Genomic DNA, 57,671 nt, shown 5'->3' with positions numbered 1-57,671 from the left:
ATTGTAGTCCGAGCTGTTCAATTGGAGCATCTAAATTTGCACCAACATCATTACCTTTTTGGATAAGGTGTACCATGACTACAGCCATAGCTCCTGTTGCTCCTGAGATCATGCCAGGTCTACCACCAAAGAGGGCGGTAATGATTCCCATCATGAAAGCACCATAAAGGCCAACTAATGGAGGAATACCAGCCACAAATGCAAATGCTACAGCTTCGGGAACCAGAGCTAATGCTACTGTGAGACCCGAAAGGATATCATTTTTTGGATTTTGAGTAAAGTTTTTTCTAGTTGTTTGACCTAATATCATACTTGTCGCCTTTAAAAGTCGGCAAATATAGGGTTTTAGTAATGAAGGATGAAATGTAGTACGTGCAGATACCAAAAAAAGCACCAACATATACAATGCCAGTGCTTTTAAAATGAGATATTATATTTATGTTATTGCGCTAATTGTGGAGGGTACTTTTCCATTATTTTAGTCACAAACTCATTAATTTTTTCTTCTTTCTTTTCAACACTCTTTTGTGTTAAAAGTCCGGTTCCCATACCTTGCCATACCAGTTCTTTTTTGTTAGCATCAATGAGATCTACGTAGAGAACACCCTCTGTTCGTGTTGATACTGAAGGTTGATTCCAGCCCCATCCCCATCCAGGTCCGAAGCCTCCCCAGCCTCCCCAGCCCCAGTTACCCCAGCCCCAGGCATTGTTGTAAACGTTGACACGTTGAGTGGATTTTGTAAATATGCTTACCAATAAGTCTGGATTTTCAGATTTTGTATAGCCTTGCGCCATTAATTCTCTTTCAATAGCTCTAAGAATTCTTCTTTTATCTAGATCACTAATTTCAGCTTTGTCGATTCCAGTTTTAAAGAAGGCAAAAGTTTTATAATTGTCAAATTCAGCATTTTTATCATAATCTGCAGCAACTCTTACTGAGCTACAAGATGTAATAGCCATTGCTAGTAAAACAATCGGCAAAAATTTGAGTAGTCTTTTCATATCATTAATTTTTTATGGTTATAACGAGTTTAATAAGTCTTCATTTACTTCATTTGGAATAGTAACTTTTAAATTTGGTTCTATTTCCATAGCGCGTTTAATAGCAAATACAGCACCTTCATTTCTTGCCCAACTTCGCCTTGCAATTCCATTATTAACATCCCAGAAAAGCATTGATTTTAAGCGTCGTTCTGCTTCCTTACTACCATCAAGAACCATACCAAAACCTCCGTTTATCACTTCTCCCCATCCAACACCGCCACCATTGTGGATGCTAACCCATGTAGCGCCTCTAAAACTATCACCAATAACGTTGTGTATAGCCATATCTGCTGTAAATCTTGAGCCATCATAAATGTTACTAGTTTCTCTGTAAGGCGAGTCGGTTCCTGAGACATCGTGATGGTCACGACCTAAAATAATGGGTCCTATTTTTCCTTCGGAAATTGCAGTATTAAATGCTTCGGCTATTTTCATACGACCTTCAGCATCGGCATACAGAATTCGAGCTTGGGATCCAACAACCAGTTTATTTTCCTGAGCACCTTTGATCCATTGAATATTATCAGCCATTTGCTGTTGAATTTCTTCAGGAGATTTCTTTTTAATTTGCTCTAAAACCTCACAAGCAATAGTATCGGTTTTGGCTAGATCCTCTGGAGAACCTGAAGCACAAACCCATCTGAATGGGCCAAATCCATAATCAAAACACATAGGTCCCATAATATCTTGTACATAAGAAGGGTATCTGAAGTCGATGCCATTTTTGGCCATAATATCAGCACCAGCCCTAGAAGCTTCTAATAAAAAAGCATTTCCGTAGTCAAAAAAGTAAGTGCCTTTAGCAGTGTGTTTATTTATAGCGTTTGCATGTCTACGTAAACTCTCCTGAACTTTTTCTTTAAATAATTCAGGGTTTTTTGCCATCATCTCATTGGACTCATCAAAGGATAAACCAATCGGATAATAACCTCCAGCCCAAGGATTGTGTAATGATGTTTGATCACTTCCCAGATCTACGTGTAGGTTTTCCTGATCGAATTTTTCCCATACCTCGACAATGTTCCCTAAATAAGCAATTGATACCGTTTCATTATTAGTTTTTGCTCTGTTAACACGAGCTACCAATTTATCTAAATCAGTGATTTTCTCATCAATCCAGCCCTGATCTAATCGAACCTGAGTAATTTTTGGATTTACTTCAGCGCAAACAGTAATACATCCGGCTATGTTTCCTGCTTTTGGTTGTGCTCCCGACATTCCACCTAGACCAGAGGTCAGGAATAGATGACCTTGAGGTGATTTGTTTATTTTTCTAAATCCATTTAATACAGTAATAGTGGTGCCATGGACTATGCCCTGAGGACCTATATACATGTAGCTTCCCGCTGTCATTTGTCCGTATTGTGTGACACCTAAGGCATTGAATTTTTCCCAATCATCGGGTTTTGAATAATTAGGAATCATCATACCGTTAGTAACTACTACGCGAGGTGCTTCTTTATGACTAGGGAATAAGCCCATTGGATGACCTGAATACATCACTAAAGTTTGTTCATCGGTCATTTCCGATAGGTATTTCATGGTCAACCTATATTGTGCCCAATTTGAGAATACACCACCATTACCTCCATAAGTAATTAACTCATGTGGATGCTGTGCTACTGCATGATCTAAATTATTTTGAATCATCAGCATGATGGCAGCTGCTTGTTTAGATTTGGCAGGATAATCCTCAATTGGTCTTGCGTATATTTTATAGTCTGGTCGCAAACGGTACATGTAAATACGACCATAGGTTTTTAATTCTTTTTTAAATTCAGGTAAGAGTAATTCATGTTGAGATGCATCAAAATATCTCAATGCATTTTTTAATGCTAACGTCTCTTCTTCAGGAGACAAAATAGCTTTTCGTTTAGGTGCATGATTTATTGAAGGGTCGTAAGGTTTAGGTTCTGGAAGTACCTTTGGAATCCCTTCTTTTATTTGGTCTTGGAATGATAGTGTTGTTGCTTGCATTACTTTTTTTTTAAAGTATTTTTATCAAATCCATATGGGCAATGTCTGCAGCCACTTTCGCAACAGTATCCTCTTTTTAAAAGATATTGTTCAGTAAAACAGCGATAGCCTTCTGGTGTTAGGTAATAATCTCCTTCCTCTAGTGGAATTATCTTCTTCATGTTACAAAGATAATGTAAATTGGAAAGATTTTTGATTGTTGATTATCATGGTTTTAATTTCAAAATATATTGTACCCAGAGGATACGTTGGTATCACTATTTTTCCTTTTATATTTCTGAAATATTATTACTTGAAAACTAATGCTTTTTTAGTCAATCATGAGCGAATTCACTTAAGACAACAAATAGAATTGTTAGTCATTCCGTTTTATTTATTTTACAGCATTGAGTTTTTGATCCGACTTATTAAATTCAAAAACTGGAGGTGTGCTTATGAAAACATTTCATTTGAAAAGGAGGCTTATTTGAATGAAAAAGACCTCGATTATATAAAATCAAGGCCTTTTTTCAGTTTTATAAAGTATCTCTAGTTTATTGTTTAATTACGACTTTTTGAGTTTTTTGATTTCCGTTAATCAACGTTGCTGTAACAATGTATGAGCCTGCTGATAATCTTATCTTGTTCAGAATAAAGTTAGATTCATTAATGTCATCCGACTTAAATATGAGTCGACCAACGATGTCATATACATCCACAGTCTTAATGACTCCTATTTCAGAAGTCACCTTAATATATTCGCTTTGCGGTGCCGCAATAGATATACCATTATTATCCTCTACTGGATTAACACTAAGCGTTTCGTTCGTATAACGTAAAATAAATCTATTATTATGAATACCTTGAGTGATGCTGAAGGTGTAAGGTGCATTTCGAATATCATGGATGATATCCAGCTCAGTATCTTCAATGTAGATATTTTGTTCTTCATTAAGGAATAAACCATCTATAGTATTGATCGCTATCGTATGACTTCCAGTTTCGTTAGCAATTACTCCCAGCGGAACAGTATCTTCTTGAAGGAATGGTAAAGCACGTCCTTGAATAGATAAGTTATCATCATCCAATACTGAATAAAAACCACTAGAGTCTCCACTGCTAAAGTCGTAACCATCGTACAAACGATCAAATGTATTAGTTGCATTATCTATATAACCAACCAATATGGTATTGGTTACGTTGTTTGGCGATAACAGGTCTAGCCATATTCTATGACGCTCAATGGTGTTGTTACTATCTTCATTGCCATTAGTCCTGAAAAACGTATTGTTATTATATGCTGGTAAAACTTGCCTCATACTATTGTTAAAAGTAACGTTAGAACCAGATGTGGCAGTATGATTCATGAGAACAAAGAACGCTTGTCCAGATCCGATAAATAGATCACTCGTTCCTGGAGGGTTTGAGCCTGTATTATTGTGTTCTATGTAATCATTACCGTCATAATTATAAACGTAATCTTCATAGAATGGATCAAGGTTTACTGCTGAATACGTCGAATTATGTGGCCATACATATACTGTTCCATTGATGTTGGTATTTAAATTTGTAAAAGCATTAGCCGAAATAGCTGAAGGATACGGGTTACCGATAAGGTTCCAGTTATCGTCCTCATTAGTTGCTGTGTTTCCTATTCCTGCATAAGTACCACCATTCCATCCACCATGAGTTAAAGACTTCGTAACCACTCCATTATTTGGAACACCGCTAAATAAAGCTGTATTTGGCGATACAGGATAAGCAGTTGCAGGTATATTGGTTGGAGTTCCACCTAAACCTCTTACAATATAACCTGTGCCATCATTCATGGTACCTGTTGCAGCGAACCATTCACCATGATTCCCAGTTCCATTTCCTATGACGCTAGGTGTCCAGTAAAACATTAGACCAGATGTAGGAGAAATATCTGTGACCTGAAAATTAGCCACTGGTGATGACCAGTACACATATTCAGATGCGGCTACAGCACTTTCGTCAAAATTTGGAGATCGTTGCATATGGATTTCACCAGAATTCACAGCACTATCATCAATTTGTATTAAACTTGAACTGCTTTTCAAATTAAAGATACCTGTGTTTTGTACATCTACCCATTCTTGTACGATTAACTCTGTATCGGTTTCAATTTCAAGATAGGCATTAGTCTCGAGAGTTAAGTTTCTTGCGGTTGCTGGCTGTGGAGGTAGGGGGATAGGTACTTGAGATTTGTCTGCTGTTGGATTATTAGGTACAGTAGCATTATCGGGAATAACTACACAACTATTAATACTAGGGACTCCTGCTGGCGTCCAATTATTGGCTACATACCAGTTGGTACCATCAGCAATATCGGATCCATTCCAAATCTTTTTATTGTGTGTTACAGTTGCAGTATCAGTACAGCTATTTTCAGTAGCTGTATAGGTTTGAATACCATTAGGAGCCGCATAAACTGTGGTTGCAAATCCTCCAGTATATGCTGTAGTCATAGCGCTGTCTGTATATAACCCAGTTGTTGGTGACCATGTTACTTGCGGAGTCATAGGTATGCCATCTGCGGTTATTGTTACATTATCTATTGACCAATCAAATAAAGGAGATGTATTTCCTGAAAGTCTAAACCTTATATATAGTGTTGTATTTCCGTCTAATGCTGAAATATCTATAGTTTCGGTGCTGTCAAAACTATTAGGTGGATTAATAGCAGAGTATTGCGGTGTCCAAGTTGTACCATCTGTTGAGGTCTCTGCATATACAGATAATCCAGCGCCACTACCAAATAGATCAAGACTTTGTCTAAAGCCGAGTTCAAGATTGGTAAAACCAGTTATATCTACTGATGGAGATGTGATTCTCCAGGTTGAGTTATGACTACCAGAGATCCAATCTAACTGCGCCTCATTAGCTGCTCCTCCAGCTTCAGAGGTTGTGGCTATGATCCAATCTGCACTCGCAGCACCATTGACGATTACCCATCCTGCTGGAAAAGCAGCACCATCGAATGTTTCATTATAAACGGTAGTTCTTGTTGATGATACTGTGGTGTTGGCAACTAACTCTGTATAATCTAAGTTACATGAATCTGCGCCAATTGGATATACAGTGTCAGTAACTGTCAAACTACAATTACTTGCGCAAGTCACATCAGCTGCCCAACCACTGTATTGTATCGAGCTATCACTGTCAAAAACAAAGGTGAGTGCTCCAGATGGATCAGTTGATGTAAATGGTCCAGGTAAGGTTGTTCCTGCAAAAGTTCCTAGTAAAGGGTATGTAGCGTCTGGTCCGTCATATACTAATAGCTCATCACAACAAGGTTCTAAATCAAAAGCAGTGAATGTAACAGTGACAGATGTTCCTGGTACATCTGGAATTAAAGTAGTTGTTGAAAATTCACTAGCTGAGTAATTTCCACCAGCACCTCCGCTATCATAAAACGTAGTGCCGCATACCGCAGGCGGCACATAAGGTGCGCAACTTAAATTTGCTGCCCAACCTCCATACTGAAAAGAGCTATCACTGTCAAATACAAACGTAAGTGCTCCGGTCGCATCTGATGACGTAAATGGTCCAGGTAGAGCAGTTCCAGAAAAAATACCTAATAATGGATACGTGGCATCAGGGCCATCATAAACAAACAATTCATCCCATCCGCTTTCTGTATCAAAATTAGTGAATGTAGCTGTAATGGCATCACCTGGTGTGTCTGGATAGAATGTTGTGGTTTGTAATTCATTAGGAGAATAATTTCCTCCAGCGCCACCGCTATCATAAAAGATAGATCCACAAGTAAATGTTGAAGAACTACAGGTAAGATCAACTGCCCAGCCACTATTTTGATTAGACCCATCACTAGTAAATACGAAAGTAAGCGCTCCACTTGGGTCAGATGCTGTAAAAGGTCCAGGAATGGTTGTTCCTGAAAATGTACCAAGTAATGGGAAAGTAGCATTAGGACCATCATATACATTTAATTCATCGTTTCCACTTTCAGTATTGAAAGCCGTAAATGTTGCTGTTACAAGATCACCTGCTGAATCTGGGAAAAATGTTGTGGTTTGAGATTCATTGGCTCCATAATTTCCACCAGAACCTCCTGAATCATAAAATGTAGATCCGCAAATAGGCGTGCTACAGCTTAGATCTGCTGCCCATCCACTGTTTTGTATAGAGCTATCACTGTCAAATACAAAGGTTAATGCACCAGAGGGATCGGTAGAAGTAAACGGACCAGGAATCCCAGTTCCTGCGTATGTGCCTAAGGATGGGTAAGTTGTATTAGGGCCGTTATAAACTGTTAAATCATCACAACAGCTTTCTAAATCAAAAGCAGTAAATGTTGCGGTAACCACATCTCCAGCGGTATCTGGATAAAAGGTATAGGTTTGTAATTCGTTTGGGCCGTAGTTTCCGCCAGCTCCACCACTATCATAAAATGTAAAACCGCAAGTTGGAGGTGTTGGAGGCGGTGTACATGTGATATCAGCTACCCAGCCTGTTCCAACATTTGCGTCTCCATCAGTTATTAATTCGAAAGTTATGGCTCCTGTTGGATTTCCTGTGGTATTTGAAGTAAAAGAACCCGTTGCTGTAACTGTTCCTAAAACGGGAAACGTATTATTCGGACCGTTATATACGGTGAGAATATCACCAGCATCTGGTATGTTTACGGTTGTGAAATCAACGGTTACTGTTCCGCCAGCAAAATAAGGATTTATTGTTGTTGTTTCATTTCCAGAATATGGGCCAGTTGATCCTCCGCTGTCAAAGAACTGACTTCCGCAAACAGGTACACTAGCACATGTTGTTGTTCCGGTACCGCCTGTTTGTTGAAAGTCGATAGTTCCTTGTGCGCCATTATAGTTAGTAATAAGAACTACATAGATCTCACCTTGCATCGCGTTGAGGATGTTCATGGTTTCTGTTGGTGAAGCATCAAAGCTACAATCTGTTATAAAGTCAGGTGCATAAGGATAGAATGTAGGATCGGTTGTATTGTTAGGACAGGTTGGGCAATTTGTATATGTGATGTTAGCATTGGCATCAGCAAGATCTGTAAATGGTCCCCAAGCAATAAAATCGACATCAATTGGAATGCCAGCAGTATTCTCTTGAGCAATGGTAAAAATGAGATCTCCAGGTTGATCTATTTCCATGAAGAAATAACTCGGATTTGGGTAACTACCTAAACAGCCAAGAGGACTAGAGCTGGTACCTCCAAATACGTTGTTGAAGGTTAGTTGGGATGTGCCGGAACAGAATTGCTCTGCAGTAGATATACTAGTGCCTTGAGAAAAGGAAAGGTGTATTGTGAAATATAATATAAATAGAAATGTAATTTTTTTCATACCGCATGTTCTTTTGTGATTATCATTTACAAAAAGCTGATAAATTGCCAATCTGTTTTGGTTTCGCAATTAGTAGTAGGATCAACTATGATTGCTTTCCATTTGATGCATTTGCAATTCAAATCAGTGTAAGTCAGTTTTTTGCTTCCTATAAGTTGTTCTGAAAAGTCAGATATTTTGAATGTTCTAACTTCTGATCGTTTAGTTCCGTTTAGACCTTCCCAGCACGCATTAAGTGGTTGAACCTCAAAACTCAACTTAAGTTTGTTTGAGTTGGTAGCTTCTGAAAAGTTCCATGAGAGTTTGATATCGTCAACACGTTGGTTGTCTCCAGCTACTGTTTCGGCCTCAATAGAGAAGCTTTGAATGCAGTCGCTGGTATCAGGAATCACCATTTGAGCCAATGCTGAAGAATAAATGCAGGTAGTTATTACTAAAAAGAGTAGTTTTTTAATCATAATCTATATTTTTGAGTCATCTTTAACCATAACCAATAGTGGCAACGTTATTTAGTTGGTCAGAACGAAATATAGATTTGTGGCTTTGAGTCAGTCAATGTAAAAAAAATATCAATGATTTTAACATTTTTTTAAACATTTCTTATAAATTTAGTTAACATGTTAAAAATTAACGATTACAGTAATTTAAAAATTGATAATCAAGTTTTTATAAAGCCAGATTATTTAATTCATTCCTGCATTTCTGGTAATAAGTATCGTAAGTTGAAATACAACCTTTTTGAGGCTAAAAGGCAAAAAAAGCACACATTATTAACATTTGGAGGCGCTTTCTCTAATCATATTGCTGCAGTAGCTTCTTCAGGACAAGAATTTGGATTTCGTACTATTGGAATTATTAGAGGAGAGGAGCTGGTTTCAAAAATTGATGAAAATCCTACGTTGAGCTTTGCTAAAGATTGTGGAATGACCTTTAAATTTGTGACCAGAGCACATTTCAGAAATAAAACTGAGCCTGATTTTATAGAACAACTCAAAGTAGAATTTGGAGATTTTTATCTTATTCCTGAAGGTGGTACGAACAAATTGGCAATACAAGGTTGTGAAGAAATACTTACTGAACAAGATCAGCAATTCGATTTTATATGTTGTGCTGTAGGGACTGGAGGCACTATTTCGGGTTTAATTAATGTAGCGCTACCTCATCAAAAAATTCTTGGTTTTCCTGCGTTAAAAGGTGATTTTTTAAGAGAAGAAATCACTAAATTTGCAGTAAATAAAAATTGGAAGTTAATTACCGATTATCATTTTGGTGGTTATGCTAAAATCAATGAGGATTTAATTGCGTTTATCAATGATTTTAAACGAATGCATAATGTGCCGTTAGATCCTATTTATACAGGAAAAATGATGTTTGGTATTTACGATTTAATTGAGAAAGGCTATTTTCCGAAGCATTCAAAAATATTAGCAATTCATACTGGTGGATTTCAAGGTGTAGAAGGGATGAATCTAAAGTTGACGCAACAAAAAAGGCCTTTAATCGTTTAATATTTATGAAAAAAACAGGTTTCGTTTTATTAATAACATTAGTCGTTTTTAGTTGTGGGTCTAAAAAGAAGATCGTTACTAAAAAAGGAAAGACAAAACAAAGTACCGAGCGTGTGGTTAAAACTTCAAAAACAACCACCAGTCCTAACAATCCTACAAAGAATACTAACTTAAATTCTACTGAAATTTATATCAATAGCTACAGTGATATTGCGATGGAAGAAATGCGAAAATCTAAGATTCCTGCGAGTATTACTTTGGCTCAAGGTATTTTAGAATCAGGCTCAGGAAAAGGTCGTCTATCAGTAGAGGCTAATAATCACTTCGGAATAAAATGTCATGGATGGAAAGGGAAAAAGATTTATCATGATGATGATAGATCTCAGGAGTGTTTTAGAAAATACGATCATGCAACAACCTCATTTGAAGATCATTCTGCTTTCTTAACCTCTCGTGGTCGTTATTCAAAATTATTTAAACTGAAACCCGATGATTATAAAGGATGGGCAAGAGGTTTAAGAGCTGCAGGATATGCCACTGATAGAAAGTATCCTGAAAAATTAATTAGTCTTATTGAGCGTTACGAACTTTATAAATACGATGACATGGTTTTAGGTGATGAATACGTTACCAGACATCCACCAATTCAAAATACATCTATTAATCATAAGGTTATAAAAGGAGACACTTTGTATTCTCTTTCAAAACGATATCATACAACTGTTGAGGAACTTAAACGTTTGAACGGACTTAAAAACAACGACTTATCATTAGGTCAAATTCTTATTATAAAATCAAATTAATATGCTGTATCAACGTAGTAGTGCGTTATTTAAAGAAGCAGAACAGGTAATTCCTGGAGGTGTAAATTCTCCAGTAAGGGCTTTTAAAGCTGTAGGCGGAACACCAATATTTGCAAAGTCTGCTAAAGGGGCTTATGTGTATGATGAAGATGGTAATCGCTATATCGATTATATCAATTCCTGGGGACCTATGATCCTAGGGCATGCCTATGAGCCTGTGGTGAAAGCAGTAATCGAGAAAGCTAAGCAGGGGACGTCTTTTGGAATGCCTACTGAAATAGAAACTGAAATTGCAAAGTTGGCTGTTTCTATGGTTCCTAATATTGATAAAATTAGATTTGTGAATTCTGGTACTGAGGCTTGTATGAGTGCAGTACGATTAGCAAGAGGTTTTACAGGAAAAGAAAAGATTATCAAATTTGCAGGATGTTACCATGGACATAGCGATGCTTTTTTAATTCAAGCTGGTAGTGGTGCTGTTACTTTTGGGAGTCCTAATAGTCCTGGTGTTACTCAGGGAACAGCTAAAGACACTTTGTTAGCTAATTATAATGATATTGACAATGTAAAAACTTTAGTGGAAGCCAATAAAGGAGAGATAGCCTGTGTTATTATTGAACCAGTTGCAGGAAATATGGGATGTATTCCTCCAAAAGGTGATTTTTTAAAGCAATTAAGAATCCTTTGTGATGAAGAGGGCATTCTACTTATTTTTGATGAGGTGATGACTGGGTTCAGATTAGCTAAAGGAGGTGTTCAGGAGCTCTACGGAATCGATGCAGATATCATATGTTTTGGAAAAGTTATAGGTGGCGGTTTGCCTGTTGGAGCCTTTGCAGCTCGTAACGAGATTATGAATCATTTGGCACCATTAGGCAGTGTATATCAGGCAGGAACGTTAAGTGGAAATCCATTGGCAATGGCTGCAGGTTTAGCTATGCTTACAGCTATTCAAAGTGATAGTGCATTATTTGACCGACTTGCTGAAAAGACAGCTTATCTTCACAAAGGATGTGCAGAAGCTTTAAACAAGCATGGTGTTAAACATACAATCAATAGAGAAGGGTCTATGATCTCTATCCATTTTGCTGAAGCTGTTGTTTTTGATTTTGAAACTGCAGCAAAAGGAAATAATGATACCTTTAAATCTTTTTTCCATGGTATGCTTAACGAAGGGATTTATATAGCGCCAAGTGCTTTTGAAACCTGGTTTATAACAGATGCTCTAAGTTATGATGATTTAGACGAAACCATAAGAGCTGTTGAAAAAGTAGCACAGACATTATAGCATAAAAAAAGCGACTTTAATAAGTCGCTTTTTATTTTATATATCTAAATGTATCAGAGTCCTCTTACTAACTCCAAATAGTTGTGATATTCATATTCACTTAGAACAGCTTTTAATTTTTCATCAAGTGTTTTCTCTATTTTCTCTAAACGCTCAGCGTTTTCTTCTAAATTGCCACTTATTTTCTTGTAGGCTATTCCGTATTGTTGGTAAGCTTTATAGACATCGTCCATTTTTTCTTTATCAAACTTGATGATCTTTCTTAGCTCTTTGGTTTTTGTGTTTGCTTCAGCATTGATCTCTAAAGTATTTTGAGCAGTTATATCTTGTGTGCTAAATAGTAATGCAATTGCAAACAAGCCAAATGTGAGTATTTTTTTCATTGTTCTTTGTATAGTAAATTGTTCAACAGGCTTAAAATTAATGATTTTTATGATAAAAAAAAGCATCGACTCTTAAAATCGATGCTTAAAACTAATAACTCAAAAAAATTAATGTTGTTTGCGGAGTCTCGTTTTTCTTTCTCCTCTACCTTCTTTCATACGTCTACCTTGCATTTTCTCCCATCTTTTGTACTGGTCTTCGTTTAAAATGGATTTCATCTGTTTCTTCATTGCTATTTGTGCATCCAATCGCTCATTTCTCATTTGAAGACGCTCTTCTTTAGACGGTTTTTTTGCATCGTCTTGTTCTTTCATTTTCTCACGCTCTTTCATTTTTTCCTTCATTGCAGTAGCTTCTTTTAAAAGAATTTCTTTGACTTGAGATTGTTGCTTATCTGTTAGATCTAATGCTAAAGTCAATTGTTTTGATTTTAAAGTGGCTATTTCATCAGGCGTTGCATCTTTAAGCATTTCCATGCGCTCCTTGTTGCCTTCTTTTGGATGTCCTTTTCTTCTCTCTTGTGCAACTGCTTGTAATGAAATAAAAGCAACTGCGATTAAAATTAATGTTCTCATAATGGGTTTTAAATTAAATATTTTACTGTTTTTAATTGATAATGTTATGACTCGACTTTTATAATAAGGTTTAAACGTTTTATTAATTTTAACCTCTAATTAACAGTTTGAGCTCTTTTTACAAGTTTCAATGTGGTTTGATATAATGGTTTTGATTCCATTTTACTTTTAAGCCACGCATAAAAACTCATTACAAAAATATCTTCTTGCTTTTCGTCAATCCAATCAAAAGCATGCTCTACCTTATTTTTAAATTTTTCCGAAGTCACTTCCTCAGGGTTTTTAAAATAAAACTCAATCAATTTTATGAATGTAATTACTCGGTCTTGGTTGATCTGTTTTAAATATTCAAAATAGGAGCGCTTAAAACTTGATAATCTTGACTCGACTAAATCCAGATCCTCTAACTCAATAAAGAGAATGATTTCGGCAAGGTTTTTTTTGATTACCCATTCTTTTCCTGCTTTTTCAATGTAATACTTGTCGGTGTGATAAAATTTTGAGAATATGCTCTTGGCATTTTTGAAATCAGATTTCTGAATGTAAAACATAACCAGACTTAAATGAATGTCTAAAAGCGATTCTAAATCTGTGTGTCTGGTTTGCTTCACAGATTCTAATAACATAATCGCATCCGCTTGTTGGTTAATATAATTAAGGTTTAAGGCGGTTAATAGACAATATTTAAGCTTAAATGTTGAGTTGTATTTTTTTCGTTGTTGAAACATGAGCGTTTTCATTTGCTCAAGATATTCTAACGATTTCTGAAATTTTTTGTTTCTGAATAAGGTGTTGGCAATCATATACACCACCTGAATATGATACACCAGCTGCTTGTCTTTGGTTTTATGGTTTTTAATGTTTTGGTAGGTATCGATCAGAAAAGGTTCGATCTTTAAATACTCATTGGTTACAAATGCCGACAAGCTTACAATAGTCATTAATTGGTATAAGGATTTAAACGATAAGGTTTCTGACATATCAATACTGTGTTCTTTCAATGTATTATTGAGTATGGTTTCAAAATCCAGAACCTTTCCTTTATAGGTCATATCGCTAAGCGTTTGTCGAATCTTGGCGTATATTAAATTCAGTTCCTCTTCTATAAAATGTAGTTTTTGGTTACTTCGGAATTTTAAGATCAGCGCTTCAAGATCTGCCGAAGGATGTAGATAGGCATATTGAATCTTTGTGTGGTAGATCTCATTTAATATGGGAAATAACTGATGCTCCTGTGCCAGATTTTCAGCTTTGTCTAATATCTGATAGGCGATTTTAGGTTTTTTGTGAATGAGAAATGTTCGGGAAGCCAGAATGTATTTTATGATCTGCATGTCTACTGAGTTCTCTTCCTCTAAATTAATATTGGCAATAAAATCGATAAGTGACTGGTATAATCGTTTCCTTAGTGCGTGATATGCATCCTTATTATCACTATCATAAATATGCAGACACATCTCTTTTGAACTTAATGTGTTTTCAGCTAACAGTTTAAAGAGTTGAATGTTTTTTGTGTCGTTTCGTTTGTTCTTTTTCTCCAGATAATGAATGAAGCGTTGCTCATCTTCCGAAGTTAATGTTGACACTATAGCATTTAAGTCGGTCATTTAATCGTCAGTTAATTAGTTTTTATTTCAGTAAAAATAATATTTATTAGTTAGAATATAAATATTTAATCGTCAGTTTTTTGTAAAACTTGTGTTTCGTATCTATGAGAACTGTCGCACATTTGTAGTGTAATCAACAAAACAAAAACGATGAAACGATTTTTTCAAACGACTGCTTTTATAATTGCTATGAGTGCCATAGTTATATTTTCTAGACAGATTCAGAATGAGATCATAGAAGGCTATAACCATTGTGTAAATCAATTAGCAAGTCGTACAGTAACTAGTAATACTATTGTAGGGTTTTAACAATGAAAATCAAACAGTTAAATACCGCATTTATTGTCACTACAGGAGTATCGGTAGTTGTCTTTATCTATTTAGTGTTTTTGGGATACGACGATATTAAAACTGTAAAAGATGTGATTAAGATTGTTGCATCCATTTTATTCCCAATTCCTATGCTGTTTTTTGTGCGTTTTGTTCTTATAGAGCATTTTTTACCACAGAATACAGATGAATACAAGCTAAAGCATCAGAAGCCAGCCACTATTCTGCTTGTTGTAAGTATGATTATTGGTGTGTGTAGTATGCAACTTATAGAATGGATGACTGGTCAGAAATTAGAAGACCATCTCATTTTTGCACATCTCATTAACTCCACAGCTATAAGTAGTTATGTGCTTAATTACATATTGTACAATAATTTGAGAGTCAACGGAATTTTAAGTGGTGTCCTGCTCTCACTAGCAATACATGTATTCTTTTAACCGCTTAAGCATTTAAAACAAAGTAAAATCATCAAAATTTAAACATTATGAATCCGATTATTCAACCTCCAAAACCAAGAACAAACGCTAACAAAAGAGAATTGTTATTTACATTTCAATCGATTATTGTAACTGGCTTGTTGGCATTTACTGCTATTGCTTTTTTTATGTATAATACTCTGCCTATTGTAAAAGGGATCAAGGTTATTTTTGCTCCATTTCTATCTGTAGTGCCTTTATTATTTGTATTGTCTATTCTTAGGGATTTAAGACAAGGTTTTAAAGATGGAAACTATTCTAAAAACGAGATTATAAAGTTTTGTCTCATAACCATTGGCATAACCATAGCCTTTACAGGAATCACATATTTATTATCAAAGATCAATGCTCTGGAAATATTGCTGGCAGCCATCATGGCCATATTAAGTGTTGTATTCTTTTCAAGAAGTAAGATCAAAGATATTTTGGGCATGAGTATCATTACAGGTATCGCCGAAGGTATTATTGTCTACATGATTTTTTTGTTTTGATGATGGGTTGGTTACCCCAAACCTTTCAGGTGTAAAAGCCTGAAGGGTTTAAACTAAAAATTAATAACATCTAAATATCATGAAAGACACATATAAATTTTGGATTTTGATCCTATCTGGTTTTTTGACGTGGATGATGACTGCATTGCTGCCTGACACAGGCGAAGGTCTTAGCTTATTATTTATGATAACAATCCCGCTTTTTATAGTTCTGGGAATAGTGTTTGCCTTTGTATATCGATTTATCTCAAAAAAAATATACGATAATGATATCAACGACATCATATTTGGTATTCTACTGTTCTTTATGATTGCATTCAATTTTTTAGCATACCCATCCTAAAGATCTGTATTTATGAAAACTCGACTCACAAAATATTTAATCGACTTTTCTGATTTCAGGTTGTCAAGGCCAATTTCAGACAAAGTAAGACTGTTAGAAATACTTGCAGTTGCACTTACAGGTATTGGGAAATTCATCTTTATGGATTACTTAGATCTGCGACTACCATATGTGGTATTTGCCATTTTAGCATGGGGAGTTTATGTTATGTATCGCTATAAGAAAGATCATCAGGTATTGAAAGATTGGGGGTTTCGATTGGATAATTTTAAATTGGTTTTAAGGTTGATGCTGCCTTTTGTGATTGTATCTGTGCTATCGTTTTTAATTATAGGTTATGTGCAAGACACTTTAAATCCAACCTGGCATATTTTACCATTGCTCATTACATATCCTATTTGGGGAACTATTCAACAATTTCTAACCATTGGACTAGTTGCTGGAAATTTAAGCACGCTCAAATCAATAAAGCTCAAAAAAGTTACAGTGATACTTATTACTGCATTACTGTTCTCTTTAGTGCATTATCCCTCAGTTTGGCTATTGATAGGTACATTTATTCTGGCTCTAGTTTACGGATACATTTATCTGAAATCTAAAAACTTGTATGTATTGGGCTTATTTCATGGATGGTTAGGTGCTTTATTTTACTATACAGTGGTTGACCAAGATCCATTTGCTGATGTATTTTTAAAATTTATAAATTAAAATGATTATGAATTCAAAACTTATAAAAGAATTACCAGAGCTGATCACAAATAATGTGATCTCTCAGGAAGTTGCGTCAAATATTGAAGAGTATTATCAATCTAAGCATAGCAATGCGCCAAACCGATTATTTACAGTGTTTGGTGTTTTAGGCTCATTATTAGTAGGTTTAGGTATTATTCTTATTCTTGCTCATAATTGGGATGGTTTTACCAGAGAAACAAAAACGATATTTGCGTTTTTGCCTTTGCTAATTGGTCAGTGCTTTACTGCGTTTTCTATTCTGAAACATAAGAGCAAAGCTTGGAAAGAAGCGTCAGGTACATTTTTGTTTTTCGCCATAGGATCGAGCATTTCTCTCGTCAGTCAAATTTATAATATACCTGGTGATCTAGGAACTTATGTGCTGACATGGATTGTATTGAGTTTGCCTTTAATTTATCTACTCAAATCAAATGCAGTGGCTATTTTAAACATTATTTTTATTTCCTTTTATGCCTTCGATATGGGCTATGGTTACTTTTCTGTTAATCAAACACCTTGGTTGTATTTGGTATTAATGACTGTAATTTTACCGCATTACATCAAGCTGCTGAAACATCAAAGAACTGAAAATATTACCTCTATTTTTAATTGGCTGTTTCCATTGAGTTTAATAATCGTATTAGGAACATTTGTGAATACCATTTCCGAATTAGGATTCTTAATGTATCTCTTACTATTTAGTCTGTTTTACAATATTGGAAAGCTGCCGTTTTTCGATCATCAGAAACTACGAAAAAACGGTTATTTGGTATTTGGGTCTTTAGGTATTGTGATTATGGCTCTTACTATGAGTTTTGATGGTTTTTGGTATATGGAGCGCTTCTTTTTGAATGCCCAAGAAACCTATATTTCGTTGCTTTTATTTGTTGTCAACTTAGCGATTTTGATATATGCTTATTCTCATAAATGGCTTAAAGAATTTAACCTCTTTCAATATGTTTTTATCTTATTTACTGTTCTGTATGTTTTAGGATTAAATATTCCGGTTTTTGGGACTCTAATTGTAAATCTTATTGTTCTGGCACTTGGTATTACAACCGTAAAAATTGGAGCAGATAAATTTCATTTTGGAGTATTAAACTACGGACTCATAATCATAACAGCACTTGTGGCTTGCAGATTCCTTGATACTAGTATGAGTTTTGTTATTCGAGGTTTATTATTTGTATCTGTTGGTCTTGGGTTCTTTTTGACCAATTACATCATGCTCAAAAAACAGAAAGCTAATGTTAAATCCTTAAAACACTAACACATGAAATCTTTGTATGTATTTATACTATTTATTATTCTGGCTATTCTACAAATTGCTGTGCCAACTCAAATGATATTTGATCGGGAAGGTGTTCTCAATTCAGGTACAGCATATAAGTTTAGAACCGAACCTGTCGATCCTTCCGATCCTTTCAAAGGAAAGTATATAGTGCTTAGTTACGATGTAGATCAAATCAAAACTGAGGATAAGAACTGGCAAAGACATCAGGAGGTTTTTATTACAATAGAAAATGATAGTCTTGGTTTCGCAGAGCCTATTTCAGTAAGTATAGATCAACCTCAATCTGGAGACTATGTAACAGCTAAAGTAGATTGGTATAGTAACTACGATAGTTCCTTACACTTTTCATTACCTTTTAATGAATTCTATATGGAAGAGAGTAAAGCTTATGACGCTGAAGTAGCTCATAGAGATGCACAAAGAGATTCGCTACCAAATAATACTTATGCCTTAGTCTATGTTATGAAGGGAAATGCGGTATTGGATAATGTGTTCATTAACGATATTCCTATTGCAGAATTTGTTGAGCAGTAAGTGAAATTTAATTAACTTTGGAGGAAATCATAAACACCTAATTCTAATGAAAAAACTAATAATAGTATTGATAGTTACTGCTTTCGTCTCTTCTTGTAAAGAGGAAAAAAAGCAAGACGATTCAAAAGATGATATGGCAAAAGTAGTACAAAGCGATATGGAAAAAAACTTGAACAAATATGTGAGTTTTAAATTAACTGCAGATGTAAATAAGCTAACTGAAAAGGAACGTCAAATGATTCCTATTCTTATTGAAGCAGCTAATAAAATGAATGAATTGTTCTGGTATGAGTCCTACGGAAATAAAGCAGAGTTAATGAGTTCAATTTCTGATGAAGACACAAAAAAGTTTGTTGAAATCAATTATGGTCCATGGGATCGTCTTAATGGAAATGCACCTTTTGTTGAAGGTGTTGGTGAAAAACCTAAAGGCGCAAACTTTTATCCAAAAGACATGACCAAAGAAGAATTTGAAGCTGCCGATATCGAAAATAAATCAAGCATATATAATTTTGTGCGTCGCGATGAAAAAGGAAAATTATACTCTATTCCGTATCACAAACAATTCGAAAGCCAAGTAATAGAGGTGTCAGAGTTATTGATGAAAGCCTCAGCTCTTGCCGAAGATAAAGGACTAAAAACCTATTTAGATCTAAGAGCTAAAGCCCTTTTAGATGACAACTATCAGCCTAGTGATTTAGCTTGGATGGATATGAAGACCAATACTTTGGATATTGTCATTGGTCCAATTGAAACTTATGAAGATCAACTGTTTGGTAATAAAGCGGCACATGAGGGTTACGTATTGATTAAAGATCAGGAGTGGAGTCAACGTCTGGCAAAATTTAGTGCCTATTTACCTGAGCTTCAGGTTGGATTACCAGTTGATGATGCCTATAAGAAAGAAACACCAGGTACAGATAGTGATCTCAATGCTTACGATGTTGTGTATTACGCTGGAGATTGTAACTCTGGAAGTAAAACTATAGCTATCAACTTACCTAACGATGAAGAGGTACAGTTGCAAAAAGGAACAAGACGTTTACAGTTGAAAAATGCGATGCGTGCAAAATTTGATAAAATATTAGTTCCAATTTCTGATGTATTGATTGACGAAAGTCAGCGCAAACATATAACGTTTGATGCGTTTTTCTCAAATACAATGTTTCATGAAGTCGCTCACGGACTAGGAATTAAAAATACAATAAACGGAAAAGGAACAGTTAGAACTGCATTAAAAGAACACGCTAGTGCTTTAGAAGAAGGTAAAGCTGATATTCTTGGTTTGTATATGATTCAACAATTAAATGCTAAAGGAGAGTTAACCGATGACCTCAAGGATAATATGGTGACTTTTATGGCTGGAATTTTTAGATCTGTACGTTTTGGAGCATCTTCAGCTCATGGTAAAGCCAATATGATTCGTTTTAATTTCTTTAAAGAAAAAGGTGCATTTAGCAGAAATGAAGATGGAACTTACAAAGTTGATTTTGATAAAATGGAAGCTGCTATGAAGGACATGTCTAACCTTATCTTAACCTTACAAGGTAATGGTGATTATGATGGTGTTGCGCAGTTAGTAGCTGAAAAAGGAATTATTTCACCAGAATTGCAGTCTGATCTCGACCGACTTAGTGAAGCGAGTATCCCTGTTGATGTAGTCTTTGAACAAGGTGTTGAGGTATTGGGATTATAAGTTTTAATAATAACAAGAATTACAAGGCTTTAGTTATTTACTAAAGCCTTTTTTAGTTTTAAATTTATATCTTGTTAGGAGAAATCTTTTGATATGCCTTATTGGTTGTCCATTCTTATTACAGTTCTTGTTATTTACATTGCCATTAGCATTGCGTTGTATTATTTGCAAGACTATATGTTGTTCAAACCTGAAAAGTTGCCAGCCGATTTTCAGTTTGATTATGAAAATCAGGTGACTAAGGAGTATAATCTTGAAACCCGAGATGGTGCAATTATTAACGGGTTGCGGTTTTTTCCGAAGGGAGACAGTAAGGGCGTGGTGTTATACCTCAAAGGAAATTCGAAGAGCATTAAGGGTTGGGGGAAATTTGCTGTAGATTTTACAAGACATGGTTATAATGTCATTATGGTCGATTATCGTGGCTTCGGAAAAAGTACAGGCAGACGTTCTCAAAAAGCTATTAAACGAGATCTGCAATTGGTTTATAATAAGTTGAAAGAACAAACCACTGAAGACCGAATTATTCTTTACGGAAGATCTTTAGGTTCAGGATTTGCAGCGAAGTTGGCCTCAATGAATGATCCAAAAATGTTGATACTAGATGCGCCCTATTACAGTTTGACTAAAGTTACAGCAAGATACGCGCCTTTTATGCCTTTGTCTTTATTAATGAAATATCCGTTGCCAACTTATAAATGGTTACGCTATGTAAGATGTCCAATACATATCATACATGGTACAAATGATAAACTCATTCCATATAAAACAAGTGTAAAATTGTCTAAAGTGAATCCAAAGCTCACCAAACTCCATACAGTGATTGGTGGTGGACATAAAAATCTCAATAACTTTGAATCTTATCACAATATGTTAGATGATATTTTAAATAAAGCGCCTAAAACATTAGATCTGGAAACCACAAGTATAAATGTCATCCATACCTCAAAACCCAATAAAAAGAAAGCTTAAGAAAGTACTTAAGGTACTTTTGATACTTTACGTTATGATAGCTGCGTCTCTATATTTTTTACAAGAAAAATTACTGTTTCTTCCTACAGTGTTAGAGCAGAATTATCAATATGAATTCAATCATTCTTATGAAGAATTGTTCCTAAAACCTGAAGATGACGTCTCTATTAATGCTATTCACTTTAAAAAAGAAAATCCCAAAGGTGTTATTTTATATTTTCATGGAAACGCTGGTGATTTGAGTCGTTGGGGATACATAGCCGAATTTTTTGTAGATAAGAATTACGATGTTCTTATTATGGATTATCGTACCTACGGAAAAAGTCAAGGAAAGCTCAGTGAACAAGCATTTTATAATGATGCTCAGTACTGTTACGAATACCTTTTAAAACAATATTCTGAAAATGATATTGTGCTATACGGACGTTCTCTAGGAACAGGAATTGCTAATTACCTCGCCTCTAAATACCAACCTAGACAATTGATCTTAGAAACGCCTTATTACAGTATTTTGGATGTGGCTAGACAACGATTTCCAATTTTTCCTGTAAAGTCTTTATTGAAGTATGAATTCCCTTCTAATGAATTTATTACTAAAGTTGAATGCCCTATTACTATTTTTCACGGAACCAATGATACGGTTGTGCCTTATTCTTCAGCTGAAAAGTTGAATACTGTTGCTCCAGAGGATAAGACCACGTTTATTACCATAAAAGGTGGAGGACATAATAATCTGGTTGATTTTGAAACCTATAGGGATAAGATCGATGAGGTGCTCCAATAAAAAAAGCTCCAGATTACTCTGAAGCTTTTATATAGAATATCAAAGATTTTTAATTCTTAGGATCTAGAATATCGTTAACACGTTCTATGGCATCAGCGATATGGATACGACTCATTGAGTCAGCTCCTCTGGCACTTCTTAATGCGCTACGTAAAGATTTTAATTCGGCTCTTACAATAGCTCTAATATCAGATTGGCTTACATCAATGCTCGTTCCTCTAAAGAAACGTCTAAATGCAGCAGGAATATTTTGTTCCTCTGTCATTAAGAATTCCATACGTTCTATGTATGCGCGTTGTAAGTTACGTCTGTAAATGTCTATTTTCTTTCCAGAGCGTAATTCGCTAAATAATCCACGACGTAGATCTTTCATCATATCGTACAAACCATAGGCATCGTTTCCGTTAATCGTTTCATTTTCTAACATACGAGCCATTCTTCCAAAATCTAACATGTTATTCAAGGTTCTTGTTTGAGTTCCTCTTACACGTTCAACACTACCGGCGCTTTCGATTTTGTTAAAGATATTGGCATCTAGCATCCATTCAGGTGTTGTGAATAATTGATCCTGAATGAATGTCATAGCTTTTTTCTGGTGATCTTTTGGAACATGTGTATAAACGGCACCTTCCTGATCGTAAGTTTTATAGTACTCATACACACCTCCAATATTAGAAGCTACATGTCCCATGTATCTGTTAAATTGACCAAGAACCTGACCATACATAGTTTGTAGATCACTGTAGTTTTTCCCGTCTTCGGCTGTCCATTCGATTAGATTAGGTACAATTCGCTTTAAGTTTTTAATTCCATATTCAGAAGCTAAAACAGCATCGTCACCTAAGTCTTCAGTTTGAGAACTTGGATCGATCACACCAAATTGTTGTCTTCCAAATCTATACATTGGATCTCCTGCATGTTCTAGGATCCAGCTATCTAATGTTTTCTTTTCATCTTCAGCAGTTTTAGCGTCTAGTATAGGTCTGTAACCCCATTTGATGGCATACTTGTCATAGACACCAATATTTGGCATTAAAGCTACACCTTCGTCTCCTGGTTGTGCTACGTAGTTGAAACGCGCGTAGTCCATTATTGAAGGGGCAGTACCATATTTTCTGGTAAATTCAGCATCACGTAATTTTTCAACTGGATAGGCTACACTACTTCCCATATTGTGAGGTAGACCAAGTGTGTGTCCAACTTCGTGAGCAGATACAAACCTGATTAATCGTCCCATAACTTCATCCTTAAACGCTACACCACGAGCATCAGGGTTGATAGCAGCAGTTTGAACAAAGAACCAGTTACGTAATAAGGTCATAACATTGTGATACCAATTGATATCACTTTCTAAAATTTCTCCTGAGCGTGGATCACTAACATGTGGTCCATTAGCATTAGGAATAGGAGAGGCTAAATAACGTACAACAGAATAGCGAACGTCTTCAGGACTCCACTCTGGGTCTTCTTCTACAGAAGGAGGGTCTTTTGCAATAATTGCATTTTTGAAACCTGCAGCTTCAAAAGCTACCTGCCAATCTTCAATACCTTGTTTGATGTATTTACGCCATTGTTCTGGAGTAGCTCTGTCAATGTAGTATACGATTGGTTTTTTAGGTTCAACTAGTTCACCTCGTTTGAATTTCTCAATATCTTCATCTTTTACTTCTAGTCTCCAACGATCTAAGTAACGTACCGTTTTACTTTCTTGAGCATCTAAACCATAATCTACCTGACCTCTGGCAAACCAACCAACACGTTGGTCGAACATTCGACGTTTCATTGGTACTTTTGGTAATAAGATCATTGAGTTGTTAATTTCAAGCGATATAGATCCTGTGCTTGCATTAGATGGTGGTCTTCCTGCCGCATAGGTTTTCACATGTCGGGCTTCAATATTTTCTGGGTAGCTCTTTACAGATTCAATAAAAGATTTATCAGCTTCTAATCTGGTAATTCTGTATTGTTGTCTTCTTCCCTGAGGAAAACCTAAAGCTTTTACATCCTTGCTAAATAAAGGTGTAACATCAATAACTGTACGAGTTGAATCTTTACTGAATGCCTTTATAGGGAACGTGTAAAGAACAGGCTCAAAGTTTGAATTTGTTACAGCTTCACTAACAGGAAGTGAATCTGCAGCAACAACTTGGTGTGATACAACTCTTAATAGTACTTTTTTGCCTTTTTTCTGCCAGCGCAGTACTTGAGTGTTTTGCTTTCCACCTCCAAAGCCAAGGCCATTTGCAGTTTTAGCAATACGAGTTACCATGAGCATCTCTCTACCAAAAAGAGAATCTGGTATTTCGTAAAAGAATTTGTCGTCTAAAGTATGAACCGTAAAAAGTCCTTTGTCACTTTTTGCGTCTTTAGTAATGACTTTATTATAAGGTTTTGGGTCGTTTTTACCAGGCTTTTTAGCTGGTGGTTTTGCAGTTGCTGCTGTAGCTGTTTTAGATTTGTTTGCTTTTTTTGCTGTATTACACGAAACAGCAACAAAGAATACCGAAACTACTAATAGTAGCTTAATAGAAAAGTGTTTCAATGTGGTTGAGTTTTAAATTAGTTTCCTAAAATAATAAATCTTCAAGAGGCATAAAAAAGATAAGAGTGTTTTAATACTATTTTAACTTAACAAACTCTCATAAAAAAAGAACCATGATAGATGATTCTTTTTAATTTTGATGTGTCTGTAATTATTATTCTAAAGTATTGAGATATTCTAATAGCAATTCAACACCTTCTTCGTGAATGATCGTAGTACCTGTTAGTGGCATACTAAATCCTTGGTTGTATGTTGAAATTCTGTTAATGATACTATTTCTTCTGTTTGCAATATTAGAATCTTCCATGGATCTTTCGTAATCTAGTCGTAATGTTGATTGGAATTCGCAAAAAGCACCTTCAATATGACAATGTGCACAATTGATATCAAAATAAGCTCTGGCACGTTCTTCTAAGGTGTAATTTGTAGCATCGTCCCATTTAGGTAAAACACTAACTGTATTCGGGTCTGTTAAGCCATCAATAAGATTGTTGTCTATAAGCTGTTGAAGTTGATTAGTGCCATTCACACTAAAATTCATAGTTCTCATTTTTGGTCCGATTGGTGTTCTTTCAGTTCCAGTTCTATGACATGTAAAACAATCATTGTCAGAAGGAATCTGATAATCAATAGTGTTTGATTCTCCTTCAGCATCAATCCAGGTTACAGGTACTATGCTTCCATCTGGATCTAAAACAGCTTCAGTTTGTGCATCGTTCCATTTGTAATCTCCAGTAACCCAAGAGCCATCAATCTTTATAAGCACTCTGGTTTCGATAATTTTTCGACCTAATGACAGGTCTCGTTCGTCATTATTATAGTAAAAAGTTTTAGCAATCAATGAATTGTCAGGAAAAAGCGGTAGGCCTTCACCATTATAAGTGAGTTTTTCACCTTCAGGTAAAACAATAAAACGTTGTTTGTGTGCATAGTCTGAATATAACCTGGTGTTTAAGTCGTACTCAAAAGCATAAGGTGTAACATTCAAATCGGCCAAATCTCCAGTAAACAAATTTAATTGAGAAAGATTTTGAAAATATTGAGGAATCACATCTGGTGCTAAAGTTGTAAAACTATGCACGTCAGTATACATGCTTATATTATCAGTTGAGCATATGTTTTGAACGTATACGTCATAGGTTGTAAAAGGGCTTAATCCAGTTAATTCAATAGAGGTTTGTGTACTTGAGACAGATGTTCCTGTGCCCATGATAAACCCTGAAATTCCATATTCTATTAAATAAGATCCACTGTTGTTGGTGTCAGTCCAAGTTATCGTTGCAGAATTATTTGTAATTGCACTTGACGATACGTTGGTGACAAGTTCACATGCTGCAACTAGATCATCATCATTATTACAAGAAAACAAGAGACCAGCACATAAGAATAATATATAGGCTTTTTTCAACATTTGGGTTAATTTTATATGATTAATAGCTGGTTACGAATGTAATAAAAAACTTTTTCAACTATACATTAATTCGATGTGAAGTTGCTTTTAATCCTTGAAATAAAGCAATTTAGACTGATTAAAAATTATTTTTAATGAATCTCAAATTCTGAAATGAGCAAGGCATGATCTGATGCGTCATTGTAATATTTATTTAAACGAATTGGTTCGTGTTGCTTTGAGATCCAGATATGGTCAATTTCAAATAATGGAATCCCTAAAGGCCAGGTAGCGGTAAATCCGTTATTATAATTATGAAAACTATTATAGTTGGTTTTATACTCCTTGAAAAAAACACTTTCATAGGGTGTGTTAAAATCTCCTGCAATGAAATCAACCGCATTAGCTTTTGCAATACCTAGTACAATGTTTACGGGTTGTTTTTTATTTATAAAAACACTTGCCGTTAGATCTGTAATGATGATTTTGAGATGCTTAGAATTGTTTGAAATTTGAACCATATTTATTTTATGGCTGTCATCTTTATATTCATGCTTTAAAAGTTCAATATCCCCTTTTGCAGCAACAAGCATAGCGCCTTTTAAGGTTTTGAAATTATAGTTTGGAAGTGCTAGTTTCAGGTCATCCAAATTTTTTAGAGTCGTATGCGGTGCCTCTACAAAACTGAGAATTTCAGGTTGATGGGTCTTTACTTTATCTGAAATTTGGTCTACTGGTAATTGGGCTCTTTTTGCCAGATTCCAAAATAAAACTTTTGAGCTATTTTGACGGTAGACCTTTTCAGTAGAAAAATAATAATTAGTCTTCCAGATAATAACTAACAGTACTGTAAGTGCCAATGTAGGTAAAGCGTAAGATAATCTTCGGAAAAAAAGCCCAGTCAGACATAGACCTATAACGATAAGAATAGGTAATGGAAAGGCATAGAACACTATGCTTAATGGAAACACATGGTCTTTTGCAATGAAATGAATTAACAATAAAAAAGCATATCCTACAAGAAGATATGCTTTATAATGTTGTTTTAGTTTTAGATGCAATGTGATATGATTTTGATTCTAAAACTAATAAATGCCATACATATTGTATTAGTTCATTTCCACAAACAAGCCGTCATCATTTTTAACCACTTTAGCTACTTTTTTACCAGTTAACCCCTTAATGGTTTTATCCCATTTCTTGTTGCTTAAACCTGATTGTGCTTTCAGTTCATTGAGGTCCATTGGTGAGTTAGCTTTAAGCGTGTTAAATACAGCTTTTTCCTCTTCGGTCATTTCAACCTGTTTTTTCTCAGGACGCATTTGTGGGAAGAATAAGACTTCCTGAATGGATTGGTTGTTAGTTAAGAACATAATGAGTCTGTCCATTCCAATTCCCATACCAGAAGTAGGAGGCATCCCATATTCTAATGCTCTTAAAAAGTCGTGATCTATAAATTCAGTCGCTTCATCATCACCTTTAGCTGCTAATTTCAGTTGGTGTTCAAATCGCTCACGTTGGTCGATTGGGTCGTTGAGCTCCGAATAGGCATTGGCAATCTCTTTTCCGCAGACCATCAATTCGAAACGTTCTGTCAATTCAGGATTATCGCGATGCTCTTTACATAACGGACTCATCTCTTTTGGGTAGTCTGTAATAAATGTAGGCTGAATGTAATTGCCCTCGCATTTTTCGCCAAAGATCTCATCAATGAGTTTTCCTTTACCCATAGTGTCATCGATTTCAATTCCCATATCCTTTGCAGCCTGACGAATCTCATCCTCAGTTTTTCCGGTGATATCAAAACCAGTAAAGTGTTTGATAGAATCTGCCATAGTCACTCGAGCATAAGGTGCTTTGAAATCAATGTCATGCTCACCAAAAGTGGCTTTAGTAGTTCCGTTTACAGCTATGGCACAATGTTCTAGAAGTTGCTCACAGAAATCCATCATCCAGTTGTAATCTTTGTAGGATACGTAGATTTCCATGGCTGTAAATTCTGGATTGTGTGTTCTATCCATCCCTTCATTTCTGAAGTTTTTTGAGAATTCATAAACACCATCAAAACCACCAACGATGAGTCGTTTTAAGTATAACTCATTAGCAATTCTCATGTATAATGGAATGTCTAAGCTGTTGTGGTGAGTTACAAAAGGTCTTGCTGCTGCTCCACCAGGAATTGGTTGTAAAATAGGGGTTTCAACTTCAAAATAACCAGCGTCATTAAAGAATTCACGCATCGCATTAAAGAGTTTTGTACGCTTTACGAAAACCTCTTTGACATGCGGATTTACAACCAGATCAGCATAACGTTGCCTGTAGCGTTGTTCGGCATCTGTAAACGCATCATGTACTTTACCTTCACTATCTATACGCGGCTGAGGTAATGGTTTCAAAGCTTTACTTAATAATGTGAAATCTTTAACCATAACAGTTTTTTCACCCACTTTAGTTGTAAATAGTTCGCCTTCAATACCAATAAAATCACCAATGTCCAGCAATTTTTTATAGACATCATTGTACTTGCTCTTATCTTCACCTGTACAGATTTCATCTCTGTTAAAATAGACTTGGATTCTTCCTGCGCTATCTTGTAGTTCAGCAAAACTAGCACTTCCTTGAATTCGTCGAGACATTAATCGACCAGCAATGATCACCTTTTTACCTTCAGCAAATGTATCTTTGATCTGTTTGGATGTGTGATCTACAGGATAAAGATCTGCAGGATAAGGGTTAATACCAAGGTCTCTTAATTTTGCGAGTTTATCGCGTCTTACCAATTCTTGTTCTGAAAGCTGCATGCTCATTCTATTTTTTTAGATGTGCAAAATTACATTATTTACAATAATTAGCGCAAAAAAACTGCTAGGTTTTATAATGCTAGCAGTTTGATCAATAGAAGTGTGTTCTAAATAGATTGCAAAGCCTTTAAATTGTCTTTAAGATCTTGGTTTTCAGGAAATAGTTTGATGGCCTTTTCAAGAACCTCTATACCTTGTTTTGAATCACCAAAAAATCCTAATGTATTGGCTAAGCTCATGTAGGTTCTTGGTTGATCTGGAAATAATTTTGTATTTAATTTAAATACTACAATGGCTTCATCACTTTTATTTGAGCCATATAAGATGCGACCATAAGTGTTAAGTTCAAACATACTTGATACCTTTCCATCGAAACGTTTTACAAGAGTTTTACTTTTCTTCTTCAAGCCATTCAAGCCATCATTTTTTAGAATGTGATCAATCTGACTTACAATTTGATAATTAGATTCATAATCGTTTGTTGTTACAATGTTCAGTATATCTTTTTCAAATGTTTCTACAGGATGCTCTACAATGCGATTAACTTCTTTTCTGTTTTTATAGAAAATAACTGTTGGAACACGATGGATGTTTAATCCGGCTTCTTCGTGATTAGGACTCTGTTTATACATATATGGTTTACTGCTCAAAGCAACTACAGTAAGCTGATCTGTTGGAAAATTACATGCTTCTAAAACCTTGTAGAGTCGAGGAACTTCTAGTTTGCTGTCACCACACCAGGTGCCCATAAATAAAGTGATATGATACGCTTTTAATTTTGGTTCCAGTAATTGGATAATAGATTCATCAACGTTATAATCGTTATAATTTTTAGTAAACCAAGAGTTGTAGTTTTCAGAAGTTAAACCATTCTTGTCAATTTTTCCAAGTAAAAATGGAGATGCTCCATCTTTTGTAATTTCTTGATTTAAAGTTTGTGATTGTAATTGAAAAGAGATAATCAAGGTGATAATAATGGAAGTAATAGTTGTTTTCATTGTGATGTAATAGGATTAGTGAGAAGGAGACGATCTGTCTATTTGAGCATTACTGAAATAATACTTGGTTTCAGTAATACTCAATAGGACAGGTATGGTAAATACTACGTGTTAATTTGCTGCGACAATATTCCCTTTAATTTTAAGTATTTTGTTTCCGCCTTCAGCATTAGAAGTTACAGTTATAGTTTTGGTAAAGGCTCCAAGCTTTTTGGTATTGTACCTAATACTAAGCTCTCCTGATTCGCCAGGTAGAATAGGTGCTTTAGAATAACTTGGTACTGTGCAGCCACAACTGGTTTTGACTTTAGTGATCAATAAAGGTGCATCGCCTGTATTTGTAAATGTAAAGAGTCTAGTGCCATCTGAGTTTTGAGGAATGGTTCCATAATCAACAACTTCAGTTTTGAATTTGATCACAGCAATTTTTGTGTCGTATATATCATAATCGACAGGTGCTGCATTAAAAAAACTAAGTGCTAAAACTAGTAAGATTGCAATGTTTAATGTTCGTTTCATTTGTTTGTGTTTTAAATGATTAATATGAAAGCAAACATCAAGATTGTTGATGTGAATTTGGTAAAAATAAGGGTGGAAATCGGTACTAGTCCCTAGGTTGAATTTTGTAACTAGTTGGTAAACAATGACTTTAATTCGTCTCTGGAATTGACATTTAATTTCTTGTAAACATTATTAACATGCGTTTTTACTGTACTAACACTAACAAAAAGTGCTTCTGCGATGTCTTTATTACTATTATCGCTTAGTAAAAGATCGAGAACATTTTGCTCTTGTTTGGTTAATAGGTCTTTGGCTTGTATATGTTGTTTCGCTTTTCTTTTTCGAGAAGAGACTACAAACCACAGATTCATAATGAGTGATGCTATCAAGAGTCCGATCAAAACATATGTCCAATCAAAACTACTATGTTGTTCATCAGGAGGTGAAGCAATGAATTTATCTGAAGTTAGCTCGGCTTCGTACTGTTTTGTATACGAAGAATTTGGATATTCCTCTTGTAGTCGTTCTAAGAGTTCATCGTAATACGAATTTTGTTTTAGGTCCTCCAGATAGTAATTATGAAATTGAGTTCCACGATCTGACAAAAAGGCGTAGATGTATAATTCAGCTAAAGGTTCTTCTAAATCTTCACCAAAATCCTGAAGTGTTTTAAACCATTTTTTATTGTTTAAGTCTCTGTTGGCCTTACTTCTAAATTCAGAATAGGCAAATTTCATCTCTTCTTTCAATGAATCTACTTTAATAAAAGCAGCAGTTCTTGGATTGTTAGAAATAATGTCACAAAACATTTGTGCATCAAACGATAATGGGAAAGTGATAGAATCTGTGCTTTTGGCTATAAATAAAATATCATTACTATCTGTACAATGTCCTTCAAAATGGTTGCTTCCTTGATTGAAAGAGCTACAATTATCAACGTGAAGTTTATAGATCTTCTGGGTCACATCCAGCTGATTTCCTTTAAACTCAAAAAAACCATTAGCATTTGCAGAAACTTTGGTAATAATTTGTTCGTCATTGATGCCTTCCAAAGTTCGATAGTCCTCTATGACTGATAAATAGACTTCGCTTTGCCAACGGTCATTGTCAATGTAGCCTTTAAAACTATGCTGTGCAAAAGCAAAAGTTCCGAGGAGTAAAAACGTTATGTTAAACATTAAAAATCTCACAGCACTAAACTAGTATTTTTTTAGTTAATACGAAATGAGCTCATCTGTAAGTCTTTAGCTGTAACAAATTATATAACGGAGCGTCCTATAAATACATCATCAATCATCAAACAAAATAAATTATGAGTTTTTGGAGAGTTATTCTCGCTATTATATTTCCGCCTCTATCGGTCATTGGTAAAGGTTGCGGATCAATTTTTATTGTTTTTCTACTATGGATTTGCGGTTGGGTGCCTGGCGTAATTGCTGCATTAGTTATTCTTAACAATCCTGACAGATAAATTGTATCTTTGCGTTTCTAAATCAATTATATTTTAAAAATGAAACGATATTTATTTGTACTTGCCAGCCTTTTTTTATTAACCAGTTGCAACTTTACTGAGGAAATCACTTTTAACGAAGATGGCTCTGGAGAGTTTATCATGAGTTATGATATGAGTGAGGTTATGAAAACACTTGAAAAAGAAATGGGAGGTGGTCAAAACAAAGAAGGAAAAGAAAAAGTCAAAATGGATAGTGTGATCTATTTTAAGGATTTGTTAGTTGATAAAGCCGATAGTATTGCAACCTTACCTGTTGAGGAGCAAGAGAAAATTAAGAGTATGAAAGATATCGTCATGAAGATGAGTATGGATGAAGAGAACGGTGTTTTTAATTTAGGTGTAGGTTCAACATTTACCAGTCTAGAAGAATTACCTGAAGCCCTAAAGAAAATAGATGAGGCAAAATCACTTAATTCTAATACTGATCAAACATTTTCTAAAATGGGAGATAGTCAGGTGGCGAAAGCTTCTGAAGATATGTTTGAATATGTGGATTTCTCCTATGACGGAAAAACATTTTCAAGATCACTCAAAAAGGATTACAAGAAGTCTGAAGACAATATGGAAGCCTTGAACAAAGAGATTTCCGAAATGGGAGAAGCTAAAGAGATGTTTGAATCTATGAGCTATACTTTGGTGTATAATTTCCCAAAACCAATAAAATCTGTGACTAATAAAAATGCTGAAATAAGCAATGACGGTAAAACGGTCACCTTAAAGATGAATTTTATTGAAATGATCAAGTCACCAGAGATGATGACATTAGATGTGGTTTTAGAAGACTAATAAGACTTGAATAAGAACATAACATTTGAAGATCTGGGTTCGAGAGACTTTAAAGATACTTGGGATTACCAGGAGCAACTTTTTAAAGGTATTTTGGATACCAAGATTAAAAATAGACGCGAGGATGCTGGATTAGAGACAGATAATTACTTTCTGTTTGTGGAGCATCCTCATGTTTATACCTTAGGTAAAAGTGGGGATATGTCTAACTTATTGCTATCTGAAGAACAGCTCACTCAAAAAGGAGCCACGTTTTACAAGATTAATAGAGGAGGAGATATTACGTATCATGGTCCAGGTCAAATTGTGGGATATCCTATTTTAGATCTGGATAATTTTTTTACCGATATTCACAAATACCTTCGGTTTCTTGAGGAGGTTATTATTTTAACTTTAGCCGAATACGGATTAAAAACCGAGCGTAGTCCTGGTGAAACAGGTGTGTGGCTGGATGTGGGTACGCCTTTTGCTCGTAAGATCTGCGCAATGGGAGTTCGTGCCAGTCGTTGGGTAACCATGCATGGTTTTGCACTTAATGTCAATGCAGACTTAGGTTATTTTGACAATATCATTCCCTGTGGAATTAAAGGAAAAGCCGTTACGTCATTAAACAATGAATTAGGCATGACAACGGTTGACGAAGATGAGGTAAAAGCTAAATTACTGAAACACTTCAAGGTGCTTTTTGAAGCTGAATTTGTATAAGCTTACCAATGAAAATCTCTGTCCTTTATAGATACATCTTCAGGAACCAGAACATCAACAATGGTTGTGGCCTTTGAAGAAAATTGTTTGTGTCTAAATTGCAGTACTAACTGCTCTTCAGTTAAATCCAATATTTTAAAGTATTTATAATCAACATCAAGATTCATGAGTAATTTGAGTTGCTCACTTTCCAATCTAATAAACGACTCATCTTCTTCGTTTTTATGAAGTTTCCATTGCGCTGTTAACGTCTCTCCACAATCTCTATACGCTCCGTTATTGTCATGCATCATGCTATCTGTTTTATAAGTCACACGATAGGATAGGAAACAGTCTCCCATATTCATTCTTACATTATTATTAGTGCGTTTGGCGAGTTTCCAGACTTTCACTGAATCTCCTGCAATAAGTTTTACTGCATTCTCTGGCATCTTAAATGGAGGTCGCTTTTCCTCAGTGCAAGAAAAAAATAAAATAGTTAGAATTAAAAATAAACTTTGAGTTCTCAATAGATATGTTTTTTATAAAATTAAAAATTTATATATAGAAAATATTCTATATTATGAATAATTTGTATATATTTGACAATGAAAGAAGAATTTCTTCATTACATATGGCAGTATAAAAAATTTAAAATCCTCCAGCTAAAAACTACGCAACACGAACCATTAGAAATTATATCAGGAGGAATGTCAAATTTCCATAGCGGTCCCGATTTTTTCAATGGTCAGTTGCGTATTGGAGGTCAACTTTGGGCTGGAAATATTGAAATCCATATCAAGTCCAGTGATTGGTATTTACACAATCATGAACAAGATCCTGCTTACGATAATGTTATTCTTCATGTGGTTTATGTACACGATATAGAAATCTTTAGAAAGGACAATTCTGTAATCCCAACTTTAGAATTAAGACATTATATTGATAAAGATATACTTAAAAATTATAAGGCCTTATGTTCCAGTAAACATAAATGGATCAATTGTGAAGAGCATTTTGCTGAGGTACCTAAATTTAGCATGAGTAATTGGTTAGAGCGTTTGTACTTTGAGCGTCTTGAAGAAAAAGCTATAATAATAGAGAATTTACTTAAACAATCAAATAACGATTGGGAAGCTGTTTTATGTAAATTACTAGCTAAGAGTTTTGGTTCTAAAGTTAATGGAGAGGCGCTTTTCCAATTAGTACATTCTATAGATTTTTCCTTAATTAGAAAAATGCAGTCCAGTATATTTAGCTTAGAAGCTTTGTTTTTCGGTCAGGCTAAATTATTAGATAAAGTATCAAACGAAACATACTACTGTAAACTTCAAAAGGAGTATCAGTTTTTGAAACAAAAATTCAAGTTAGATCATGAAGGACTGATTGCTCTTCGATTTTTTAGATTGCGACCTCCAAATTTTCCAACCATTCGATTGTCGCAGTTAGCAAATCTGTATAACAAACAACCAAATTTGTTTTCAAAACTAATGGAGATCAATAGTCTTAAAGGGTTCTATGAGCTTTTGGAAGTAACAACTTCTGAATTTTGGAACGATCACTACACATTTGATAAAACATCTAAGCATTCAGTAAAGAAGGTTTCCAAACCATTTATAGACTTATTACTTATTAATACTATTTTACCTTTGAAATTTTGCTATGTTAGGCAACATAAAATAGATGCTAAACACAGTATTCTAGAGGTCATCACTACTATAGCTTCTGAAAAAAATACAATCATTACTGGATTCAATCGGTTACGGCCAATTTCTGTATCTGCAATGCAGTCTCAAGCCCTCATTCAGCTCAAAACAGAATATTGTGACAAAAATAAGTGCCTAAATTGTGTGGTAGGTAATACCTTGTTAAGCAAATAAATTTTAAATTGCAACATGAAACTATTCTATCAAATACTTTACTACTTTCAAAAGCGAGGCTATTATGTGTGTCAGCGCATTGCTGATCGTTTAGGAATTAGAGCAAAAGTGGTTCGTACATCGTTTATGTATCTCACTTTTGTAACATTAGGGTTTGGATTTGCTTTATATTTATTTTTTGCCTTCTGGATAAGAATTAAAGATATCATTTACACTAAACGTTCTTCAGTATTTGATTTATAACCTATGAATCCGTTAATTAAATTATTTAGAGAGAAGATTTATACAGCAGTAATTTTACTGGTGGTCTTGCTCATAATAGGTGTTGTTGGGTTTAGGCTTATATCTGATTACTCCTGGATTGATGCGTTGTACATGACTGTAATTACAGTAACTACTGTTGGTTTTGGCGAAGTTCACCCTTTAGACGATACCTCTAAAATATTTACTGTATTTTTAATTTTAACCAGTGTAGTGATATTAGGTTATGCTATTAAAGTGATTACAGAATATATCTTGAGTAAGAATGATTTTGAAGAATTAAAATTAAAAAAGATGCAAAAGAAAATTGACAGCTTCAACGATCACATCATTATCTGTGGTTATGGAAGAAACGGAAAACAAGCAGCCAAAAAGCTTAATGCTTACAATAAACCTTTTGTAGTTATAGAAAAAAGTAAAGAACTTATAGATAAATACGAAGACGAAGACATTTCATTTGTACATGGAAATGCTAATGAAGATGAAATACTCATCCAAGCTGGAATAGAGCGCGCAAGTACATTGATTAGTGCTTTGCCCAACGATGCCGATAATCTGTTTGTTGTGCTTTCAGCAAGACAGATTAACGGTAAAATGAGTATTATTAGTCGTGCTTCTCAAGAAACCTCATACCAGAAACTTAAATTGGCAGGAGCCAATAATGTGATTTTACCAGATAGAATCGGAGGAGATCATATGGCTTCACTGGTAGTAGTACCAGATCTTATAGAATTTATAGATAACTTGTCTATTGTTGGAAAGGCAAATATTAATATTGAAGAAATTGCAGTGGAGAAGCTATTTACAACGTCAAAGATAGAAACCTTAAGGCATCTGGATCTCAGAAAGAAAACAGGTTGTACCGTTATTGGGTATAAAAACGAAAAGGGAGAATATATTGTTAATCCTGAAGCAGATATGCAATTGAAACCGAATTCAAAAATAATTGTTTTAGGACGACCAGAGCAAATACAGCAACTCAATTCGTTATACGATATAACCTAGAGTCATTTTCATTTTAACAAGGTGTTTTTTAAAAAGTCGATTTTTTTTAGCATCTTGTGAACTTATAAAAAACTAACTAATTTAAAAATTCAAGCATGAAGAAATATCTTCTTTCACTTTTTGCACTCGTATTACCATTACTAACTTTTGCTCAAGACTCAGAGCAAAGTGTTGATCAAATCATAGATGAAAAGTTTGGTGATGCTACTGGCTGGTTTGTAGAAGCCGTTTTCTATCAAATTCCATTTACCGATACTATTAGTGTCTATTGGGTATTATTTCCTTTAATTCTGGGAGCTGTTTACTTTACATTTTATTTCAACTTTATCAATTTTAGAGGATTCTTTACTTCTGTAAATATAGTGAGAGGTAAATACGACGATATAGATCATCATGAGTCGATGATTGCTGCTGGAGATTCAACACCAGGAGGAGATGCCATAGAGACGATCAAAATTGAAGGTCATGATGGCGAAGTATCACATTTTCAGGCCTTGACTGCAGCTTTATCGGCTACAGTAGGTTTGGGTAACATTGCAGGAGTCGCTATTGCTGTTTCTATTGGTGGAGCAGGAGCAACATTCTGGATGATTATTGCTGGTTTGCTGGGAATGGCTTCTAAATTTGTAGAGTGTACACTTGGTGTTAAGTATAGAGATATCGCTGAAGATGGAACCGTTTATGGTGGACCAATGTATTATCTTACTAAAGGTTTGAAATCTAAAGGTATGGGTGGCCTAGGGAAAGTGCTTGCTGTGCTATTTGCAATCTTCGTTATTGGAGGTTCGTTTGGTGGAGGAAACATGTTTCAGGTCAATCAGGCGTTTCAACTTGTTGAAAATATAACAGGAGGAGAGCAATCATTCTTACATGGTTATGGTTGGGCTTTCGGACTTGTTATGGCGATTCTTGTTGGAATTGTAATCATTGGAGGTATTAAAAAGATTGCTAAAGTAACAGATAAGATTGTTCCATTTATGGTTGCTATTTATGTTGCAGCCGCATTATTTGTCATTTTTGCAAAATATGATATGATAGGTACAGCATTTTCTGCTATTTGGAATGGTGCTTTTAGTCCGGAAGGAATTGCAGGTGGAGCTGTAGGAGTTTTAATTCAAGGATTTAGACGTGCTGCGTTCTCAAACGAAGCAGGTATTGGTTCGGCATCAATTGCACATTCAGCAGTAAAAACAAAATATGCAGCCAGTGAAGGTATGGTGGCTTTACTAGAGCCATTTATAGATACTGTTGTGGTTTGTACAATGACAGCATTAGTGTTAATCATTACTGGATTTGTAGATCCTTTAAATCCTCCAGCTAACGATGCGCAAGCAATTTTATTAACCTCAAGTGCTTTTGAATCATCAATTTCTTGGTTCCCATATGTGCTAACTGTTGCAGTAGTTCTATTTGCATTTAGTTCTATGATCTCATGGTCTTATTATGGTTTTCAAGGATGGTCTTTCCTTTTTGGAAGATCTAAAAAAGCAGAGTATACCTATAAAGTAATCTTCTGTATATTCGTTATTGTTGGTGCAGCTGCAAGTCTTGGATCTGTAATTGGATTCTCAGATGCTATGGTATTTGCCATGATGGTTCCAAACATGGTAGGTCTTATTCTCTTAGCTCCTAAAGTTAAGGAAGAACTGAACAAGTATATGGCTGCTATAAAGTCTAGAAAAGCATAAATACATATTATGAAACATTTTAAATCCCACTTCATGTATACAAAACAGCAACGAAGTGGGATTTTTGTATTGTTACTCCTCATAATTTCGTTACAGTGTGTTTATTTTTTTGTTGATTTTACTTCGGAAGATTATAAAATTGATCAACAGTTATTAGCAAAATTTGAAACTGAAGTTGATTCTTTAAGACAACTTAAACTCCAGGAAAAGCAGTATAAGATTTATCCTTTTAATCCAAATTATATTACCGATTACAAAGGGTATACATTGGGTATGTCTAATGAAGAAATTGACCGACTTCATGCATTTAGAAAAACAAATAAATGGGTGAATTCAGCAAAAGAGTTTCAAAAAGTCACCAAAGTGTCAGATACACTACTTGCTCAATTGTCACCTTATTTTAAGTTCCCAGATTGGGTGACAAACCCTAAACTTAAAAGAAATTATAATAGCAATTATAAGTTGACCTCAAAGCCAAAAACCTTTGCTCAAAAGATAGATCTTAATACAGCTACTGCTTCTCAGTTAAAACGTGTTAATGGTATAGGGGAAGCTCTGTCAGATCGAATTGTAAAGTACAGGAATAGATCTGGAGGTTTTATTGCCAATGAGCAATTGCATGAGGTCTATGGGCTTTCACCTGAAGTTATTGAACGAGTATTAAATGAGTTTACTGTAAAAACTGCTCAGCCAATTACAAAGATTAATGTCAATACTGCTAGCATTGATGAACTGGTAACTGTTAAGTATATCGATTACGAGATTGCACACAACATCATAGAAGAACGCACACTTAGAGAAGGATTCAAGACGTTTGAAGAATTAACAAAAGTTAAAGATTTCCCTGTTAAAAAAAGTGTGATAATTAAGTTATATTTGTCATTCGATTAATGATGACAAAAAAACAAGCTATGAGCAACAGTATGTACTTCACAGAAGAACATGATTTATTTAGACAAAGTTTAAAAGATTTTTTACAAAAAGAAGTTGTTCCTCACATTGATAAATGGGAAGAAACTGGAAATATAGAACGTTTCATTTGGAAGAAATTTGGAGAAATGGGATTCTTCGGATTAGCATATCCTGAAGCTTATGGTGGAATGGATCTCGATCTGTTCTACACAGTTATTCTTCTCGAAGAACTTCAAAAAATAGATTCTGGCGGATTTGCAGCTGCTATTTGGGCGCATGCCTACCTTGCTATGACACATGTCAACAAAGAAGGAGACCATGCCATTAAAGAAAAATATCTTACGCCAAGTATCACTGGAGATAAAATTGGTTGTCTTTGTATAACTGAACCTTTTGGAGGAAGTGATGTTGCAGGTATGAGAACTACTGCTGTTAAAAAAGGCGATTCATACGTAATCAATGGCTCAAAAACATTTATTACAAATGGAGTCTATAGCGACTATCTGGTTGTTGCAGCTAAAACAAATCCTGAACTCGGAAATAAAGGCATTAGTATTTTTATCATAGATAGAGATACATCTGGAGTGTCTGCTACTAAATTAGATAAGTTAGGTTGGAGAGCTTCTGATACAGGAGAGATTGCCTTTGATAATGTTACCATTCCTGAATCAAACTTAATGGGCGAAGAGAATAAAGGGTTTTCATATATCATGCAGCATTTTGCTTTAGAACGTTTGATTATGGGAATCAATGCACATGCCAGAGCAGAATATGCACTCGATTATGCAAAACAATACATGAGCGAAAGACAAGCTTTTGGAAGATCAATAGATAAATTTCAGGCGTTACGTCATGCCTTTGCCGATTCCTACGCAGATATGTTGATGTGTAAAGAATTTAACTACGCAATAGCGAGTCGTTTAGATAAAGGAGAGTATGTGGTTAAAGAGGCTACAATCTCTAAATTAAGATCGACTAAAATGGCAGATGATGTCATTTACCAGTGCTTGCAATTTTTGGGAGGCTATGGTTATATGGAAGAGTATCCATTAGCAAGATTATTACGCGATAGTAGACTAGGTCCAATTGGTGGAGGTACTTCAGAGATACTTAGAGAAATAATTGCTAAGATGGTAATTGATGATAAAGATTACAAGCCAGCAACCTAATTTTTCTTCGGAAATGTAAAAACACCAAACTGTTCCAGTTACTAAAAAAAAGAACACTTAGTATGGTCATTAAATATGTAAAGCAATATGTCATTGCAATCCTAATTCTCTCAGGATATTTTGGATATTCACAAACTGAAGTGAAAAACAAGATCATTGATTTTGCCACGTTGATGCCAATTGAAAGTGCTAGTATCTATGTCAAGAATACTACAATTGGTACAGTGAGTAATGCTGACGGAAAATTTGTGCTTCAAGTACCCGAAGAATTCACTAAAGACACATTGATTATATCATCTATAGGTTACAAGAGTTTTAAAGTTCCAGTGAATGAGTTTGATAATGCTGCTGAAATTTATCTTGAGGAAGATGTAGCCTCTCTGGATGAGATTGTTCTTATTGCAGAGACACGACCAAAAACAGGAAATGATATTGTGTTAAAAGCTATCGAAAAGCTTGAGACCAATTTGCCTGATTCAGCATATATTCAAAAAGGATTTTTAAGACATAAGGAGCGTAACAAAGTTGAATTTAAATGGCTCATTGAAAGTGCGATTACAGTTTATGATTCTGGTTACGGTTCAGAAAGTAAAGATCATTTAAAAATCAATGTTGATCAAATGCGAAAGAGCTATGATCTTAGAGATGTAGATAGTATCTTTTCATATGTGTCCTACAAAAATCAAACCACCAGAAGTCGTCGTTTAAAAACTAAAGATATTAAAAGAAGTCAGGTTAAAACCTCTCAATTGGTTGATGCTATTAAATGGAATGATAATAGAGTTAATGGCCTTCAGAATATTTTTCAAGGGAAACTAAATTTGCTAAGAAATTCAAATGATGCCAAGGCATTGTTTGGCGACGATATTTTAGAAAAACATCAGTTTGAATTAGATACTATTTTAGTAGATAATGACCGAAAGATCTATAAAATTAAAATTTCAGAAAGTACAGATTTTGTAGGTCTGGGTACCAAAGGTATTTATAACGAAGGCTTTGTTGCCAACGGATGGCTTTACATATACTACGATAACTACGCTATTAAGAAAATTGAATATGAACTTGTTGCTGCATCAGCTGCGCAAAAAGACAGGAGTAAACGATTGTTTGATACGCAAGTCAATCACAAATTGATCATCACCTACATGGAGTATGAAGATAAAATGTATCCCAATTATATTTATTATGAAACACCAAAATTGGTTAATGTAGGTTTTAAAGCAGATGAAAAAATAAGTGATAAAGAAAAAGAACGTTATAATAAAGAGGAACGTTTTTATTACACAGTTCAGGAAATTCTCTTTTCAGAAATTATACTAGATAAAGAGATCATCAAAACAGCACTTCAAGATAAATGGGATATGGATATTTTTTCTCCTAAACCATATAATAAAGCGTTCTGGAAAAACTATAATATCCTTTTAGAAAGTGAAGAAGATGAAAAATTAATAGAAGATTTAAGTACACGAGCATCACTCTTCAAAGACTAGATCAAATTATTTAAAAAAAAAGAATTGGACATTTTAAATTAGTTTCTATATTTGCAGCCTTAAAAAATCTAAAAGAGAGGAGGTTAAGAACTATGTTAATAATTCCAGTAAAAGAAGGAGAAAATATAGATAGAGCGTTAAAGCGTTACAAGCGTAAGTTTGTGAAGACAACGATTAAAAATCAGTTGCAAGAACGTAAGCAATTTACTAAACCTTCGATAGCACGTAGAGCACAAATTCAAAAGGCTCAATATGTACAAGGTCTAAGAGATCAGGAAGCAGTATAAGTATTGCTCTTATAAATAGTATCCCGCTTTTTTTAAAGCGGGATTTTTTTTGCCAATACCTCAAATGTGAATAAAAGGTTGTACATTTAAATTACGCTTTGATAAAAATATCCCTATGGCTTTTAAAGCATTTTCAGATTATTTATTGTTAGAAAAAAACTATTCAGAGTTAACGCTCAAGGCATATCTTAATGATCTTGAAGAATTTCAAAGATTTGTGGTTTCAGAATTTGAGACTAAAACTATTAACGATGTTAATTATCAGCAAATCCGAAGTTGGATTGTGTCATTGGTTGAAAGCGGTATTACAAATCGCAGTATTAATAGGAAAGTATCCTCATTAAACACTTACTATAAATTCCTTTTAAAAGTTAAGGACATTGAAGTCAATCCATTGAATAAACATAAAGCTTTAAAAGTAAATAAGAAAGTGCAGGTACCATTTTCCGAATCTGAAATGAAAACTGTCTTAGAAGAACTCAATACTCTAAAAGACTTTGAAGGTTTGCGTAACAGACTCATTATAGAATTATTCTATGCCACAGGAATACGGCGTATAGAGTTGGTGCAATTAAAACTTAATGATGTAGATCTATCTAATAAAACCTTAAAGGTGTTAGGTAAAAGAAATAAGGAAAGATATATCCCATTAATTGACACTGTTGTAGGTACTATAAAAGACTATATAATAGAACGAAATAGATTAGAAACAATTACAGACCATGAGTATCTTTTTTTAACAAAAAAAGGGGTTAAAATTTATGAAACTCTTGTTTACAGAATTATAAATGATTACTTTAGTAAGGTATCTGCCAAAGTAAAAAGGAGTCCGCATATATTAAGGCACTCATTTGCAACTCATTTACTTAATCAAGGTGCAAACCTAAATGCTGTAAAAGAACTTCTTGGTCATTCAAGTTTAGCAGCAACCCAAGTCTATACACATAATAGTATAGCTGAATTAAAGAAAGTGTATTCAAATGCACATCCAAGAAGTAAAAAGTAATATTGTATAACCAATAAAAGAACGATTATGAAGGTAAACACTCAATCTGTAAATTTTAATGCAGACAGAAAGTTAATTGATTTTATCCAAAAGCGAATGGATAAGTTAGAAATGTTTTATGATAAAGTCATACAAGCTGATGTCTATCTGAAAGTGGAGAACACTAGCGATAAGGAAAATAAAATCTTTGAAGCAAGAGTTAAAGTACCAGGAGATAGTTTTATTGTAAAAAAACAATGTAAAACGTTTGAAGAAGGGACAGATATTGCAGTTTCGTCGTTAGAAAGGCAACTAAAAAAGAGAAAACAAAAATTAAGAGCACATATCTAATAAAATTTTTCAAAAAATGTTTTGAATAAATAAATAAATCTTTACATTTGCAGTCCGTTAGAAATAGCGGGCTTTTTTTATAGCAAAAAAGTTATAGAAAAGCCGATGTAGCTCAGCTGGCTAGAGCAGCTGATTTGTAATCAGCAGGTCGTGGGTTCGAGTCCCTCCATCGGCTCTAAAAAAGTCTAAAACTTACTCAGGTAAATTTTAGCAAAAGTTCTTTAAAATTGGGGAGATACTCAAGCGGCCAACGAGGGCAGACTGTAAATCTGCTGACTATGTCTTCGCAGGTTCGAATCCTGCTCTCCCCACAAAAATTTTAATAAGCTATTGTCAAAAGCTTGCTTTTCAAAATAGTATTTAAAATTTTCAAGTGAAGGTTTACCTTCGCGGATCAGCGAGCAAAGCGAGTTAATCCTTAAAAACAAAAGTTAAGAGTTCATTTTTAAGAATGTGTCTAAATTTTGAAAAGGATCAACGAGCAAAGCGAGTTAATCCAAATTCTATTTAGTAAGCTTGATTCTAAATAGTGCTTTGAAATAATGAAACCCTTAACTGGTAAAACAGTTATAAAATGCGAGAGTAGCTCAGTTGGTAGAGCGTCAGCCTTCCAAGCTGAATGTCGCCGGTTCGAACCCGGTCTCTCGCTCTAAAATTCCTGCGAAGGCAGGAATCTCATTTAGTTTAAATGAGGAAGTAAACACTTTACGCCGGTGTAGCTCAGGGGTAGAGCGTTTCCTTGGTAAGGAAGAGGTCACGAGTTCAAATCTCGTCATTGGCTCTTTTTCGGATTAAAAATTAAAATTGAACACTAATATAAATAAGATTAAATAAATTAAACATGGCAAAGGCAACTTTCGATCGTTCAAAACCACACCTTAATATAGGTACAATTGGACACGTAGATCACGGTAAAACAACTTTAACTGCTGCTATTACTAAAGTATTAGCTGATGCAGGTTTATCTGAAGCGAGAGATTTCGATACTATCGATAACGCTCCTGAAGAAAAAGAAAGAGGTATCACTATTAATACATCACACGTAGAGTATCAAACATCTAATCGTCATTACGCACACGTTGACTGTCCAGGTCACGCCGATTACGTAAAGAACATGGTTACTGGTGCTGCTCAAATGGATGGTGCTATTTTAGTTGTAGCTGCTACAGATGGTCCAATGCCACAAACTCGTGAGCACATCCTTTTAGGACGTCAGGTAGGTATTCCACGTATCGTTGTATTCATGAATAAAGTGGATATGGTTGATGATGATGAGTTATTAGAATTAGTAGAGATGGAGATCAGAGATCTTTTATCTTTCTATGAGTATGATGGTGATAATGGTCCTGTAATTGCAGGTTCTGCTTTAGGTGCACTTAACGGTGAGCAAAAATGGGTAGATACTGTAATGGAATTAATGGAAGCTGTTGATAACTGGATCGAAGAGCCAGTACGTGATATGGATAAGCCATTCCTAATGCCAATTGAAGATGTATTCTCAATTACTGGTCGTGGAACTGTTGCTACAGGTCGTATCGAAACAGGTGTTGCTAATACAGGTGATCCTGTTGAGATCATTGGTATGGGTGCTGAAAAATTAACATCTACTATCACAGGTATCGAGATGTTCCGTCAAATCCTTGATAGAGGAGAAGCTGGTGATAACGCTGGTATCTTATTAAGAGGTATTGAGAAAACTCAAATCTCTAGAGGTATGGTAATCACTAAGCCTGGATCTGTAACACCACACGCTAAATTTAAAGCTGAGGTTTATATCCTTAAGAAAGAAGAAGGTGGACGTCACACTCCATTCCATAACAACTACCGTCCACAGTTCTACGTTCGTACAACTGACGTAACTGGAAACATTGCGCTTCCTGATGGAGTTGAAATGGTAATGCCTGGAGATAACCTTACTATTACAGTTGAATTAATTCAACCAATTGCAATGAACGTTGGTTTACGTTTCGCAATCCGTGAAGGTGGTAGAACAGTAGGTGCTGGACAGGTTACTGAAATTTTAGACTAAATATTTAATAAATAAATATTAATTAAGGTGTTCCGATTTGTCGGAACGCCTTGATTTATATTTACGGGTTTAGCTCAGTTGGTAGAGCACTGGTCTCCAAAACCAGGTGTCGGGAGTTCGAGTCTCTCAACCCGTGCTAATACAAAATCAAATGGCAGGAATAGTAAATTACATAAAAGAATCTTTTGACGAGTTGAAAAATAATGTGTCATGGCCAGCATGGCCTGAGGCTCAAAGTTTAACCGTTTTAGTAGCTGTATTTTCAATCATATTTTCATTAGCTATTTGGGGAGTTGATACTGTTTTTAGTAAAGTGATTAAGGCTTACTTTAATTTGATTTAACTAAAAATAACTGAGAGAATGTCTGAGACTAATGTAAATAAAAAATGGTACGTTGTTAGAGCTGTAAGTGGTCAGGAGAACAAGATTAAAGCCTATATCGAGAATGAAATTTCAAGATTAGGTTTAGAAGATTTTGTTGATCAGGTTCTGGTGCCAACTGAAAAAGTTATTCAGATCCGTAACGGAAAAAAAATAAATAAAGAACGTGTTTATTTTCCAGGTTACATTATGATCCAAGCTAACTTAAGTGGTGAAATTCCACATATTATTAAGTCAATTACTAATGTGATTGGTTTTTTAGGTGAAACTAAAGGAGGCGACCCTGTACCATTAAGACAATCTGAAGTAAACAGAATGTTAGGTAAAGTTGATGAGCTCGCAGTAGATGCTGACGCAAATGTGGCGATACCTTACACTATTGGTGAAACCGTAAAAGTTATTGATGGACCATTTAATGGATTTGATGGAACTATCGAGAAAATAAATGAAGAAAAGCGTAAGCTAGAAGTAATGGTTAAAATTTTCGGAAGAAAAACACCATTAGAATTAAGCTATATGCAAGTTGAAAAAGTATAATAATTGTTACATACATAGATAGTATGTCTTTTTTGCTTCCACAATGAAAGATATACAAAACTAAAATTTTTAAAATGGCAAAAGAATTAGGTAAAGTAGTTAAATTACAAGTTCGGGGAGGTGCAGCGAATCCGTCGCCACCGGTTGGACCCGCTTTAGGAGCTGCTGGAGTTAATATCATGGAATTTTGTAAACAATTCAACGCCAGAACTCAGGATAAGCCTGGTAAAGTTCTTCCAGTTGTAATTTCAGTTTACAAAGACAAGTCTTTCGACTTTGTTATTAAAACTCCTCCAGCTGCTGTACAATTATTGGAAGCGGCCAAAGTAAAAAAAGGATCTGGTGAACCGAACAGAAAGAAAGTAGCTAAAGTAACTTGGGATCAAGTGAAAGCTATTGCAGAAGACAAAATGCAAGATTTGAATGCATTTAATGTGAACTCTGCAATGAAGATGGTTGCAGGAACTGCAAGATCAATGGGAATCACAGTTAAAGGTGGAGAAGCACCTAACTAAAAAGTTTTTGAAATGGCAAGAATAACAAAAAAGAGAAAAGACGCTTTAGCAAAAGTCGAGAAGAATAAATTATATTCTATAGAAGAAGCTTCAGCACTATTAAAAGAAATTACGTATACAAAGTTTGATGCCTCTGTTGATTTAGCAGTTAGACTTGGAGTTGATCCTCGTAAAGCAAATCAAATGGTAAGAGGTGTAGTATCTCTTCCACACGGAACAGGTAAAGACATGAAAGTACTAGCATTAGTAACTCCTGATAAAGAAGAGGAAGCTAAAGCAGCAGGTGCTGATTACGTAGGATTAGATGAATACCTAGAGAAAATCAAAGGTGGTTGGACAGATGTTGACGTTATCGTTACCATGCCAGCTATCATGGGTAAACTAGGTCCATTAGGTAGAGTATTAGGACCAAGAGGTCTTATGCCAAACCCAAAGACAGGAACAGTAACAATGGATGTTGCTAAAGCAGTATCTGAAGTTAAAGCTGGTAAGATTGATTTTAAAGTCGATAAAACAGGAATTGTACACGCTCCAATTGGAAAAGCATCATTTAGTGCTGATAAAATCAAGGACAATGCAATGGAATTGTTAACCACTTTAAACAAATTAAAACCAACTGCTGCTAAGGGTGTATACATGAAAAGTATATTCATGTCAAGTACTATGAGTCCAAGTATCGCAATTGATGTTAAATTCGCATAAGTAGTTAAACTTTAATATTATGACAAGAGAAGAAAAATCACAAGTAATTGAAGAGTTAACTGCTCAGTTAGCAGATAATGCTAATATCTATTTAACAGATATTTCTGGATTAAATGCAGGTAGCACTTCAGCTTTACGTCGTGCCTGTTATAAAGCAGACGTAAAATTAAATGTAGTAAAAAATACATTATTAACTAAAGCTATGGAAGCTTCTGATAGAGATTTCGGAGACCTTCCAACAGTTTTAAAAGGTAATACCTCTGTAATGTATTCTGAAACTGGTAATGCTCCAGCTAAGGTAATAAAAGCCTTCCGTAAAAAATCTGAGAAACCTTTATTAAAAGGTGCTTTTATTGAGGAAGCTATTTACTTAGGAGACGATCAATTAGACATGTTAGTTGATATCAAGTCTAAAGAAGAATTGATCGGAGAGATTGTAACATTATTACAGTCGCCAGCTAAGAATGTTATTTCAGCACTTAAATCAGGTGGTGGAACCTTAGCAGGTATTATCAAAACATTATCCGAAAAAGAAGGATAATCAAATAAGTACGCACTTAAACAAATTATATTTTATTAAAATTATTAAAAACGATAGAAATGGCAGATTTAAAAGATTTCGCAGAACAATTAGTTAATTTAACAGTAAAAGAAGTTAATGAATTAGCTACAATATTAAAAGACGAATATGGTATCGAACCAGCAGCAGCAGCAGTAGCAGTAGCAGCAGGTGGAGCAGCAGCAGGTGGAGACGCAGCTGAGGAAAAATCAGAATTCGACGTAATCCTTAAAGCAGCAGGTGGTTCTAAATTAGCTGTTGTAAAATTAGTTAAAGAATTAACTGGTTTAGGATTAAAAGAAGCTAAAGGTTTAGTAGACGAAGCACCAAGTGCTATCAAAGAAGGTGTTGCTAAAGACGAAGCTGAAGCTCTAAAATCTCAATTAGAGGAAGCAGGAGCAGAGGTTGAGCTTAAGTAAGCTTAACAAACCTACAAATTATGGTTTAGGTCTTCCGAAACGCTCGGAATGACCTAAACCCTTTTGTGTATAAAAAGGTACACAAATAAACTAGTTATTTTTTTTAATCAAAATCTCGTTCATCGATGTTAGCAAATACAGCTGAAAGATTAAATTTCTCTTCCATAGTAAACAGAACTGAGTACCCAGATTTCTTGGATATTCAAATTAAATCCTTCCAGGATTTTTTCCAGTTAGAGACAAAATCAGAAGAAAGAGGAAATGAAGGGCTCTATAATACCTTCATGGAAAACTTTCCAATTACAGATACTCGAAACCAATTTGTATTAGAGTTCTTGGATTATTTTATTGATCCACCTAGATATACAATTGAAGAATGTATCGAAAGAGGACTAACATACAGTGTGCCACTAAAAGCACGTTTAAAACTGTACTGTACAGATCCAGAACATGAAGACTTTGAGACGATTGTTCAAGACGTATACTTAGGAACAATCCCTTACATGACTCCTAGCGGAACTTTCTGTATCAATGGTGCAGAGCGTGTAGTTGTTTCACAATTACACAGATCTCCTGGTGTATTCTTTAGTCAGTCATTCCACGCCAATGGTACTAAATTGTACTCTGCAAGGGTTATCCCTTTTAAAGGATCTTGGATTGAATTTGCTACAGATATCAATCAGGTCATGTATGCTTACATTGACAGAAAGAAAAAATTACCTGTAACTACACTTTTTAGAGCTATCGGGTTTGAGCGTGATAAAGATATCCTAGAGATTTTTGACCTTGCTGAAGAAGTTAAGGTATCTAAATCTGGACTTAAAAAAGTAATCGATCGTAAGCTTGCTGCTCGTGTATTGAATACATGGCATGAAGATTTTGTTGATGAAGATACAGGAGAAGTAGTATCTATTGAACGTAACGAAATCGTATTAGATCGTGACACTGTTATAGACAAAGATAATATTGAAGAAATTCTTGAGGCTGGTGTTAAAACTATTTTATTACACAAAGAAACATCACAGCAAGGAGATTACGCAATTATTCATAATACATTACAAAAAGATCCAACAAACTCTGAAAAAGAAGCTGTTGAACATATTTACCGTCAATTGCGTAATGCTGAGCCGCCAGATGAGGAAACAGCGCGTGGTATCATTGACAAATTATTCTTCTCAGACCAACGTTACTCTCTAGGTGAAGTAGGTCGTTATAGAATGAATAAAAAATTAGGTTTAGATATCGGAATGGATAAGCAAGTACTTACCAAAGAAGATATCATTACCATCATAAAATACTTGATTGAGTTAATTAACTCTAAGGCAGAGATTGATGATATTGATCACTTATCTAACCGTCGTGTACGTACAGTAGGTGAGCAATTATCTTCTCAGTTTGGTGTTGGTTTAGCTCGTATGGCGCGTACCATTCGTGAACGAATGAACGTTCGTGATAATGAAGTGTTTACACCAATAGATTTAATTAATGCTAAGACCTTATCGTCTGTTATTAATTCATTCTTCGGAACAAACCAGTTATCTCAGTTCATGGATCAAACCAATCCATTAGCAGAGATTACTCACAAACGTCGTTTATCAGCTTTAGGACCTGGAGGTTTATCCAGAGAACGTGCCGGTTTCGAGGTTCGTGATGTTCACTATACTCACTACGGAAGATTATGTCCAATTGAAACTCCTGAAGGACCAAACATTGGATTAATTTCATCTTTATCTGTTTATGCTAAAGTAAATTCAATGGGATTCATTGAAACGCCTTATAGAAAAGCAGAAAGAGGAGTTGTAGATATCAAGAATTCACCAACATACCTAAGTGCTGAAGAAGAGGAAGACATGTTGATTGCACAAGCGAATATTCGTGTTGATGATAAAGGAAAGATTCTTGAAGATAAGATCATTGCTCGTATGGAAGGTGATTTCCCTGTAATGGACCCAAAAGATATTCATTACACAGATGTTGCACCTAACCAGATTGCATCTATTTCGGCATCGTTGATTCCGTTCCTAGAGCATGATGATGCCAATCGTGCATTAATGGGATCTAACATGATGCGTCAGGCAGTACCTTTATTACGCCCTCAGGCTCCAATAGTTGGAACTGGTCTTGAGCGTCAAGTAGCATCAGATTCTAGAGTACTAATTAATGCTGAAGGAAATGGTGTTGTTGAGTATGTTGATGCAAACGAAATTACCATTAAATACGAACGTACAGAAGAAGAAGCTATGGTTAGTTTTGATAGTGATACCAAAACTTATCCATTAGTAAAATTTAGAAAGACCAACCAAGGTACATCTATTAACTTAAAGCCTATCGTAGAAAAAGGTGACAAGGTGAAAAAAGGTCAGGTGCTTTGTGAAGGTTATGCTACTGAAAATGGAGAGCTAGCTTTAGGTCGTAATATGAAAGTGGCATTCATGCCATGGAAAGGTTACAACTTTGAGGATGCAATCGTAATTTCAGAAAAAGTAGTTCGTGACGATATATTTACATCTATTCATATTGACGAGTATTCATTAGAAGTTAGAGATACCAAATTAGGTAACGAAGAATTAACCAATGATATTCCAAACGTTTCTGAAGAGGCAACTAAAGACCTTGATGAGAATGGTATGATTAGAATTGGTGCTGAGATTAAACCAGGAGATATTCTTATTGGTAAGATTACACCTAAAGGAGAATCTGATCCAACACCAGAAGAAAAATTACTACGTGCCATCTTTGGTGATAAAGCAGGTGATGTTAAAGATGCATCTTTGAAAGCATCTCCTTCATTACACGGTGTTGTTATTGAGAAGAAATTATTCTCAAGAGCAATTAAAGATAAGCGTAAGAGAGCAAAAGATAAAGAAGATATTGAAGCATTAGAAAATATCTATTACAAGAAGTTTGATGATTTACAAGCTGTTTTAGTTGAAAAACTATTTGCTCTTGTAAATGGTAAAACTGCTCAGGGTATTTATAATGACTTAGGTGAGGAAATCATTCCTAAAGGAAAGAAATACACTCTTAAGATGTTAAATGCTGTAGATGATTACACGCATTTAACTTCAGGAACATGGACAACCGATGATCACTTAAATACGTTAGTTGCTGATTTAATTCACAACTACAAGATCAAGGAAAATGATCTTCAAGGATCATTGCGTCGTGAGAAGTTTACAATTTCTGTAGGAGATGAATTACCAGCTGGTATTATCAAATTAGCTAAAGTTTATGTTGCTAAGAAACGTAAACTGAAAGTTGGTGATAAAATGGCAGGACGTCATGGTAACAAAGGTATTGTTGCACGTATCGTTCGTCAGGAAGATATGCCATTCCTTGAGGATGGAACACCAGTTGATATCGTATTGAATCCGTTAGGTGTACCATCACGTATGAATATCGGACAAATCTATGAAACTGTTCTAGGTTGGGCTGGACAAAAATTAGGTCGTACTTATGCTACACCAATTTTTGATGGTGCTACACTAGATCAGATCAATGAATTTACAGATGAAGCAGGTGTACCAAGATTTGGTCATACATACTTATATGATGGTGGAACAGGAGATCGTTTTGATCAACCAGCTACAGTAGGTGTGATTTACATGATTAAATTAGGTCACATGATTGACGACAAGATGCACGCACGTTCTATCGGACCTTACTCATTAATTACACAACAACCATTAGGTGGTAAAGCACAATTTGGTGGTCAGCGTTTTGGTGAGATGGAGGTTTGGGCACTTGAAGCTTATGGAGCATCAAGTACACTACGTGAGATCTTAACAGTAAAATCTGATGATGTTATAGGTAGAGCTAAAACTTACGAAGCTATCGTAAAAGGAGAGCCAATGCCAGAACCAGGACTACCTGAATCTTTCAACGTACTTATGCACGAATTGAAAGGGTTAGGATTAGATATTAGATTAGAAGAATAAAAAAATAGTAAGCAGTCAACAATGCACAGTTACATGCTGTGTATTGAAGACTGAAGACTAAAGACTATAAAGTTATTATGGCAAGAAGACAAGATAAGAATACAGTACAGAGATTTAATAAAATCTCAATTGGTTTAGCATCTCCAGAATCTGTTTTAGCAGCATCTCGTGGTGAGGTTTTGAAACCTGAAACTATTAATTATCGAACACATAAACCAGAACGAGATGGTTTATTCTGTGAGCGTATTTTTGGTCCTGTTAAGGATTTTGAATGTGCTTGTGGTAAATATAAGAGAATACGTTACAAAGGAATCGTATGTGATCGTTGTGGTGTTGAAGTAACAGAAAAGAAAGTACGTCGTGATAGAGTAGGACACATCAATCTTGTTGTGCCTGTTGCTCACATCTGGTACTTCCGTTCGTTACCAAATAAAATAGGATACTTACTCGGTTTACCTTCTAAGCGTTTAGATATGATTATCTATTACGAACGCTATGTGGTTATTCAACCAGGTGAAGCTAAAAATGCTGAAGGAGAACCATTACAAAAAATGGATTTCCTAACGGAAGAGGAGTATCTAAATATCATGGAAACGCTTCCGCAGGAAAACAGACATTTAGAGGATACAGACCCAAATAAGTTTATCGCTAAAATGGGTGCAGAATGTTTGATCGAACTCTTATCAAGAATCGACTTAAACGAATTATCTTTTGAACTGCGTCACAAAGCAAATACTGAAACATCAAAACAACGTAAAACTGAAGCATTAAAACGTTTACAGGTTGTTGAAGCATTTAGAGATTCTAATGCTAATAGAGAGAATAAGCCAGAGTGGATGATCATGAAGGCTATTCCAATTATTCCGCCAGAATTAAGACCATTAGTACCTTTAGATGGTGGACGTTTTGCAACATCTGATTTAAATGATTTATATCGTCGTGTTATTATTCGTAATAACCGTTTAAAGCGTTTAGTTGAAATCAAAGCTCCTGAAGTTATTCTGCGTAATGAGAAACGTATGTTACAGGAATCAGTAGATTCATTGTTTGACAACACACGTAAAGCTTCAGCAGTTAAGACTGATTCTAATAGACCATTAAAATCTTTATCCGATTCATTAAAAGGTAAGCAAGGTCGTTTCCGTCAAAACTTACTTGGTAAACGTGTTGATTACTCTGCACGTTCGGTAATTGTTGTTGGACCAGAATTGAAATTGTTTGAATGTGGATTGCCTAAAAATATGGCAGCAGAACTTTACAAGCCTTTTATCATTAGAAAATTAATAGAAAGAGGTATAGTAAAAACTGTAAAATCTGCAAAGAAAATTATAGATAGAAAAGAGCCTGTAGTTTGGGATATCTTAGAGAATGTTCTTAAAGGACATCCAGTATTACTAAACCGTGCTCCTACATTACACAGGCTTGGTATTCAGGCATTTCAGCCAAAACTGATTGAAGGTAAAGCAATTCAGTTGCACCCATTAGTGTGTACTGCATTTAATGCCGATTTTGATGGTGATCAGATGGCTGTGCATTTACCTTTAGGTCCTGAAGCAATTTTAGAAGCGCAACTATTAATGTTAGCGTCTCACAATATTTTAAACCCAGCTAATGGATCTCCTGTAACAGTACCTTCTCAGGATATGGTACTTGGTCTTTATTATATGACTAAGCATCGTAAAACGGATAAGGATTATACAGTTAAAGGAGAAGGCTTAACGTTTTATTCTCCTGAAGAAGTAACTATTGCTTACAATGAGAAAAAAGTTGACTTAAATGCTGGTATAAAAGTAAGAACTCAGGATTTCAATGAAGAGGGAGAACTAACAACTCAAATCATTGAAACTACTGTAGGACGAGTGCTTTTTAACGAAAAAGTACCTGCAGCAGCAGGATACATCAATGAGGTATTAACTAAAAAGTCATTAAGAGATATTATTCATGGTATCCTAAAAGTGACTAGTGTACCAGAAACTGCTGCATTCTTAGATGAAATAAAAACATTAGGATACAAGTTTGCATTCCAAGGTGGTTTATCATTTAGTTTAGGTGATATTATCATTCCTCAGGAAAAGCATACAATGATTGACGATGCTAATAAAGAAGTTGATGAAGTATTGGGTAACTATAACATGGGACTTATTACTAACAACGAACGATACAATAAAGTTATTGATATCTGGACATCTACCAATGCCGAGTTAACAGAGTTATCCATGAAACGTATTCGTGAGGATCAACAAGGATTCAACTCAGTATTTATGATGCTTGATTCTGGAGCTCGTGGATCTAAAGAACAGATTCGTCAGTTAACTGGTATGCGTGGATTAATGGCGAAGCCTAAGAAATCTAATGCAGGTGGTGGAGAAATTATTGAAAACCCGATTCTTTCTAACTTTAAAGAAGGGTTATCGATCTTAGAATACTTTATCTCAACTCACGGTGCACGTAAAGGTCTTGCCGATACTGCACTTAAAACTGCCGATGCAGGTTACTTAACGCGTCGTTTGGTTGATGTGTCTCAAGATGTAATTATTTACACTGAAGACTGTGGAACTTTAAGAGGAATTGAAGTCAATCCTCTTAAGAAAAATGAAGAAGTTATCGAGACTCTTGAGGCTAGAATTGTTGGTCGTACATCATTAAACGATGTGTTTGATCCAATTACTGAAGAGTTATTAGTTGAAGCAGGTGGTCATATTGATGATGCTATTGCTAAACGTATCCAAGCATCTCCTTTAGATGCTGTTGAAGTACGTTCAGCATTAACTTGTGAAGCTAAAAAAGGGATTTGTTCTAAGTGCTACGGTCGTAACCTTGCTACTGGTAAAATGGTACAACGAGGTGAAGCTGTTGGTGTTGTTGCTGCCCAATCTATTGGTGAGCCAGGAACTCAGTTAACACTACGTACATTCCACGTTGGTGGTATTGCAGGTAACATTTCAGAAGAGAATAAATTAGTTGTGAAGTTTGATGGTGTTGCTGAAATCGAAGATTTAAAGACTGTTAAGAGTACTGATAATGAAGGAAAAGAAGTAGATGTTGTTATCTCTCGTACTTCAGAATTGAAATTAGTAGATGCTAAAACTGGTATTACCTTAAGCACAAATAATATCCCTTATGGATCATTCATCTATGTTAAGCCAGGTGATAAAGTGAAGACTGGAGACACAATCTGTCAGTGGGATCCTTATAACGGTGTAATTATTTCAGAATTTGCTGGTAAGGTGAAGTATGAAAATATTGAACAAGGGGTTACTTATCAAGTAGAAATTGATGAACAAACAGGTTTCCAAGAGAAAGTAATTTCTGAATCTAGAAACAAGAAATTAATTCCTACACTTCATATTGAAGATTCTAAAGGAGAAACAATACGTTCATACAACTTACCTGTAGGAGCTCACCTTATGATTGATGACGGAGAGAAAATTAAGGTTGGTAAGATCTTAGTTAAAATTCCTCGTAAGTCTGCTAAAGCTGGTGATATTACTGGTGGTTTACCTCGTGTAACTGAGTTGTTCGAAGCACGTAACCCTTCTAATCCTGCTGTAGTTAGTGAGATTGATGGTGTGGTGTCATTCGGAAAAATCAAAAGAGGTAATCGTGAAATTATCATTGAATCTAAGTTAGGTGAGATTAAGAAATACTTAGTGAAATTATCTAATCAAATCCTTGTTCAGGAAAATGATTATGTGAAAGCTGGTATGCCATTATCTGATGGTTCTATTACACCTAATGATATCCTAAATATCAAAGGTCCTGCTGCTGTTCAGCAATACTTAGTAAACGAAGTACAAGAAGTATATCGTCTACAAGGTGTGAAGATTAATGATAAGCACTTTGAGGTTGTTGTTAGACAAATGATGCGAAAAGTGAAAATCATTGATTCTGGAGATACTATTTTCCTAGAAGATCAGTTAGTCCACAAATCAGATTTCATTGAAGAAAACGACAAAATCTTCGGAATGAAAGTGGTTGAAGATGCTGGAGATTCTGAGAATTTAAAAGCAGGTCAGATCCTAACATCAAGAGAACTGAGAGATGAGAACTCTATATTGCGTAGAGAGGATAAAGCTTTAGCTACTGCACGTGACGCGCAACCAGCTACAGCAACTCCTATCTTACAAGGTATTACAAGAGCATCATTACAAACAAAATCATTTATCTCTGCTGCATCCTTCCAGGAAACAACAAAGGTACTTAATGAAGCTGCTGTAAATGCTAAAGTAGATGATCTTGAAGGATTAAAAGAGAATGTAATCGTTGGTCATAGAATTCCAGCTGGAACAGGTGTTAGAAAATTTGATAACATCATTGTAGGTTCTAAAGAGGAATTTAATGAGATGATGAAAGCAAAAGAAGAGATGAACTATAACTAATAGTTCTCATTCCAGTGCCCATGTGTAGCTATACTTTTAGCGAAGGCACTAGGCATAGTAACTAATAAAGTAAAAGCCTTCATACATTAATTGTTTGAAGGCTTTTTTAATAACAGATATTAATTAATACGTTTTCGATATCTCGGAAACATAAATACATTTGAAATGGCTGAAGAAAATAAAAATAAGAAACCAGGAATCAATATTGAATTGGATGAAAAAATTGCAGAAGGTACCTATTCTAACCTGGCAATTATAAATCATTCGGTTTCTGAATTTGTAATCGATTTTGTAAGTATTATGCCTGGAACTCCTAAAAGTAAAGTTAAGTCCAGAATAATTTTAACACCACAGCACTCAAAGCGCTTATTAAAAGCACTTGGCGATAATATTAAACGATTTGAAAAGGCTCATGGTGAAATCAAAGATTACGAGCAACCTCCAATGCCACTAAATTTTGGACCGACAGGTCAGGCTTAATTTTAGGAGTTTTTCATATAATAACAAGGTAATGAATTTGATGTTGCTCGAAATGTTTAATCGAGCAACCTCCAATGCCACTAAATTTTGGACCGACAGGTCAGGCTTAATTTTAGGAGTTTTTCATATAATAACAAGGTAATGAATTTGATGTTGCTCGAAATGTTTAATCGAGCAACCTCCAATGCCACTAAATTTTGGACCGACAGGTCAGGCTTAATTTTAGGAGTTTTTCATATAATAATAAGGTAATGAATTTGATGTTGCTCGAAATGTTTAATCGAGCAACCTCCAATGCCACTAAATTTTGGACCGACAGG

The 57,671-nt window shown here is 35.1% G+C and carries 53 protein-coding genes and 5 tRNA genes (1 of these 58 running past the window's edge); 41 read left to right on the top strand and 17 right to left on the bottom strand.

Annotated features, from left to right (window positions below):
* The 6 genes from Q0951_RS14250 to Q0951_RS14220 all read right to left on the bottom strand — a co-directional run.
* Window positions 1-310, bottom strand: partial view of a SulP family inorganic anion transporter gene (locus tag Q0951_RS14250; RefSeq protein ID WP_299338154.1) — the 5' end (the start) only. The gene continues 1,370 nt to the left of window position 1, outside the view; only the first 310 of its 1,680 coding nucleotides appear in the window; its start codon is at window positions 308-310; the stop codon falls past the left edge of the window.
* A gap of 131 nt (window positions 311-441) precedes the next feature.
* Complete coding sequence (locus Q0951_RS14245) at window positions 442-1,002, bottom strand: DUF4136 domain-containing protein (protein ID WP_299338151.1); 561 nt, start codon at window positions 1,000-1,002, stop codon at window positions 442-444.
* Between the two features lie 18 nt (window positions 1,003-1,020).
* Window positions 1,021-3,021 carry a urocanate hydratase gene (locus Q0951_RS14240; RefSeq protein WP_299338148.1) on the bottom strand — a complete coding sequence of 667 codons (2,001 nt, stop codon included), beginning with the start codon at window positions 3,019-3,021 and terminating at the stop codon, window positions 1,021-1,023.
* On the bottom strand, window positions 3,021-3,182 hold the full coding sequence (locus Q0951_RS14235) for a DUF5522 domain-containing protein (RefSeq protein WP_161791994.1): 162 nt from the start codon (window positions 3,180-3,182) through the stop codon (window positions 3,021-3,023). Before Q0951_RS14235 ends, Q0951_RS14240 begins: the two co-directional genes overlap by 1 nt.
* A 372-nt stretch (window positions 3,183-3,554) precedes the next feature.
* Entirely contained in the window at window positions 3,555-8,348 is a 4,794-nt protein-coding gene (locus Q0951_RS14225; protein WP_299338141.1) for a CUB domain-containing protein, read from the bottom strand.
* A gap of 26 nt (window positions 8,349-8,374) precedes the next feature.
* On the bottom strand, window positions 8,375-8,806 hold the full coding sequence (locus Q0951_RS14220) for a hypothetical protein (RefSeq protein ID WP_299338139.1): 432 nt from the start codon (window positions 8,804-8,806) through the stop codon (window positions 8,375-8,377).
* Between the two features lie 159 nt (window positions 8,807-8,965).
* Here Q0951_RS14220 and Q0951_RS14215 point away from each other — a divergent pair, with 159 nt between their 5' ends.
* From Q0951_RS14215 to hemL, 3 genes are read left to right on the top strand one after another with little or no spacing between them, the layout of a single operon-like run.
* Complete coding sequence (locus Q0951_RS14215) at window positions 8,966-9,856, top strand: 1-aminocyclopropane-1-carboxylate deaminase/D-cysteine desulfhydrase (RefSeq protein ID WP_299338136.1); 891 nt, start codon at window positions 8,966-8,968, stop codon at window positions 9,854-9,856.
* Between the two features lie 5 nt (window positions 9,857-9,861).
* On the top strand, window positions 9,862-10,659 hold the full coding sequence (locus Q0951_RS14210) for a glucosaminidase domain-containing protein (protein WP_299338133.1): 798 nt from the start codon (window positions 9,862-9,864) through the stop codon (window positions 10,657-10,659).
* Window position 10,660: 1 nt separating this feature from the next.
* Window positions 10,661-11,947, top strand: a complete 1,287-nt coding sequence (hemL, locus tag Q0951_RS14205; RefSeq protein WP_299338130.1) for a glutamate-1-semialdehyde 2,1-aminomutase — start codon at window positions 10,661-10,663, stop codon at window positions 11,945-11,947.
* Window positions 11,948-12,000: 53 nt separating this feature from the next.
* Here the strand turns inward: hemL and Q0951_RS14200 are convergent, their stop codons facing one another.
* The 3 genes from Q0951_RS14200 to Q0951_RS14190 form a co-directional block, all read right to left on the bottom strand.
* Window positions 12,001-12,330, bottom strand: coding sequence for a hypothetical protein (locus Q0951_RS14200; protein ID WP_299338128.1), 330 nt, complete (start codon window positions 12,328-12,330; stop codon window positions 12,001-12,003).
* Between the two features lie 108 nt (window positions 12,331-12,438).
* On the bottom strand, window positions 12,439-12,906 hold the full coding sequence (locus tag Q0951_RS14195; RefSeq protein ID WP_299338125.1) for a hypothetical protein: 468 nt from the start codon (window positions 12,904-12,906) through the stop codon (window positions 12,439-12,441).
* Window positions 12,907-13,001: 95 nt separating this feature from the next.
* Window positions 13,002-14,513 (bottom strand): hypothetical protein, encoded by a 1,512-nt coding sequence (locus Q0951_RS14190; RefSeq protein WP_299338123.1) that lies wholly within the window; start codon window positions 14,511-14,513, stop codon window positions 13,002-13,004.
* A 150-nt stretch (window positions 14,514-14,663) separates the two neighbouring features.
* Here Q0951_RS14190 and Q0951_RS14185 point away from each other — a divergent pair, with 150 nt between their 5' ends.
* From Q0951_RS14185 to Q0951_RS14140, 10 genes are all read left to right on the top strand, one after another.
* Complete coding sequence (locus Q0951_RS14185) at window positions 14,664-14,822, top strand: hypothetical protein (protein WP_299338120.1); 159 nt, start codon at window positions 14,664-14,666, stop codon at window positions 14,820-14,822.
* A 2-nt stretch (window positions 14,823-14,824) separates the two neighbouring features.
* Entirely contained in the window at window positions 14,825-15,283 is a 459-nt protein-coding gene (locus tag Q0951_RS14180; protein WP_299338117.1) for a hypothetical protein, read from the top strand.
* Between the two features lie 47 nt (window positions 15,284-15,330).
* Window positions 15,331-15,813 (top strand): hypothetical protein, encoded by a 483-nt coding sequence (locus Q0951_RS14175; protein ID WP_299338115.1) that lies wholly within the window; start codon window positions 15,331-15,333, stop codon window positions 15,811-15,813.
* A 79-nt stretch (window positions 15,814-15,892) separates the two neighbouring features.
* Complete coding sequence (locus Q0951_RS14170; RefSeq protein WP_299338113.1) at window positions 15,893-16,156, top strand: hypothetical protein; 264 nt, start codon at window positions 15,893-15,895, stop codon at window positions 16,154-16,156.
* Window positions 16,157-16,168: 12 nt separating this feature from the next.
* Window positions 16,169-16,864, top strand: coding sequence for a CPBP family intramembrane glutamic endopeptidase (locus Q0951_RS14165; protein WP_299338110.1), 696 nt, complete (start codon window positions 16,169-16,171; stop codon window positions 16,862-16,864).
* Window positions 16,865-16,871: 7 nt separating this feature from the next.
* Window positions 16,872-18,158 carry a DUF2157 domain-containing protein gene (locus Q0951_RS14160; protein ID WP_299338107.1) on the top strand — a complete coding sequence of 429 codons (1,287 nt, stop codon included), beginning with the start codon at window positions 16,872-16,874 and terminating at the stop codon, window positions 18,156-18,158.
* 3 nt (window positions 18,159-18,161) lie between these two features.
* Complete coding sequence (locus Q0951_RS14155; protein ID WP_299338105.1) at window positions 18,162-18,716, top strand: GDYXXLXY domain-containing protein; 555 nt, start codon at window positions 18,162-18,164, stop codon at window positions 18,714-18,716.
* A 46-nt stretch (window positions 18,717-18,762) separates the two neighbouring features.
* Window positions 18,763-20,412 carry a Zn-dependent hydrolase gene (locus Q0951_RS14150; protein ID WP_299338102.1) on the top strand — a complete coding sequence of 550 codons (1,650 nt, stop codon included), beginning with the start codon at window positions 18,763-18,765 and terminating at the stop codon, window positions 20,410-20,412.
* A gap of 93 nt (window positions 20,413-20,505) precedes the next feature.
* Entirely contained in the window at window positions 20,506-21,384 is an 879-nt protein-coding gene (locus Q0951_RS14145) for an alpha/beta fold hydrolase (RefSeq protein WP_299338100.1), read from the top strand.
* Window positions 21,344-22,168, top strand: a complete 825-nt coding sequence (locus Q0951_RS14140) for an alpha/beta fold hydrolase (RefSeq protein WP_299338098.1) — start codon at window positions 21,344-21,346, stop codon at window positions 22,166-22,168. The genes Q0951_RS14145 and Q0951_RS14140 overlap by 41 nt, the downstream gene beginning before the upstream one ends.
* Window positions 22,169-22,217: 49 nt before the next feature.
* Here the strand turns inward: Q0951_RS14140 and Q0951_RS14135 are convergent, their stop codons facing one another.
* The 7 genes from Q0951_RS14135 to Q0951_RS14105 all read right to left on the bottom strand — a co-directional run bounded on the left by Q0951_RS14135 (window position 22,218) and on the right by Q0951_RS14105 (window position 31,590).
* Window positions 22,218-24,710, bottom strand: a complete 2,493-nt coding sequence (locus tag Q0951_RS14135; RefSeq protein WP_299338095.1) for a zinc-dependent metalloprotease — start codon at window positions 24,708-24,710, stop codon at window positions 22,218-22,220.
* A gap of 154 nt (window positions 24,711-24,864) precedes the next feature.
* Window positions 24,865-26,121, bottom strand: a complete 1,257-nt coding sequence (locus Q0951_RS14130) for a fibronectin type III domain-containing protein (RefSeq protein WP_299338092.1) — start codon at window positions 26,119-26,121, stop codon at window positions 24,865-24,867.
* Between the two features lie 131 nt (window positions 26,122-26,252).
* Complete coding sequence (locus Q0951_RS14125; protein WP_299338089.1) at window positions 26,253-27,161, bottom strand: endonuclease/exonuclease/phosphatase family protein; 909 nt, start codon at window positions 27,159-27,161, stop codon at window positions 26,253-26,255.
* Between the two features lie 48 nt (window positions 27,162-27,209).
* Window positions 27,210-28,901 carry a lysine--tRNA ligase gene (lysS, locus tag Q0951_RS14120; protein WP_299338588.1) on the bottom strand — a complete coding sequence of 564 codons (1,692 nt, stop codon included), beginning with the start codon at window positions 28,899-28,901 and terminating at the stop codon, window positions 27,210-27,212.
* Between the two features lie 107 nt (window positions 28,902-29,008).
* Entirely contained in the window at window positions 29,009-29,899 is an 891-nt protein-coding gene (locus Q0951_RS14115; RefSeq protein WP_299338088.1) for a hypothetical protein, read from the bottom strand.
* A gap of 111 nt (window positions 29,900-30,010) precedes the next feature.
* Window positions 30,011-30,418: a DUF1573 domain-containing protein gene (locus Q0951_RS14110; protein ID WP_299338085.1), complete on the bottom strand. Its 408-nt coding sequence runs from the start codon at window positions 30,416-30,418 to the stop codon at window positions 30,011-30,013.
* A 110-nt stretch (window positions 30,419-30,528) separates the two neighbouring features.
* Window positions 30,529-31,590 carry a LuxR C-terminal-related transcriptional regulator gene (locus Q0951_RS14105; RefSeq protein ID WP_299338082.1) on the bottom strand — a complete coding sequence of 354 codons (1,062 nt, stop codon included), beginning with the start codon at window positions 31,588-31,590 and terminating at the stop codon, window positions 30,529-30,531.
* Between the two features lie 122 nt (window positions 31,591-31,712).
* On the opposite strand from Q0951_RS14105, the gene Q0951_RS14100 reads away from it, so the two are divergent.
* Genes Q0951_RS14100 through lipB form a run of 3 tightly spaced genes read left to right on the top strand, consistent with a single transcriptional unit; the run spans window position 31,713 to window position 33,404 of the window.
* The gene (locus Q0951_RS14100; protein ID WP_299338079.1) at window positions 31,713-31,871 is read left to right on the top strand and encodes a YqaE/Pmp3 family membrane protein; all 159 of its coding nucleotides are present in this window, start codon (window positions 31,713-31,715) and stop codon (window positions 31,869-31,871) included.
* A gap of 39 nt (window positions 31,872-31,910) precedes the next feature.
* The gene (locus tag Q0951_RS14095; RefSeq protein WP_299338076.1) at window positions 31,911-32,699 is read left to right on the top strand and encodes a hypothetical protein; all 789 of its coding nucleotides are present in this window, start codon (window positions 31,911-31,913) and stop codon (window positions 32,697-32,699) included.
* A gap of 6 nt (window positions 32,700-32,705) precedes the next feature.
* Window positions 32,706-33,404: a lipoyl(octanoyl) transferase LipB gene (lipB, locus tag Q0951_RS14090; RefSeq protein ID WP_299338073.1), complete on the top strand. Its 699-nt coding sequence runs from the start codon at window positions 32,706-32,708 to the stop codon at window positions 33,402-33,404.
* A gap of 2 nt (window positions 33,405-33,406) precedes the next feature.
* On the opposite strand, the gene Q0951_RS14085 is transcribed toward lipB, so the two are convergent.
* Window positions 33,407-33,913 (bottom strand): lipocalin family protein, encoded by a 507-nt coding sequence (locus Q0951_RS14085; RefSeq protein WP_299338072.1) that lies wholly within the window; start codon window positions 33,911-33,913, stop codon window positions 33,407-33,409.
* 78 nt (window positions 33,914-33,991) lie between these two features.
* On the opposite strand from Q0951_RS14085, the gene Q0951_RS14080 reads away from it, so the two are divergent.
* The 25 genes from Q0951_RS14080 (at window position 33,992) to Q0951_RS13960 (ending at window position 57,351) form a co-directional block, all read left to right on the top strand.
* A complete protein-coding gene (locus Q0951_RS14080) occupies window positions 33,992-35,263 on the top strand; it encodes a DUF2851 family protein (RefSeq protein ID WP_299338069.1) in 1,272 nt (423 codons plus the stop codon).
* A gap of 15 nt (window positions 35,264-35,278) precedes the next feature.
* On the top strand, window positions 35,279-35,506 hold the full coding sequence (locus Q0951_RS14075) for a PspC domain-containing protein (RefSeq protein WP_299338067.1): 228 nt from the start codon (window positions 35,279-35,281) through the stop codon (window positions 35,504-35,506).
* 3 nt (window positions 35,507-35,509) lie between these two features.
* Window positions 35,510-36,529, top strand: a complete 1,020-nt coding sequence (locus Q0951_RS14070; protein ID WP_299338064.1) for a TrkA family potassium uptake protein — start codon at window positions 35,510-35,512, stop codon at window positions 36,527-36,529.
* Between the two features lie 95 nt (window positions 36,530-36,624).
* Entirely contained in the window at window positions 36,625-38,217 is a 1,593-nt protein-coding gene (locus Q0951_RS14065; RefSeq protein ID WP_299338062.1) for a sodium:alanine symporter family protein, read from the top strand.
* A gap of 9 nt (window positions 38,218-38,226) precedes the next feature.
* Complete coding sequence (locus Q0951_RS14060) at window positions 38,227-39,108, top strand: helix-hairpin-helix domain-containing protein (RefSeq protein ID WP_299338059.1); 882 nt, start codon at window positions 38,227-38,229, stop codon at window positions 39,106-39,108.
* Between the two features lie 20 nt (window positions 39,109-39,128).
* Window positions 39,129-40,298 (top strand): acyl-CoA dehydrogenase family protein, encoded by a 1,170-nt coding sequence (locus Q0951_RS14055; RefSeq protein ID WP_299338056.1) that lies wholly within the window; start codon window positions 39,129-39,131, stop codon window positions 40,296-40,298.
* 62 nt (window positions 40,299-40,360) lie between these two features.
* Complete coding sequence (locus Q0951_RS14050) at window positions 40,361-41,788, top strand: carboxypeptidase-like regulatory domain-containing protein (RefSeq protein ID WP_299338054.1); 1,428 nt, start codon at window positions 40,361-40,363, stop codon at window positions 41,786-41,788.
* Window positions 41,789-41,880: 92 nt separating this feature from the next.
* Window positions 41,881-42,075: a 30S ribosomal protein S21 gene (gene rpsU / locus Q0951_RS14045; protein ID WP_299338051.1), complete on the top strand. Its 195-nt coding sequence runs from the start codon at window positions 41,881-41,883 to the stop codon at window positions 42,073-42,075.
* A 115-nt stretch (window positions 42,076-42,190) separates the two neighbouring features.
* On the top strand, window positions 42,191-43,081 hold the full coding sequence (locus Q0951_RS14040; protein WP_299338048.1) for a tyrosine-type recombinase/integrase: 891 nt from the start codon (window positions 42,191-42,193) through the stop codon (window positions 43,079-43,081).
* Between the two features lie 27 nt (window positions 43,082-43,108).
* Window positions 43,109-43,411: a ribosome-associated translation inhibitor RaiA gene (gene raiA / locus Q0951_RS14035; protein ID WP_299338045.1), complete on the top strand. Its 303-nt coding sequence runs from the start codon at window positions 43,109-43,111 to the stop codon at window positions 43,409-43,411.
* Between the two features lie 101 nt (window positions 43,412-43,512).
* A tRNA-Thr gene (locus Q0951_RS14030) sits at window positions 43,513-43,586 on the top strand.
* Window positions 43,587-43,640: 54 nt separating this feature from the next.
* A tRNA-Tyr gene (locus Q0951_RS14025) sits at window positions 43,641-43,722 on the top strand.
* Window positions 43,723-43,987: 265 nt separating this feature from the next.
* A tRNA-Gly gene (locus Q0951_RS14020) sits at window positions 43,988-44,060 on the top strand.
* Window positions 44,061-44,120: 60 nt separating this feature from the next.
* Window positions 44,121-44,192, top strand: a tRNA-Thr gene (locus tag Q0951_RS14015).
* 60 nt (window positions 44,193-44,252) lie between these two features.
* Window positions 44,253-45,440, top strand: coding sequence for an elongation factor Tu (gene tuf / locus Q0951_RS14010; RefSeq protein ID WP_299338043.1), 1,188 nt, complete (start codon window positions 44,253-44,255; stop codon window positions 45,438-45,440).
* A gap of 63 nt (window positions 45,441-45,503) precedes the next feature.
* Window positions 45,504-45,576 (top strand) — tRNA-Trp (locus Q0951_RS14005).
* Between the two features lie 15 nt (window positions 45,577-45,591).
* Window positions 45,592-45,783 carry a preprotein translocase subunit SecE gene (gene secE / locus Q0951_RS14000; RefSeq protein ID WP_299338040.1) on the top strand — a complete coding sequence of 64 codons (192 nt, stop codon included), beginning with the start codon at window positions 45,592-45,594 and terminating at the stop codon, window positions 45,781-45,783.
* A gap of 18 nt (window positions 45,784-45,801) precedes the next feature.
* On the top strand, window positions 45,802-46,359 hold the full coding sequence (gene nusG / locus Q0951_RS13995) for a transcription termination/antitermination protein NusG (RefSeq protein ID WP_299338037.1): 558 nt from the start codon (window positions 45,802-45,804) through the stop codon (window positions 46,357-46,359).
* 74 nt (window positions 46,360-46,433) lie between these two features.
* A complete protein-coding gene (gene rplK / locus Q0951_RS13990; RefSeq protein ID WP_299338035.1) occupies window positions 46,434-46,874 on the top strand; it encodes a 50S ribosomal protein L11 in 441 nt (146 codons plus the stop codon).
* 12 nt (window positions 46,875-46,886) lie between these two features.
* Window positions 46,887-47,576, top strand: coding sequence for a 50S ribosomal protein L1 (gene rplA / locus Q0951_RS13985; RefSeq protein WP_299338032.1), 690 nt, complete (start codon window positions 46,887-46,889; stop codon window positions 47,574-47,576).
* A 19-nt stretch (window positions 47,577-47,595) separates the two neighbouring features.
* Window positions 47,596-48,117: a 50S ribosomal protein L10 gene (rplJ, locus tag Q0951_RS13980; protein WP_299338030.1), complete on the top strand. Its 522-nt coding sequence runs from the start codon at window positions 47,596-47,598 to the stop codon at window positions 48,115-48,117.
* Window positions 48,118-48,176: 59 nt separating this feature from the next.
* Complete coding sequence (rplL, locus tag Q0951_RS13975) at window positions 48,177-48,554, top strand: 50S ribosomal protein L7/L12 (protein ID WP_040251401.1); 378 nt, start codon at window positions 48,177-48,179, stop codon at window positions 48,552-48,554.
* 125 nt (window positions 48,555-48,679) lie between these two features.
* On the top strand, window positions 48,680-52,492 hold the full coding sequence (rpoB, locus tag Q0951_RS13970; protein WP_299338027.1) for a DNA-directed RNA polymerase subunit beta: 3,813 nt from the start codon (window positions 48,680-48,682) through the stop codon (window positions 52,490-52,492).
* 77 nt (window positions 52,493-52,569) lie between these two features.
* Window positions 52,570-56,871: a DNA-directed RNA polymerase subunit beta' gene (gene rpoC / locus Q0951_RS13965; RefSeq protein ID WP_299338024.1), complete on the top strand. Its 4,302-nt coding sequence runs from the start codon at window positions 52,570-52,572 to the stop codon at window positions 56,869-56,871.
* 165 nt (window positions 56,872-57,036) lie between these two features.
* The gene (locus Q0951_RS13960; protein WP_299338021.1) at window positions 57,037-57,351 is read left to right on the top strand and encodes a DUF3467 domain-containing protein; all 315 of its coding nucleotides are present in this window, start codon (window positions 57,037-57,039) and stop codon (window positions 57,349-57,351) included.
* Window positions 57,352-57,671 lie beyond the last annotated feature (320 nt).

It is taken from the genome of uncultured Psychroserpens sp. (genome assembly GCF_947501425.1).
GTDB lineage: Bacteria > Bacteroidota > Bacteroidia > Flavobacteriales > Flavobacteriaceae > Psychroserpens.
Note: the sequence above shows the minus strand (reverse complement) of the source record. Positions and strands in the feature narration are given on the sequence as shown.

Bases quoted from the DNA above. Each gene is read 5' to 3' on its own strand.
- Q0951_RS14055 (WP_299338056.1), top strand. From the start codon at position 39,129: ATGAGCAACAGTATGTACTTCACAGAAGAACATGATTTATTTAGACAA.
- Q0951_RS14050 (WP_299338054.1), top strand. From the start codon at position 40,361: ATGGTCATTAAATATGTAAAGCAATATGTCATTGCAATCCTAATTCTC.
- Q0951_RS14155 (WP_299338105.1), top strand. From the start codon at position 18,162: ATGAAATCTTTGTATGTATTTATACTATTTATTATTCTGGCTATTCTA.
- Q0951_RS14065 (WP_299338062.1), top strand. From the start codon at position 36,625: ATGAAGAAATATCTTCTTTCACTTTTTGCACTCGTATTACCATTACTA.
- Q0951_RS14150 (WP_299338102.1), top strand. From the start codon at position 18,763: ATGAAAAAACTAATAATAGTATTGATAGTTACTGCTTTCGTCTCTTCT.
- Q0951_RS14115 (WP_299338088.1), bottom strand. From the start codon at position 29,899: ATGAAAACAACTATTACTTCCATTATTATCACCTTGATTATCTCTTTT.
- Q0951_RS14170 (WP_299338113.1), top strand. From the start codon at position 15,893: ATGAAAGACACATATAAATTTTGGATTTTGATCCTATCTGGTTTTTTG.
- Q0951_RS14100 (WP_299338079.1), top strand. From the start codon at position 31,713: ATGAGTTTTTGGAGAGTTATTCTCGCTATTATATTTCCGCCTCTATCG.
- Q0951_RS14140 (WP_299338098.1), top strand. From the start codon at position 21,344: ATGTCATCCATACCTCAAAACCCAATAAAAAGAAAGCTTAAGAAAGTA.
- rplK (WP_299338035.1), top strand. From the start codon at position 46,434: ATGGCAAAAGAATTAGGTAAAGTAGTTAAATTACAAGTTCGGGGAGGT.
- Q0951_RS14185 (WP_299338120.1), top strand. From the start codon at position 14,664: ATGAAACGATTTTTTCAAACGACTGCTTTTATAATTGCTATGAGTGCC.
- Q0951_RS14060 (WP_299338059.1), top strand. From the start codon at position 38,227: ATGAAACATTTTAAATCCCACTTCATGTATACAAAACAGCAACGAAGT.
- Q0951_RS14130 (WP_299338092.1), bottom strand. From the start codon at position 26,121: ATGTTGAAAAAAGCCTATATATTATTCTTATGTGCTGGTCTCTTGTTT.
- Q0951_RS14235 (WP_161791994.1), bottom strand. From the start codon at position 3,182: ATGAAGAAGATAATTCCACTAGAGGAAGGAGATTATTACCTAACACCA.
- Q0951_RS14240 (WP_299338148.1), bottom strand. From the start codon at position 3,021: ATGCAAGCAACAACACTATCATTCCAAGACCAAATAAAAGAAGGGATT.
- Q0951_RS14190 (WP_299338123.1), bottom strand. From the start codon at position 14,513: ATGACCGACTTAAATGCTATAGTGTCAACATTAACTTCGGAAGATGAG.
- Q0951_RS14070 (WP_299338064.1), top strand. From the start codon at position 35,510: ATGAATCCGTTAATTAAATTATTTAGAGAGAAGATTTATACAGCAGTA.
- Q0951_RS14145 (WP_299338100.1), top strand. From the start codon at position 20,506: ATGCCTTATTGGTTGTCCATTCTTATTACAGTTCTTGTTATTTACATT.
- lysS (WP_299338588.1), bottom strand. From the start codon at position 28,901: ATGCAGCTTTCAGAACAAGAATTGGTAAGACGCGATAAACTCGCAAAA.
- Q0951_RS14225 (WP_299338141.1), bottom strand. From the start codon at position 8,348: ATGAAAAAAATTACATTTCTATTTATATTATATTTCACAATACACCTT.
- hemL (WP_299338130.1), top strand. From the start codon at position 10,661: ATGCTGTATCAACGTAGTAGTGCGTTATTTAAAGAAGCAGAACAGGTA.
- Q0951_RS14180 (WP_299338117.1), top strand. From the start codon at position 14,825: ATGAAAATCAAACAGTTAAATACCGCATTTATTGTCACTACAGGAGTA.
- secE (WP_299338040.1), top strand. From the start codon at position 45,592: ATGGCAGGAATAGTAAATTACATAAAAGAATCTTTTGACGAGTTGAAA.
- Q0951_RS14160 (WP_299338107.1), top strand. From the start codon at position 16,872: ATGAATTCAAAACTTATAAAAGAATTACCAGAGCTGATCACAAATAAT.
- Q0951_RS14245 (WP_299338151.1), bottom strand. From the start codon at position 1,002: ATGAAAAGACTACTCAAATTTTTGCCGATTGTTTTACTAGCAATGGCT.
- rplA (WP_299338032.1), top strand. From the start codon at position 46,887: ATGGCAAGAATAACAAAAAAGAGAAAAGACGCTTTAGCAAAAGTCGAG.
- rpsU (WP_299338051.1), top strand. From the start codon at position 41,881: ATGTTAATAATTCCAGTAAAAGAAGGAGAAAATATAGATAGAGCGTTA.
- Q0951_RS14080 (WP_299338069.1), top strand. From the start codon at position 33,992: ATGAAAGAAGAATTTCTTCATTACATATGGCAGTATAAAAAATTTAAA.
- Q0951_RS14195 (WP_299338125.1), bottom strand. From the start codon at position 12,906: ATGAGAACATTAATTTTAATCGCAGTTGCTTTTATTTCATTACAAGCA.
- rpoC (WP_299338024.1), top strand. From the start codon at position 52,570: ATGGCAAGAAGACAAGATAAGAATACAGTACAGAGATTTAATAAAATC.
- Q0951_RS13960 (WP_299338021.1), top strand. From the start codon at position 57,037: ATGGCTGAAGAAAATAAAAATAAGAAACCAGGAATCAATATTGAATTG.
- Q0951_RS14040 (WP_299338048.1), top strand. From the start codon at position 42,191: ATGGCTTTTAAAGCATTTTCAGATTATTTATTGTTAGAAAAAAACTAT.
- Q0951_RS14175 (WP_299338115.1), top strand. From the start codon at position 15,331: ATGAATCCGATTATTCAACCTCCAAAACCAAGAACAAACGCTAACAAA.
- Q0951_RS14075 (WP_299338067.1), top strand. From the start codon at position 35,279: ATGAAACTATTCTATCAAATACTTTACTACTTTCAAAAGCGAGGCTAT.
- raiA (WP_299338045.1), top strand. From the start codon at position 43,109: ATGAAGGTAAACACTCAATCTGTAAATTTTAATGCAGACAGAAAGTTA.
- rplL (WP_040251401.1), top strand. From the start codon at position 48,177: ATGGCAGATTTAAAAGATTTCGCAGAACAATTAGTTAATTTAACAGTA.
- Q0951_RS14200 (WP_299338128.1), bottom strand. From the start codon at position 12,330: ATGAAAAAAATACTCACATTTGGCTTGTTTGCAATTGCATTACTATTT.
- tuf (WP_299338043.1), top strand. From the start codon at position 44,253: ATGGCAAAGGCAACTTTCGATCGTTCAAAACCACACCTTAATATAGGT.
- Q0951_RS14220 (WP_299338139.1), bottom strand. From the start codon at position 8,806: ATGATTAAAAAACTACTCTTTTTAGTAATAACTACCTGCATTTATTCT.
- Q0951_RS14210 (WP_299338133.1), top strand. From the start codon at position 9,862: ATGAAAAAAACAGGTTTCGTTTTATTAATAACATTAGTCGTTTTTAGT.
- Q0951_RS14110 (WP_299338085.1), bottom strand. From the start codon at position 30,418: ATGAAACGAACATTAAACATTGCAATCTTACTAGTTTTAGCACTTAGT.
- Q0951_RS14165 (WP_299338110.1), top strand. From the start codon at position 16,169: ATGAAAACTCGACTCACAAAATATTTAATCGACTTTTCTGATTTCAGG.
- rplJ (WP_299338030.1), top strand. From the start codon at position 47,596: ATGACAAGAGAAGAAAAATCACAAGTAATTGAAGAGTTAACTGCTCAG.
- rpoB (WP_299338027.1), top strand. From the start codon at position 48,680: ATGTTAGCAAATACAGCTGAAAGATTAAATTTCTCTTCCATAGTAAAC.
- Q0951_RS14095 (WP_299338076.1), top strand. From the start codon at position 31,911: ATGAAACGATATTTATTTGTACTTGCCAGCCTTTTTTTATTAACCAGT.
- Q0951_RS14215 (WP_299338136.1), top strand. From the start codon at position 8,966: ATGTTAAAAATTAACGATTACAGTAATTTAAAAATTGATAATCAAGTT.
- nusG (WP_299338037.1), top strand. From the start codon at position 45,802: ATGTCTGAGACTAATGTAAATAAAAAATGGTACGTTGTTAGAGCTGTA.